Origin of the sequence: Colwellia sp. BRX10-9 (genome assembly GCF_014077405.1) — a bacterium.
GTDB lineage: Bacteria > Pseudomonadota > Gammaproteobacteria > Enterobacterales > Alteromonadaceae > Colwellia_A.
The window spans coordinates 1-46,807 of sequence record NZ_JACGVV010000033.1 but is presented as its reverse complement, the minus strand read 5'-3'; the positions used below and the strand labels follow the sequence as shown (position 1 = coordinate 46,807).

Genomic DNA, 46,807 nt, shown 5'->3' with positions numbered 1-46,807 from the left:
TTTTCATTTTCATTTTCGTTTTCGTTTTCATTTTCGTTTTCAATATTATATTTGCTGACACCTTTATCTTTATTAGCCGCTCTCTTTTGAGCGTCTTCATAAACTTCATAGTAAAGTGCTGTTGTATAAAGATTTTGATATTCAACAAGTTTTTCATTGAATAGCTTTTTACCCGCTATATCCAAATAATGATTAACTTTATTGTGTGTAACTATTTGACAATCAGCAAAGATCAGCCGTAAATCTATTGGTTTATTAGCTTGTTGGGCAAGTTTTTTGATTTCATTTTTAACAGCAAGGTGTTGACCAGAGTTTTCATCAGGTAGAAGTTTTTTAACTAAATATTCCAATCTATCATTGCTGGCATAGGGGACCAAACTTAAGATTTGTTTTTCAAACTTTTGTAAGTGAGGACTGATGACACTGCTCATTAATCGTGGTACCTCGTATTTTGAAGCTAAACACATTGGAAGGTATTCAATTCATAAACCATTAACGTTGATGGTTTAATCCTAGTGCATATTCATAAATAAGACTAAATAAATGTTGCCATGTTGGTTAGTTGTTTTATTGGTCTGTCGTTATCGGCACAACCGCCATTATACTTTAGACTTTATTAACTGCCTATGTGGATATAATCAACAGGCATGATAGGGAGCGCGCATTTATTGCTTGCTCCTTTTCGCTAGAGGTCGATAGTTCTAATTAAAAAATAAGTAGGCCAAATTTCGCGTACCTGATACTCCCACTCAGTATCCACTTTGCCATTAGGTGATTGTAAAAACCAATACCTCGCCCATTTACTGACAACTTTACCTGACTTACTTAATTTTAATGGCGAAAACCGACGCTGGTATCGGTTGCCATCATACTCAACAATTGCGTTATTTCTTGCTCTTTTATGTAAGCTATCTAATGCCGTACTAATGAGTTCGACCTTTGATAAGGCCAATATACCTTGTTCTTTTAAACAAGCTAATATCGCCGCTTTTTTTATACTTACCTGCATGTAATCATCTATATGAGGAGTATAAACCATGCCCGTTAGACCATAAATAGCGGCTCGCTCTCTATCAGCAAGTGCTTTTAATGGGATAATTAGCTGATTAATTTCATCTAATTCACTGATGACATGCAATTTTATAGGTAATTTAGACAATGCCTACGCTCTTATAAATACTCATTGATTTCTCATTAATTTGGCGGATCTATATTATTGTCAATGCTGTTGTTTAAGCGGAACCACCCTGCTATTGAGAATCTATCGCGCTTAGCAGGTAATACTTCATGCGGAAACTCTTCGCTTAAAAAAACAACTATCGTACCAAAGCTGGGCAATACTTTAATTTTACTGTAATCAACGACAGCGGAGGCTGGTATTTTTTTATCATAAATCACTAACTCGCCTCCATCATCAGCGGACCAATGCTGATTAAGGTAGACAACAACAGATAGCACCCGATTACCCTCACCTTTAAAAGCATCTTTGTGCTTCTTATAAAAGTCGCCTTTGGCATAATGAGCAAAATGACTTTCAAAAGAAAATAATCCGAGAAACAACCGGCGATTAAGATAAGCTTGCAGTGACTCGGCCCACGTTATCCAAGCACAACTGGCTTGGTTGTTACTGGTTATCCAGCTTATTTCATCTGTCCGTATAAAATCATTAATCATATGATCTTTGGCACGACCTATTCCAGCACGTTTGAATTTTTCAGTAGGTAACTCAATAATATGATTTAATAACAGATGGGTTAATTCTTCAGGCAGAGCATAAGGACGAATACTATAGCCCTTTTCAACAATATCATTGGATATTGACTCGAACAGTGATGAGTCACCACCAGAGTAAGTTATTTGAGCTAGGTTCAACTACATCCTATCTTAGGAAGTAAAACTAACATTTTCTTGATAATCTAATAAAATAATGAATGGTCTATATTAGCACTTTGAATATATTAGTGTGAGCATTCGTTTTAATAAATGATTTAAACTTTTGTCGACAGTAGATGTTATTAGTTAGAAAGTGAAAACGTTACAGGCGGATAGCGTAAGGTCAAATCAGATAAAATAGTAAGACACTTTGCTAATAGCTAAAATCATTCCTACAGTTAACGCATAGAACTGCCAGTAGACAGTTAATTCAAGGAACGAATGTGCAAGTAACTAATCAACTTATTAAAGAAACATCCAAACAGTTTTCGACTCATATTTTAAATTCAGGAATGGAATGCGGCATCAGTCAAGATATTACCGACCCACAAGGAAAAAGAGTTTTTTTAAAAGCAGGTACTGAAATTACGGAAAAAATCCGTTTAAAATTAACTAACTTACAACAAGAGGGGATCATTGGCCATGAAGATGTAATTTCTCTTACAGAAGATACCAGTAATGAAGATATATTAGCGCCGATCCTAGACTTAGCTAAAACAAATCCTGTAATAAATAACTTTCAGCTAAATGAAACACTGGTAACCATTGGCGACTTTATAAAAGGCGGCTCAATTCCAAAGAAAATTATTGATCACCTCAGTATATTTTCACACCTCAACCCCTCTGCATACCAAAATACTTTAATCAATTTGGTATTTGGCACCCATATCGGTAAAGCAAACAACTATTCTCCAACCGAATTAACGGAACTTATCTCTGTTTTGTTCTTTGAAAATATTGGTTACGCAAGACTTAACAATACCATGAAAGATGCAAAGTTAGTTCACCCTATCTTGAGTAAAGAAATAGTGAGACTTGCGGGCTTAGAGAGTAAGTTAGTCTTAGAATCGATAGAACAACATGAAGAGAAATTGGATGGCTCTGGTTATCCAAAAAAGTTAACACAAATTCATGAGTACGCTCAAATCTCACAAATAGCGAATCAATATTCTCAGATCACTAGAAAAAGTAAAAATATTAACACGGCCATCGGAGAACTCTATTTATTAGCCGAAGGATTTGACTTTAGGACCAGTCAAAAAATGCAGGCTATTTATTCTTATCACTTACAAAAGCCCCTATTAGCAATAATGCAAGAAAGTATACAAACAGATACCCATCGACAAGCCTACGGAAACCATTTATACGACCAATTATCAAAAGTCATTAAATGGACAAATACCTTAAATACTAACAACCCAGAAATGAATTTTATTCAAGCTAAACTTAGGAGCACATTATGGGTGTCAGAATCATCACAGCAGCCATTCCAAATAAAAAGAGAAGAGCTTAAAGATAATCAAGTTTGTAAAATGTTTACCAATGACGCTCGAAGATTAGTACTGCAAATTTCACAGTTTGCCAATTATTTCAATCAGATACTCCATTACCCGATTAAAATTGATAATATATCAACCAATAAAGAATATTTTTTAAAGTTAATCAATCCAATAATTTAACTTGCTTAACAATGACTTAATATCGATTCTCGCTGAATTCTTTGGTTAAATAGCAGTTAGTTTGCATACCCACTGCCAATAGCAGTAAATGGCAGCTCAAGTTCGAGCTCAGGGACTTGTAAACCTATCCAGGCGACAAAAGTATTACTATTAGGGCCTGGGAAGATACTATATTCATTCACCCAAGGATAGCGGGCAATTGCGGCCTTAATCTTAGGAATTAGTTTAACCGCTTTATCACCTTTAATAGAAAGTAATAATACCGGCTTTGAGCCATACCAATACCTATCTGGTGTTAATGTTTGGTACTGTCTTATTGCTGATAACCCTTGATTTACTTGCCAACCAGTAACTTCATAAACACTATACTCTGCTGCTTTTTCTTCTTTGATTGCAAGCCAAGGGTGAACAGCAAACCAACCACGCCAACTAAAAGCATCTGCGGCATAAAACTCTACAACAGCCCTACTATCGTCATTGGGTAACGTTGCAATACCAGCAGGCTCTCTGCTCGCGGTTCGCCAGTTGTTATGGGTACAAGCACTCAGTAGGAGTACAATGCAGATAATCGTCCAAAATCTCATATGCGCTATTATTACACCGGTTTAAGCCTAGATTATATTGCTTAGGCTGGGTTTGATAAATTTAACCTATATTCTTATTGGCAATAAAATCCCTATTACTTTAAAATCAGAATACACTTCTTTTTTCAAATAAAACCAATCTGTTGGCCCAATTAGAACCATAGAATAAGTTTCAGATGAATATTTACGCTACTTTAAAGCTTCACTTAAGCTGAGCTTTTTTCTTTGATAGTGTAAAATTTGCATAAAAAGTTGTCACTACACCCGCGACAAGAGAAAGCATCGCTAAGCCAAATAATGCGTTATCTTGAGATTCAAAGGCTAATAGATATACCCCCAACACAACACAGAATAAACCAACATAAATAAAGACCTGAGGGTGTGAAATAATTAGACCCGTAGATTCGGTGTTTTTCCCTTTATGGGATTTAGTATGTGATGAAGCTTTTCGTTTATGTTTATTTGTTGGCATCGCCAATTCCTTAATCTTTATAACAATATGTTATCGGTACATCTCAACGATGCCCTCATTGTAACTAGTAATTAATTTATACTAATATTAGATAAGATCAAATAATTATCTCTAGCTGGAAATGGCTAAATACCATTAAGATGATATAAAACAAAAATAATTAAAACACATCATAAATATTCAGCAATAATGTATACCGTCAAGTCAACTTGAATGACGAAGCCTAGCACCCCAACTTATTTGTGCAGCCAAGTACTTAAATTAACTCTCGTTAATTGCCTAAGCAGTCATTTGGCGAGGCGCCATTCGTAAATGGGTTATTTTACGTTACTGTAAAATAAAAAATGCCTAATATTAAGATTTAAATCTCAATATTAGGCTTGAGTTAACAGACCGTTATAAATATCTTAGCCGTGTAAAGAGGGTAGATATTTATCTGTTTACCAATAATTAATTTTCAAAAATTATTGGTAAAGCTAGTGCTAAATTAAAATGCAAAGTCTTCACTGGCTAGAGCCATCATCGAGTCTACACCACCTTCAATACAAGCTGCATGTCCTTGAGCTCTAGGAAGTATACGATGAAAGTAAAATGCTGCTGTTTTAATTTTAGCTTGATAAAACGCTTCATCTTCACCAGCGTCTTTTAGTTTACTTTGCGCTACAGAGGCCATTTTTGCCCAGAAGTAGCCTAATGTTACATAACCGGCAAACATCAAGTAATCAACCGAAGCACCACCAATCTCATCCGCGTTCTTCATGGCCTTTTGACCAATATCACCCGTGATCATTTGCCACTGTTTAGCGTATGAGTTTAGCGTACTAACATATTCACTCATGGCTGGATTATCGGCATTGTCTTTCGAAAAAATAGCGATATCTGTCATAAACGGCTTCAAAATTTGACCTTTACTGCCCAAAATTTTACGGGCTAATAAATCTAACGCTTGAATACCCGTTGTGCCTTCATAAATACAACTAATTTTAGTGTCACGCAGAAGCTGTTCCATGCCCCATTCTTTTATAAAACCATGTCCACCAAAAACTTGAACACCATGACTTGTACATTCGAAACCTAACTCTGTTAAAAATGCTTTTGCAATAGGTGTTAGTAAGGCTAATTTGTTTTCTGCATCGGCTTTAACATCAGCGTCATCTGATGCGTGGGTTATATCAACTAATTGCGACAAATAGCCAATTAGTGCTCTACCACCCTCAGAAATAGACTTTTGCGTAAGTAGCATACGACGAACATCAGGATGCACAATAATAGGATCAGCTGGTCCATCTGGATTTTTTACGCCGCTGATAGAACGCATTTGCAAACGATCTTTTGCATAAGCTAATGAACCTTGAAATGCCGCTTCAGCTGCTGCAGAACCTTCCATTGCTACACCTAAACGAGCAGCATTCATAAAAGTAAACATGCAGTGTAGGCCACGGTTCTCCTGTCCAATTAAAAACCCTTTAGCGCTATCAAAGTTGATAACACAAGTGGCGTTAGCATTGATACCCATTTTATGTTCAATTGAACCACAACTCACAGCATTTCGGTCTGCTTTTGTGCCATCATCATTGACATTAAACTTAGGAACAATAAACAAAGAGATACCTTTACTACCTTCAGGAGCACCTGGTAGGCGTGCGATAACAATATGTACAATATTCTCTGATAAGTCATGCTCTCCGGCTGAGATAAATATCTTTGTGCCGGTAATCGCATAGCTACCATCATCGTTTAATATAGCTTTGGTTCGCAACATGCCAAGATCAGTACCACAATGTGATTCAGTTAAACACATAGTGCCTGTCCAGCTACCTTCAACTAATTTAGGCATATACTGTTGTTTTTGTTCACTGGTGCCATGAGCTTCAATTGTTGCTTGTGCCCCATGACTTAGACCAGGATACATAGCAAAACTATGATTAGCAGACGACATCATTTCACTAATAGACGCATTAAGAGAATAAGGTAATCCTTGCCCACCAAACTCTTCACTCTGAGATAATGTTGGCCAGCCACCCTCAACGTATTGTTGATAAGCATCTTTAAAACCATCTGGCGTAGTTACTACACCGTCTGTCCACGTACAACCTTGCTCGTCACCGATTTGATTTAAGGGTGCAATAACTTGTTCAGTAAACTTGGCTGCTTCTGAGATAATAGCGTCAACCATATCTTCACTAGCATCATCGTAACCTAATTGTTTATAGTGTTTGTCGCAGTCTAATAATTCTTGCATTACAAACTTAATATCACGAACTGGGGCTTTATATTCAGGCATTCTATTGACTCCAAAAATTTATTATTAACCGTTGACTTCACTATTCAACATTGCTTTAACCAAGTGGTCATACCACTGATATTATCGATATGAGATAAATTAGTCAAATGAATTTAATTTATCCCTAACTATTCAGTATCCATATAATAAAAGTTAATGCGCTTCTGACATACCCAGTGAAAATAGCCACTTACTATATGATTTTAGAATAGAGCGTGATAATAATTATTCATTGGTTTTATTAATATAACCGCTCTACCATCAGAAAATGCGCTTTAATCTCTGTTAACCTTATTACAGTGGCTATTTATACCCTCTTGTAACAAGTATAGATCACTTTTTTAAGCGATTTATATTGGTTAATAGTGGATTAAACGTTACCACAAATTTAATCGCACAAAGCTAAGTCTCATCTATAATTACCCTTAATATGAGACTATTTTAAAATTATAAAGGAGTCTCAATGTCTTTAACCACCCTCTTAGAAAAGCGTAATTCAGTGCGTGCTTATTTGGAAACACCCGTCGAACAAGCATTATTAGAAGCTATTTTTACACAAGCACAACGCGCCCCTTCAAATTGCAACGTACAACCTTGGCAAACTTGCGTGGTGTCTGGCGCTAAAAAAGAATCCCTTAAAAATGATTTACTCTCAGCAGTTATGAGTGGCAAACCACCAAACCCAGACTTTAACTGGCTACCTAAATACGAGGGTATCCATAGAGATCGCCAATTTGGTTCAGCTAATGCACTTTACAGTGCTATTGGTGTTACTCGCGAAGACAAACTGGGTCGTCAAAAAGCGATGATCCGAAATTGGAGTTTTTTTGATGCTCCCCATGTAGTATTTTTTACTATGGATAAATATCTCGATATTATGGGTGCGGTTGATTTGGGTATTTATGCGCAAACTCTTTCGCTAATTATGGCTGAGCACGGTATATCAAATTGTATGCAAGGGGCATTGGGGCAGTTCCCAGATCCAATCAAAAAATCCTTAAACTTACCAGAGCAAAGAGGTATTTTGTTTGGTATGTCATTTGGTTACGCTGATATAAATGCGCCGATAAATAAAACTCTTACTGATCGCGAAGATATTACCAATGCGGTTAGCTTCTTTAAATAAAGACTCACAATAACAATTAATGAGTCGTTATTAGCAATCATGTTTTGTTCAAGACAATGTTGAATAATCATATTGAAAACTAATACAAAATATTTACCCAGCAGATAATAAAGAATACTGAGAGTCGGCATGGATATTACTGAATTAGTTACATTTATAAGACAAAAGGTGTACCTATTGGTATATTTTAAATTATGATGGGCATGGGACTAACCTTTTCCATTGGTCTAATTAATCCTTGACTGTTATTACCTATTATTGGCTCTAGTTTGACACATTTTATGTTATTAACGCTTGAATATACCGTCGATATTCTGCTTAGGTTGTTACGTTCAAATATCATTTAACACAAAAAAGCCTTAACTCAATATATGGTAAGCTAACGTACCTATAAAAAAGGTAAAAATTTAACCTTACTACCAAGCGACGCCTATTCATTAAGTTGATAACAATGAATTTTAAGGAAAAAATGTAAACATGATTACTGTACATCATCTTAACAAATCACGTTCTAAACGTGTTATCTGGTTGTTAGAAGAGCTTAATATGCCTTATAACATTGTTAAACATCAACGTGACCCACTCACAAATTTAGCGCCTGAAAGTTTAAAATTAATTCATCCGCTAGCAAAAGCACCTATTATCGTAGATGGTGAGGTTACTTTGTGTGAGTCTGGCGCGGTTATGGAATATATTCTTAACCATGCAACAGCAAGTAATTTAAGGCCAAGCATTGATTCTAATGAATATTACCATTATTTAGAGTGGTTACACTTCGCAGAAGGGTCCTTAAGTTTACCTGTGATAACGACCTTGCTGATGTCAATGGAAACTCGTGAAGGCACTCAGCCTCTTGACGGTTATATTGCTAAAGAAAATCATCTCGATTTCTCATATATCGAAAATACTTTAACCGTAAGACGTTATTTTGCTGGTGATTCTTTTAGTGCTGCTGATATTATGATGGCAGTGATACTCGAAATTGCAGAAAGTATTGGTTTGTTAGAAAGCAAAGACAAAACTAAAGACTATCTCGTCAATATCAGAAAAAGACCCGCATATCAAAAAGCGGCTCAATTTGGCTAACAGCCAGTGATATCAATTTTAACAACTATAGGAAAGAACATGGAATTAATAGATTTTGAACTCAATGAAAACATTGCAACGATCACCTTAAAAAATGGCAAGGTTAACGCTATTTCTCATCAAGTAATAACAGAAATAAACAGCGCTTTAGATCAAGCAGAAGCAGCAAAAGCGGCCGTTATTTTAACAAGTCAACCGGGAATATTTTCAGGTGGCTATGATTTAAAAACGATGAAAGAAAGTTCTGACTCTGCCGTATCGCTAGTGACAGCAGGCTCAACGCTTACTCGCCGTATGTTATCTTTCCCCTTTCCTATTGTTGGCGCCTGTACCGGCCATGCAATTGCCAAAGGCGCATTTTTATTACTCAGTTGCGATTATCGTATCGGCACTCTAGGTTCATTTAAAATTGGACTCAATGAAGTGGCTATTGGTATGACCATGCATCAAGCTGGCCTTGAACTCGCTAGAAACCGAGTACCGATTAACTATTTAACGCGTTCGGTAATAAACGCTGAATTGTTTGATCCAGAAACAGCTGTATTAGCTGGATTTCTTGACACATTAGTTGAACCCGACCAATTAATGGCAACGGCAAAAGCTGCAGCTACCCAATTGTTAACCCTAAATATGACAGCACACCATGGCACTAAACTAAGAGAAAGAAAAGACATACTAACGGCATTAGATGCGGCGATAGCAATAGATTCAACGATGACCTTGAGCCTATAGTAAATCTACCATGACTCACTAAAGTATGATCTTAGCGCTACACAACAAGATCGCTAACAGTATATTAGGCCGTTAACTTATGATAAAAAAATTCACCCTGTTTTCTGTTTTATTATTTCTGTGTGTTTACTTTAGTGGTGCATGGTATTTTTCTTCAAAAATATTAATACTGCCAATTACTGAGTGTACACAAGCCCGTTTTGTCTTTTGTGGAGAGCCAAGTGAACAAGGCCTCAGTTTTGAAGAAGTTGTTTTTAACACAGATGATGGGCTAACACTGCCGGCTTGGTATATGCCTGCAGATAATGACACCCATAAAGCGATATTATTAGTACATGGTAGAACAGCAAACCGAACCGAAGGTATGCGCTACGCCAAGGCTATTGTTGCTGCCGGTTATAATGTTTTAGCTATTGATCTGCGTCATCCTCGCCAAGACCCTGCTATTATTTCAACCATGGGCTATCACGAGAAGAAAGACGTCACAGCTGCTTTAAATTATTTAGTTGATAAGAAAAATATTAGCTCGATTGGTGTGATGGGATTTTCTATGGGCGCAGCAACTAGCATCATAGTTATGGCAAAAGACTCTCGTATAAAAGCGGGCGTCTTTAGTGGTAGCTATGCTAATTCGATGGACGTACTCGCTGAACAGGCAAAAGTACTCTACGGTCTTCCTCGTTATCCATTAATGCCAATGGTAGCCAAATTTTTTGCTTGGCGCGGCGATTTAGAAATTGATGAAATTAATCCCGAGAAGTACATCGCGAACATCTCGCCTCGACCTGTTTACATTATGCATGGCACAGCCGATAAAACCGTAGACTTTAAACACGGACAACGTTTATTTAGTGCCGCCAATGAGCCGAAGCAATTTTGGCAAGCTGAAGGTGGCGAGCACACTAAACTATGGCAACTCAACCCTGAAAAGGCTGAAAATAGTGTCGTTGATTTTTTTAATCGCTACCTTTAAAAGCTCTTCAGTTTAGTCTTAACCCTTTAATAATAAATTCAAGGGTAATAATCTTTTATATAATTTTTATCATAGGTGTTTATAAACGTATATGTCAAAACCTGTAATCAACTTTGTCCATGCCAATGGTTTTCCAGCAGGAAGTTACCGTACTTTTCTGTCATTGTTTTCAAACGATTATTCAACCATTGCTTTAGAACAATATGGTCACGATGATTGTTACCCCATTCATAATAATTGGCAATTTTTGGTCAATGAGCTGGTTAACTTCATTAAAAAGCAAGACCAAAAGGTCATTTGTGTTGGCCATTCTTTTGGTGGTGTCATTTCTTTTATGGCCGCTTGTCAGCATCCTGAACTTTTTCGTGGTGTCGTCATGTTAGACCCTCCAGTATTTTCTGGGCCATTATCTTGGTTTTTGAAACTCGCTAAAAAAACACCTTTTATTGATAAAATATCTCCAGCGGGTCGAGCTAAAAACAGGCAGAAACATTGGCCGTCTGAAACACAATTAGTTAATAATTTTGCTCAAAAGAAACTTTTTAAAAACTTTGATGCTCGTTGTTTACAAGATTACGTAGACAGTGCCGTGACATTAAAAAATAAAAGATGGGAGTTAATGTTTTCACCTGACGTTGAAGCCGATATATTTAGACACCTACCTTGCAATTTAACAACATATAAAAATAAACTGACGGTGCCATCTGCATTGATTTATGGTGATAAAACAGACGTATTGCCGGTAAGTTACTTTAATCGATTTGCTAAAATGAATAACATACCACTGACTAAATTAGCTAATGGCGGACATATGTTTCCGCTTGAACAACCAGAAGCAACCGCGTCTATAATTACTAACATTATAAAAGATTGGTAAGTAATGTAATAAAAGAGAAGCTGCTATAAAACGGCTTTTATTAGCCCTTCATTCATTACAGACAGGTAAAGCTGCAACCGTCCTTGGTTTTAATTTACTAGTGGGATATTTAGCTGAGCGCTTTTATCGCTCGACCTATGCCATCGACCGTTAAAGGGTACATTCTATCCGTTATTAACTGCCTAATAATTGAGATTGAGTGATGATAATCCCAATGAGTCTCTGGCTGTGGGTTTAACCAAGCGACCTTATTAAAATGACCAAGAATTTTGTGCATATGAAAGGTACCTGGTTTTTCATTCCAGTGTTCAACACTGCCGCCAGGTGCTGTTACTTCATAAGGCCCCATAGTGGCATCACCGACAAATATAACTTTGTAGTCCGAACCAAATGTTCTAATAATTTCTTCTAAATCAATAGTATCAGTACGGCGTCGGCTATTGTCTTTCCATAATCTTTCGTAAACACAATTATGAAAATAGAAAAATTCAAGGTGTTTAAACTCGGTATGTGCCGCTGAAAAAAGTTCTTCACACGTATGTATGTAATCGTCCATAGAACCGCCGATATCAAAAAACATCAATACTTTTACCGCATTATGACGTTCAGGCTCCATATGTACATCAAGCATACCGCCATTTTTCGCCGTTGAGGTAATAGTGGTGTTAATATCAAGCTTTTCACTAGCACCGGTACGGGCAAATTTTCTGAGTTTTTTTAGCGCTAACTTTATATTTCTAGTGCCTAATTCTCTGTCTTGATCAAAGTTTTTAAATTCTCGTTTATCCCACACTTTAACCGCACTATTATTACGATTTTTATCTTGCCCTACCCTAATACCTTCGGGGTTATAACCATAAGCGCCAAAAGGAGATGTTCCACCAGTACCCACCCATTTATTGCCGCCAGCATGGCGTTTCTTTTGTTCTTCAAGGCGTTCTTTCAACGCTTTCATTAGCTCGTCTAAACCACCTAATGCCTTTAACTTGTCTTTTTCTTCTTGGCTTAGGTGTTTTTCAAATTCTTTTCTTAGCCAATCCTCAGGTAATATTTTATCAAATATATCAATTGCTTGGATACCTTCAAAATATTCAGCAAATGCACTATCGAATTTATCATAATGAATTTCATCTTTAACCATAACAATTTTAGCTAGGTGATAAAACTCTTCCACATTAGCAAAAACAACCCCCTTTTTTAATAGCGCAATTAAGTCTAATAACTCACGCAAACTACAAGGAACTTTATGTTTTCTTAACGTTATAAATAAATCTATAAACACAACAACTACCTGTTTCTGCGACTAATAAAGGCGAGTTTTTCAAGTAGTGAGACATCTTGTTCATTTTTTAATAACGCACCAAATAAAGGAATAATACCGGACTGCTTATCGATTAACACCTCTTGAGCAACATCGTCTGCAACCAGTAGTTTCAACCAATCGATTAACTCTGATGTTGAAGGCTTTTTCTTAATACCTTGTAAGTCTCTCAGTTCAAAAAACACTTCTAAGGTATGCGCTAATAACTCTTTTTTTACATCAGGGTGGTGAACAGCAATAATCTGCTCCATTTCTATTTTTGTTGGAAACTTGATGTAATGAAAGAAACAACGACGTAAGAATGCATCGGGTAGCTCTTTTTCATTATTAGACGTTATAATAATGATTGGACGTTGTTTTGCTTTAATAACTTGTTGCGTTTCATAAACATAGAACTCCATCTTATCAAGCTCTTGCAGTAAATCATTAGGGAACTCTATATCGGCTTTATCTATTTCATCAATTAATAATATCGGACGTTGCTCTTCTTCAAACGCCTGCCAAAGTTTACCTTTAACGATGTAGTTAGCAATATCATGCACACGTTCGTCGCCTAGCTGGCTATCTCGTAATCTTGATACGGCATCGTATTCGTATAAGCCTTGTTGCGCTTTAGTTGTTGATTTAATATGCCATTGATATAGCTTACAATTAAGTGACTTTGCTAATTCTTCAGCTAATTGCGTTTTACCTGTTCCTGGCTCACCTTTAATCAACAGTGGCTTTTCTAGGGTGATCGCTGCGTTTACCGCTAAGCGAAGTTCGTCTGATGCAATATAACTCTCTGTACTGTTAAACATGTTTTTACCTATTTTAGGGCTTAATTATAGTCTAATTCGACTAACATCTACGCAACGTTAATTGCGACCGGTGTACCATTTAAAGCAGCATTACCGGTTAAAGTATCTACTCGACTTGCATCGGTTAAATCATTAATACTAACACCTGGTTGCTTGGCTGCAACCGACATCTGGGTGCCTTGTTGATTATGTCCCCAGCCTTGCGGCATACTGACCACCCCACGTTGAATATCGTCGGTGATCACTACCTCTATTTTCACTTCACCTACCATTGAGCTCACCATAACAGATTGACCATTGCTAATGCCTAATACCTTAGCATCATCTGGATGAACCTCTAAGGTACAAGGATTTTTGCCTTTAATTAAGCGCTCGGAATTCTGTGTCCAGGTATTATGACTTTTCACTAAACGGCGACCAATTAAATCGAACGGATAGTTGATATCACGAGCAGGATGAATAATAACATTTTGCAAACGCGGTAAATCATTAATATAGAGTTGCGGCACTAAGTTTACACTACCTTGCTCGGTTTTTATCCGCGCTTCGATACACGGCATTAAAGGTCCAATATCGATACCATGAGGATTGTCGATTAATTTTTCTAAGCTCATACCTTGTTTACCATAAGGACCCTTTTGCAATTCCATGTCTAAGATCATTTCTGGTGTGTATTCATCAAGGTCTGTATCTGTCATTCGTGCCGCTAGCTCCTTCAGTATTTGCCAATCGGTGCGTTGATAGTCTGCTGGTTCAAACAATGGCTTAGAATATTTGACGGTATTTCTTACTGAAAATGAATTGAAGAAAATATCAAAATGCGAATTTTCAAGACCGGTTGTTGCCGGTAAAATAATATTAGCGTGTTTAGTGGTTTCATTAAGATAAATGTCGATGGCGACCATATAATCTAATCCTGAAAACGCATCAGCTAATTTATGTCCACTCGGTGATGAAAGCACAGGGTTACCTGCAACAGTAATTAAGCTTTTTATTTGACCTTCACCGGGGGTTAATATCTCTTCAGCTAATGTTGCAACCGGAAACTCACCATTGAAAAAAGGTAACTTTCTGACACGACTCTTATATTGCCCAAACGAGCTTTTATAACCCTTCTTATGATTTCTTAATAAATCAAAAGCGGGCTGTGGAAACATAGCACCGCCTGCACGGTCAAAATTGCCGGTTATAATATTCAGCACATTGGTTAGCCATTGGCATAAACCACCGAACGTTTGAGTAGATGCACCCATACGGCTGTAACACACCGCTGAGTCTGCAGTTGTCATATCATTGGTTAACGTTCTAATATCACTTGCCGGTATGCCGACATACTTAGCCACAGATTCGGGTGAATAATCATTAGCGATATTTTCCAACGCATCTAGTCCATCGACCATATCTGCTAGGTGGCGAAGATTAACGCTATTGGTTGTAAAAACACAGTGGATCATCGCCAATAACAAGAGTGCATCTTTTTCCGGTCTGATAAACAAATGTTGATCGGCAATTTTAGCGGTTCGGGTACGGCGAGGGTCAACAACAACAATTTTACCTCCTCGTTTTTGAATGGCTTTCATTCGGCCGATAACATTGGGTGCTGTCATCATACTACCATTTGAGACCACAGGGTTTCCGCCAATAATCAACATAAAATCAGTGCGGTCTATATCGGGCACAGGGATTAACATACCCGCACCAAACATAAAATTAGCGGCAACATGATGTGGCATTTGATCGGTTGAAGCAGAACTAAAACGGTTTATGGTCCCTAACGCTTTCATAAATGGTTTTAGAAAAAGCGCATTACCTAAGTTGTGCGCGTTAGGGTTTCCTAAGTAAACCGCCAAAGCGTCACGGCCATGTTCTTTTTGAGTGCCTTTAAGTTTTTCGGCTATCTCGGTAAAAGCTTGATCCCATGAAATATCTTCCCAGCCATTAGCTGTCCGTCTAATCGGTGTTTTTAAACGGTCTTCATCATTATAAAAATCTTCTAACGCCGTTGCTTTAGGACAATTATAACCTTTACTGAAAGGGTCTTTTGGGTCGCCTTTAATCGATAAAATATGCTTATCTTGATACTTAATTTCTAAGCCGCACATCGCTTCACAAATATTACAGTTACGGTAGTGCGTTTTGATATCACTCATAGTTATCTCCTAATTTGACCCATTAAAAAATGAAAACCTTCTTGGTTAGCGGCTTACTTGTGGCTTAAAACATATTAACTATTGACGTTAAAATTTTTCTTCAATCCACTGTTTTGTCAGGCCAATACTGACCATACTTTTAAGCTTAAACAATGCCATCCAATCACCATCTTGAGGAACAGCATCGCCGCAACGGGGATCTGAACGTTGCAGCGCGCCCGTCATTTTATGATCTATAGGTATAGTTTCACAGCCATGATCTGATTCACAAATGAAATCCCAAGGCTCTCGAGCCGGAGCATGACAAGCAAAACAGTTGCCGCCAAAACGATTAACAACATCGACAAAACCACGCTTACCGATTTTTGACCCTTGTTCATTAACTTCTAGTTCAAAAAACTCCCAGTCACCCGTCGCGGGAAAAGTACCCGATTCACGTTTAACCATGGCTTCTGTTGGTACAAGTTGTACAACCGAACCCACGGGGTACTTAGCACCTTCTGGTGCATTGGCTGCGGCTAAAGTGCTTGTTATATCTCCTAAAAGATTATCAACATAAAAATGCCTGACCGGTGTCATATCTCTTATGCAGTTAAAGCTGTTCTCATCGACATTAACCTCTGTTATTGCTGTAACAGCGTCAGCGACACTTTGATCAGGGTCTGGTGTCTTAACGGATGTGTCTGCGCTAGCAGACAAGGATGTTAAACATGCAAACACTAAGGAGCACATCAGGTTATTAACAAGTTTCTGGGACATATTCATTTCCATTTTAATTAAGTATCGTAAAGTAAATTTGAGTTTTATTGATAAAAAAACACCTATAACCGCGTAACATTAAGCTGACCATCAGAGTTTAACGATAAGTTTGCCTTTATTTTCACCGGTAAAAAATAAGTTCAAGCCAGTCATCGCTTCATCAAAACCATCTAAGATATGAGCACGATACTTAATTTTACCTTGCATTACATAGGGTGTTAGCTTTTCTAATAGGGCTGGGACTTCGCCAAAATGATCTGGCATAGTAAAGCCCTGTATTGTTAAGCGTTTCTTAATGATAGGGATCCAACTAGGTGCTAAGTCTGGTTCTGCTTTTGGGTAATCAGCAATCATTCCACAAACGACAATTCGACCATGAGCATTCATCCGGGCAATAACATGGTGTTGGATGGGTCCACCGGTATTTTCAAAATAGACGTCAATACCCTTTGGCGTTAATTGCGCTAATGTAGTCGCTATATCATCAGTTTTATAATTTATCGCGCCATCAAAGCCTAATTCATTTACCACCCAATCGGCTTTTTCATCACTACCTACAACACCAATGACAGTAAGTCCGTCGGCTTTAGCAAGTTGCCCAACAATTGAACCAACCGAACCAGCCGCTCCAGAAACAACAAGTGTTTCCCCTTTTTGAGGCTTACCTATGCTGTATAATCCTTGTGTTGCGGTTAACCCCGGCAAGGCAAAAACCGATAAGATAGCTTCATCTGGTAAGGGTGCTGTTACTTTATTTAAACCCGTACCATCACTTAAGTAGTATTCTTGCCAACCCATCATGCCCATAACGCGATCACCAACGTTGAAGTTAGCATGATTACTTTCAACGATTTCACCGATACCTGAACTGCGCATAACATCGCCAAGGGCAACGGGTGGAATATAACTTTCTGTATCTGCACTCATCCAACCGAACATTGCCGGATCTAATGACATATGTGATTGTTTCACAAGAAATTGGTTTTTTGCCACTTCAGGAATATTCTTTTCTACAACATCAAACAAATCAGGTCCTATTGGACCACCAGAAGGACGTGCAATTAAATTTATCGCTTTATACGTTGTAATCATTATTATCTCTATGCGTTTATAGTATGTAATTGACGACTCTTTATTAAGAGACTATGCCAATAACTGATTTATACTCTTTATGTGGTTTAACTGTTGATTTTTATAAATCTGATCAAATGACTCCGCTAATTTTTCGCTGTCATTCATCACTTTTTGCCAATACCACATTCGCTGTTTGCGGCTCATGGTAACGAAGTCGTTTCTGTCAGGAATTTTATGATGAGGTAATGCGTCAATAAATTTAGCAGAAGGACAAATCAACACCGTATTGTCGTAGTTTTTTAATCTTACTTTTCTTGTTAAACTTTTATCAAACCAACCCGCCTTAAGTGATGAGCTAAAATGGGGGTAAAGTGTTAATCCTGGATTTTTAATCTCAAAATCAAAATGATAATCAACAATACCACCATCTCGATACATACCTTTTGGACTGTTTTCAATATCGCTAATACCCCGCATCACTAAGGGTATTGAACCTGAAGCTAGTAACGCGTTACGAATATTACCTGTTGAAAAAGGTAGACGGGATGTGGGTATGTTATCAGGATCGCTAAGCTCAAGGTTACTATGGCTCGACTGAAAAATATAACGCTCATATTGGCTATTTAAGCGTGGGCGGCTGATGCGATTATTAACATAGCTTTTTGCTAGGCCAAGTCCCTGAATAAATTTATTTTCATAAGCAACAAAACCGTTACATTTAGCAACGATGATATGCGCTTTAAAATGGAGGTTATCAACAATTTCTTGCTCGCCTGATTCACCAAAAATAGCATCCATCATTTCTAGTGCTTTTTCGCTAACCTCTGCGGGCTTGGCTTTAGCCGTGTAGGTAGTTTCATGATAATTTTTTGCGAGACGCCCTATTGCAGCGATGGGATCTTTTTGAGCAAAACATGCATTTCTAAAAGCACCAACACTTGAGCCAATAAGGTTTAATGCTTGTTCTCTATCTTTAAAAAACTCACTAAAGAGGTATTTATCTAAACCATATAAAGTAAACCATTTAGGTCCACCACTCGCCGCTAAAAAAGAGCTAAATAAGTCAGGTGAAAATCCATTTTCTTTAATCGTCTTCATGGCTGAATCGCCAGCATATATTTCTAACATATTATTTTGTTGTTCACTTTTTGGTGACAATAATAAATCATTATAATCTCTAAGCTATGGTAAACGTTAGAAATAAATTAAACAAATGAATAGTACTTATGGTTCATTATTCACCAAATGAATTCGAGTTAACGAAAACGAGAAATATAACCAAGCTTAAGATAGTGAAAAGCACAAATGAGGAGACTAAACCCAAAGCGTTCAGTCTCCTAACAGAGGTGAACTATTTTTTATTGGGATTAATCAGATATTTTTCGCCTGTTTTCTTAGCATTGTATTGTAAAACAATCGTTGGGGTCATCGCTTGTTCAAAACTTAATTCGTCAGTAAACGCACAAGCAAAAGTGGTTTTTATCTCATCGGCCACTTGCTTTTGTAATTTTGCGATTTGTTGTGGTTGCAACTTGCTCAAAAAGCTCATCAATAACCAACCGCCTATGCCCCATGTCATTCCGTAAGCGCGATTTAAGATACTTGGGGTGAAGTCTAACCCCCCATAAATATAAACTTGTTTATTTGTCTCTGAACCATAAGTATTAAAGCCAACAGCGTCTTTACTGCCAGACTGCTCCATAGCGTTCAGGATATCACTGACAATTTCTCCACCACCTATTGCGTCAAAGGCTAAAGTTGCCCCTGTTTCATCAATCGCTTTATACAAATCAGCCTTGAAGGTTTTACTCGATGAATCACAAATATATTGAGCACCAATTGCTTTAAGTATATCGGCTTGTTGCTGACTTCTAACAATATTGACCAAAGGAATGTCTTGTGCCAAACATATTTTATTCAGCATTTGTCCTAGACTTGACGCTGCAGCGGTATGCACTAATGCACTGTGCCCCTCCATACGCATGGTTTCTACCATACCTAAAGCAGTTAAAGGATTTACAAAAGAAGAAGCAGCATGCTTAGCTGTAGTCCCCTCATGGTGAACAATACAAGCTTGTGCGGGTACGCAACAATATTGGGCATAGGCGCCTCCGGTTAAAACCGCGACTGTTTTCCCCATTAACGACTGAGCAGCGTCACTATCACCGGCAGCAATCACGGTACCTGCGCCTTCATTACCAATAGGTAATACTTGATCTAAACGAGATTTAATTCGAGGTAGTATACTGCTATGCACGGGTGCACTGAGCGTTAATTTATCTGCACTTAATACCGCCTCGGCTAAATTAGCAGGTCCAAACATCGGCCACATATCAGATGGGTTGATGGGAGCGGCTTCAATGCGAACGATCACTTCATGGGATTTAGGTGTCGCTACCTCGACCTCTTTTAAAGATAGTTCAAGTGTTCCGCTTGCAGAAATATGAGTAAATAATTGTTTTGAGCTTGTCATGATAAGATATTCTCCAGCTGTTTGTTGTCGTTTTATGACGTGGTAATTTTGATAGCGTTAGGTGCTACCTTGCGTGTTGTCTTGGCTACAATAACGATTACTTCCATTAGCGCCTTTCAGGCTCAGTCACTTTACGACCCTCAAGACTAAATTTGCCGGTTCCTAGGCCAGTTATTATTAATAAACCGGCTATTATGCCCATATTTTTAAAGAAGTTTTGTAATTCGTGACTCCGCGCCACACCTTCTGTCATTCCCCAAAAGTCATGCATAAATAGGCTGATCAACAAGGTTAGACCCGCTAATATAAAAGCAGACACTTTACCTTTAGAACCAACAATGATAGCCACTCCACAAACCAATTGAATAATAATGGTTAACACTAATAATAACGATACCATAGGAACATTGTGCTGCTCCATGTAGACACTGGTGCCCTCAAATTTGTTAATTTTACTTATCGCAGGGATAATAAAGTAAAACCCCATCAGTAAACGTCCCAACAAAAGACAGCTATTTTCTAAAATATTCAAGGGTAAATCCTTATCGTGTTAATGAGTTTTTTAGCTTCCTAGCAGAATAAAAAACGCCTAAGGACTAGCATAACACTAGCCGTAGGCGTATATATCCAATCGATTTAGTTCTAGAAAAAAGTTAACCTAGTCTATTTATGCAACGTCCTTACGTAACTCTTTTCGTAAAACTTTTCCGACATTACTTTTGGGTAGCTCATCGATGAACTCTATCAACTTAGGACGTTTATAGTTTGTTAGCATTTCATGACAATGATCAAATATATCTTGCTCTGCTAAATTAGGATTTTTCCTGACAATAAAAACCTTAACCGCTTCTCCCGTTGTGTCGTGTGGAATACCAATAGCAGCGGCTTCAAGTACACCATCATGCATAACGAGTACTTCTTCAATTTCATTAGGAAAAACATTAAAGCCTGAGACGTTGATCATGTCTTTTTTTCGGTCAACAATTTTAAAAAAGCCATTTTCATCCATGGTGGCAATATCGCCGGTAGCTAGCCAACCATCTTTGAGCACTTCTTCGGTTGCATCGGGTCGGTTGTGATAACCTTTCATCACCTGAGGACCTTTAACCCACATCTCACCGGGCTCACCTAGCGCAACTTCCTCACCATTATCGCCAATTAAGCGAATATCGGTCGAAGAAACAGGTAAGCCAATAGAGCCGTTATAGCTTTGTTGATTAAAAGGGCTCATCGTCACTAATGGCGCACACTCTGTTAAACCATAACCTTCTAACAATCTTGTTTTAGTGACTTTTTCCCAAAGCTCGGCTACCGGACGTTGTACTGACATTCCGCCACCAAAACCAAGTTTTAATGGGCTAAAATCAAGTTGGTCAAACCCAGGGGTATGTAATAAAGCATTAAACAAAGTATTTACACCCGTGATAATAGTAAAAGGGTATTTAGCGAGCTCTTTAACAAAGCCTTTCATATCTCTTGGATTGGTAATTAAAATATTAGTACCGCCAAAAGGCATAAAACATAAGCAATTAGACGTTAGCGCATAGACATGATAAAGCGGTAAGGCTGTCACCATAATTTCTTTGCCTACTTCATATATATTTTTAGTCGCCGCATTTGATTGTTCGAGGTTAGCTACCATATTGCGATGGGTAAGCATGGCTCCTTTTGATGGGCCCGTCGTGCCACCGGTATATTGTAAGAAGGCTAGATCTGAACCAACCACTTTGACAGGACTAAAGGTTAATTTAGCTCCTTTTGTCATCGCTTGATTAAATCTGACTGCTCCAGGAAAATTAAAAGCAGGCACCTGCTTTTTAACATGCCTGAGTACACTGTTAATAAGTAACCCTTTAACTGCCCCTAACCTGTCACCTACAGCCGTAAGAACAATATGTTTAACATCGGTTTTATCAATAACTTTTTCAAGGACATGGGCAAAATTCTCGAGGATGAGAATAGCTTTAGTGCCTGAGTCTTTTAACTGATGCTCTAATTCACGTGCTGTGTATAACGGGTTAACATTCACCACGGTAAGTCCAGCTAATAAGGCACCAAATAATGCGATAGGGTATTGAAGAAGATTGGGGATCATAATCGCGAATCTATCACCTTTAACTAATCCTAAATCTTGTTGTAAGTAAGCCGCAAAGTCATGAGCTTGTTGACCAAGTTCTTGATAACTAATGCTTGCTCCCATATTAATAAAAGCGGTGTTATCTTGATATAACTTGGTATATTTAGTAAATAAATCTGCTAATGAGTTATATTTATCTGGGTCTATTTCGAAATCAACACCAGGTGGGTAACTCTTTTCAAGCCAAATCTTTTCCATTATATTTATCTCCCCAATCACAAATTGTTTACGTGGCATTATTATTATAGTTACGCCACGGTAAATGTTTTAATTAAAACGCTTAAAGTACTTCAAACAGACCCGCTGCGCCCTGTCCACCACCAATACACATGCTGATCACAACATATTTAATTCCACGACGTTTTCCCTCAATCAGTGCGTGCATCACCATACGTGTGCCACTCATACCATAAGGATGGCCAATAGAAATTGCACCACCATTTACATTAAGACGATCTTCAGGAATGCCTAATTTAGTCGCACAATATAAAACTTGTACCGCAAAAGCTTCATTGATTTCCCATAAACCGATATCGTCAATCGTTAAGTTATTACGCGCTAACAATTTGGGTATCGCATAAATCGGCCCAATACCCATTTCATCGGGTTCACAACCGGCAACGACCATGCCACGATAGACACCTAAAGGCTTAAGGCCTCTCTGCTCAGCTAAACCTCGTTCCATTAGAACAACGGCTGCAGCGCCATCGGATAACTGCGAAGCATTACCGCCCGTAATAGCACCATTATCTTTGACCGCCTTTAAAGCTGACAGTCCCGCTAACGTTGTTGATGGACGGTTACCTTCGTCTTTAGTTAAAGTGACCGTTTCTTTACTGATATCACCCGTCGCCTTGTCCATAACCAGTTTAGTACAGGTCACTGGCACAATTTCATCATCAAACCTACCCACTTGTTGCGCTGCGGCGGTGCGTTGTTGAGATTTAAGTGCATAGGCATCTTGCTCTGCTCGAGAAATACTATAGCGATTGGCAACAATTTCGGCCGTATCAAGCATCGGCATATAAGTAGCTGGTCGATAGGCTTTAACACTTGGGTCAACAGCTCTATACATATTCATTTTATCGTTTTGTACCAAACTAATGGAATCGCAACCGCCTGCAAGCACCACTTGTGCGCCATCACAAACAATATGATTGGCCGCAATAGCAATAGACATTAAGCCTGACGAACATTGACGATCGACAGTCATGCCAGGTACAGAAACCGGCAACTCAGCCGCCATTGCCACTTGCCGACCAAAGTTCATCCCTTGATTACCTTGCGTTAGAGCGGCACCAAAAATACAGTCTTCAATTTCATTGGCATCAATTCCTGCTCTTTCAACGGCGGCTTTAACCGCAGTAGCCGCTAAGGTTGGCGCCGATAAATCATTAAAGGCACCTCGGTATGCTTTTCCTATCGGGGTACGTGCGGCAGATACTATTACGGCTTCTCTCATCAGTATTCCTTTTTAATTATGATGTGAACGACAAACAAGTTGTCATATTTACTTTTGCTGCTGTGACTTCATATAAGCCATAGCTTTGCTGACAAATTTCTCACCTTGTTTTGATCCAGAAGATAAAGCTGCTTGGCCTGCTTCATCGGTTAACTGTGACCACTGTCCGCGCACGGATTCTGGTGTTTGTGACGACTGTGGGATAAAACAACCTTGAGTTTCAAACATGCTTGCACTTGAGTAACCGCCCGCACCTGCACATAAAATAAAGCGGGTCGGCGCATCGTCATCGCAAAGGGTTAGCAAACCAGCCGTTACCGCTTCAGGAGCAAATGCTTTTACAATTTCTTCAGGCATTAGGTCTTCAGTCATACGTGTGCCAGCGGTTGGGGCAAGCGCATTTATCCGGATATTATTCTTAAATCCTTCAATCGATAACGTATTCATTAAGCCTAAAACTGCCATTTTAGCTGCGCCATAGTTAGCTTGGCCAAAATTACCATACATGCCACTGGATGAGGTTGTCATCACAATACGGCCATAGTTTTGTTCACGCATGATATCCCAAACAGCTTTAGTACAATTAACGCTGCCCATCACATGAACATCCATCACCAAGGAAAAGTCTGCTAAGGTCATTTTAGTAAAGGATTTATCTCTTAAAATACCGGCATTGTTGATTAAAATATCAACACGTCCCCATTTTTCCATTGCTTGATTAACCATGTCTTGTACTTCATCAAAGTTCGCAACATTTGCGCCATGGCTGATGGCTTCTCCACCCTTTTCTTCAATTAAACGCACAACATCTTGTGATGCTTGTGAAGACGCCCCGCTACCATCGCGCGCACCTCCTAAATCATTAACAACGACTTTTGCGCCACGCGCAGCAAGCGCTAAGGCATGTGAGCGACCTAATCCATTACCTGCGCCGGTAACTATAGCGACTTTTCCTATAAAACTGATTGTCATGATATTTCCTTAAAATACTTTAAAATTACTTTTTAGCCATGTTATTTTACCATTTGTACTGAAATCCACTGTGCGACTAGCGCAGGTGTTTCACTGCCTTCAATTTCAACACTTACTTGGGTAGACAAACGATATTGTCCTGGTTTTTTTTCTTCAATCGCCAACGTTGTTGCATGTGCTCGAATACGACTATTGACCGCAACGGGTTGCAAAAATCTCACCTTGTCAAAACCGGCATTTAAGCCCATGTAAAATCCGTCAATGATAACGCTAAAGTCTTCAGCAAAATGAGAGAGCATTGATAGCGATAAGAAACCATGAGCAATAGTACCGCCAAAGGGTGTCGCTTTTGCCTTTTCTTCATCAACATGGATAAACTGATGATCGAGTGTACAATCAGCAAATTGATCAATTTGTTGCTGAGTAACTAAGTGCCAAGGCGTTGGTTTAGCTTGAAAACCTATATAATTTGCTAATTCTTCTTTGTTAATTATAGTTGGCATAAGGTGTCTCTATTATTTATTTAACTGCTATTTTTAATGACTCTTTAAAACCATTCAGCTTTCATCTGATAAGTGCTGTCATCACTGTCTATTAACAGCGCTGACCATAACGCTATTTGCGGTAATTCAAACCTATAGAAATACTGTAAGGTTTGCAGTTTTCCTTGATAGAAATTTTCATCACTTTGGTGTGGTTTATTTTCAAGCGCTTTCGTGGCAACAAGGCCTTGTTTGAGCCATAACCAAGCGACGATCACATGTCCAAACAACTCGAGGTATTTAACCGAATTAGCTAAAGCTAAATCAATATTTTTGGTGGTCATGGCGGTTAATAGTGCTTCGGTAGTTAGCTGTAAACTTTTTACCGCTGCCGTTAGTTGTTGGCTAAATTCAGTTAAACTTTGATAATTTTTGGCTTTTTCTATCGTTATATTTATTTCAGTTAATGTTGCTAAGTATCCTGCCATCTTATTCATTGGCACCTTTCGGGTTAATAAGTCCAACGACTGAATACCCGTTGTACCTTCATGAATAGCGTTTAAACGATTATCACGATAAAATAATTCCACGGGGTGTTCATTAATATAGCCATGACCACCGAGTACTTGAATGGCCAGGTCATTGGCTTTAGTACCATATTCAGAAGGCCATGTTTTAATAATAGGGGTAAGAAAGTCTAATAAGAGATGTGCGTGCTCTTTTTCTTTAGCACTAGCTGCTGTTTTCTCATCGTCACTCAATTGTGTGCCATAAAGTACTAATGAAAATGCGCCCTCTGCGTAAGCTTTTTGCGCGAGAAGCATTCTTCGTACATCGGCATGTTCGATAATATTAACCATAGGTGATAGTGGATCTTTACTCGAGGGTAAACGACCTTGTGGCCGATTTTTAGCATAATCTAATGAGTACAAGTAACCTGCTATACCGATAACCGCCGCACTGGTTCCAACCATAATGCGTGCTTCATTCATCATATGAAACATATATTTAAGCCCTTGGTTTTCTTCCCCCACTAGGTAACCAACAGAACCGTTCTTTTCTCCAAAACTCAACGCAGTGGAAGTTTGAGCCCGCCCGCCCATTTTATGAAATAGTCCGGATAAGGCGACTTCATTGTCATCGCCAATTGAGCCATCGTCATTAAGCAAAAATTTTGGCACAACAAAAAGCGAAATACCTCTTATCCCTTTTGGCGCGCCGGTTAATCTCGCAAGCACTAAGTGAACAATATTTTCACTGAGATCATGATCACCACCCGATATATAAATTTTATTACCACTAATACGATAGCTACCGTCTTCGGCCTTAGTCGCTTTAGTGATTAAATCACCTAAGCCTGAACCACTGCCCGGCTCTGTCATCGCCATTGTGCCCATAAAACGACCCGCTCGCATTGGTTTTACCCACTTTTCGATGAGGTCTTCACTGCCATGCGCGCTAAGTAAATTAGCATTCGCGGTGGTTAACATGTTGTAACCTAAACCGACACCACCAGCGACAGTTAAATATGAAGTAGCGATGCTGGCGATGATTGGCGGCAGTTGCATACCACTGGTTTCATAATCTGCGGTCGCTGAAGATAAACCCGAGGCAATAACGGCATCAATAGCGGGTTTGAGCTCAGGAATTAAATGTACCTTTTTACCGTCAAACGTCGGTTGGTGAGTATCAAGTTTTTGACGAATAGGTAAGAAATGTTTTTCTGCTATAGTTTTAGCCGTAGCAATAACTTCGTTAAATGTATGCCGGTCATGATCTTGATAACGTTCTCTTTTTAAAAGAGACTCACTATCAAAGAATTCATACAGCATAAATTCAATATCTCGTTGATTCATTAATTCACTGGCCATTCGGGTCTCTTCTTATTAACTATTTAAAAAAGTAACACAAGATTATTGTTTACTGCGCTGATACACCGCCATCAATCGCGATACATTGCCCGGTCATATAAGTGTTCGCGGGTGACAGCATCATTAGCATCACGGCAACAACTTCTTTAGGCTCGGCTAAACGCTTCATTGGCGCACCTAAACTCATTTTACTTTGCATACTTTCATCGGCCATGTCAGTGACCATTTTAGTTAAGGTAAAAAAAGGACATATCGCATTGATACGAATATTATGGCGACCATATTCAACAGCGCCCGTTTTTGTCAAACCAATAACGGCATGCTTTGCCATAGAGTAAGCCGCAACTTTTGCCGCACCGCCAAGACCTGCCATTGAGCTAACGTTTAAAATGGCGCCACCTTGTTGCGTTAACATCTGCTTAATTTGATGACTCATGCCAAACTGCACACCTTTAACATTAACGGCAAATTGTCTATCCATCAGGGCTTCGTCAATTTCGTGTAACGCATGAAAATCATGAGCAACACCTGCATTATTAACACCAATGTCAACACGACCAAATTTTTCAATGGCTAAGTCGACCATAGCTTTACAATCTGCATTTTTAGCAACATCGCATTGAAGCCCGAACACCTCAGCGCCTGAAGCTGCAATATCATTGGCCACCTTGTTAACACCTGCTTCGTTAATATCACTGATCACTAACTTAGCACCACGCTGAGCTAACTCTTGGGCTAATAACATACCAAACCCCTGAGCAGCACCCGTAATAACAGCAACTTTTCCGGTAAAATCTAATAATGGATCCATTTTTTTTCCTTAAAATATTATTTGAACGTGTTTATTGTCATGGTGCTAAATTGAATAGCTAGCGACTATTTGGTGGCCTTTTCTTGCGCTATTATCTCAAGAGCCATCAGTGCTAAAGGTTCGACAAACTGACCAATTTTACTGGCATTTTCATTCGACGCATTGCCCTGTGACGCTCTTTTGGCAACACCTTGAACAATGGCGGCTAACCTGAAAAAACTAAAGGCGAGATAAAATGTCCAGTTATCTATCTTTTCAATGCCCATACGCTGACAATAGGTTGCCACATATTCTGCTTCCGTTGGGATGCCTAGACTGGCTCTATCTACTCCTTTTAAGCCATCGATACTGCCAATACCTTGAGGCATACGTAATCCCATACATTGATAGGCTAAATCAGAAAACGGATGTCCTAAGGTTGAGAGCTCCCAGTCAAGAATGGCTATAATTTCTGGTTTGTCTTTGGCAAACATCATGTTGTCTAAGCGAAAGTCGCCATGGACTAAACAAACTTTGCCATCATCTGCGGGTAAATTAACTTCAAGCCATTGGTTTAACTTGTCCATCGCTATTATTTTTTTGAGTTCTGAGGCACGGTATTGCGCAGACCAACGATCATATTGACGTTGAAAATAATTACCTGCTTTTCCGTACTCACTTAAGCCAACACTTTCAACATTGATGCGATGTAAAGCAACCAAAGCATTGTTCATTGCGTCATACATTTTACTGCGATATTCATTAGTTTTGACTTCTGCTAATGAGGCACTCCAATAAACGCTACCATCACAATATTCCATCAGATAAAACATCGAGCCAATAATGCTAGTATCTTCGCAAAGGTGATAAACCTCGGCGACAGGAACGTCTGAAGATTTTAACGCGGCTAGCACTTTATATTCACGGTCAACCGCATGTGCTGATTTTAGGAGTTTTCCTGGCGGTTGGCTGCGCAAGACAAATATTCCGGACTGCGCTATCACTTTATAGGTCGGATTAGATTGTCCGCCTGAAAATTTATCAAGCGTAATGGGACCGATAAAACCATCAAGATGAAGTGCTAGGTAAGCGGTGAGTTTTTCAACATCAAAAGGTACGTTTGCTGCCATGTATTTATTCTCTTTCAGATTTAAGACGATTAATTTCAATAATCATTTAATGTTATGTCGATTTTTTTACTAAATCTCGTCCAAGTTGCATCATGTGAACTTGATCAGGACCATCTGCTAAACGCAAGGTTCTTTGAGCCGCATATGCATGCGCTAAAAAAGTATCCTGACTAACCCCTACCGCGCCGTGACATTGAATAGCTCGGTCAATAACGTCAAGCGACATATTCGGTGCAACTATTTTTATCATGGCAATAATATCTTTCGCCGCTTTATTACCTTCAAGGTCCATTTTTTGCGCCGCTTTTAACGTCATCAAACGCGCTTGTTCAATTTGACAAGCTGAAATAGCAATATCTTCGCGTATTGATTGTTGTTTTATCATCGGACGACCAAAGACAATACGTTCATTAACACGCTTACACATTAAATCTAACGCACGTTGAGCAATGCCAATCGAACGCATACAATGATGAATACGACCAGGACCTAAACGCCCTTGCGCGATTTCAAACCCTTTACCTTCAGCAACAATAATATTGTCGATAGGCACTCGAACATTTTCAAAAATAATTTCAGCATGTCCTTCTGGCGAATCATCATAGCCAAACACTTTCATTGGGCGAACCATAGTGACACCGGGTGTTCTCATTGGCACTAGCACTTGCGATTGTTGAATATAACGATTTTCATTGTCGGGGTCGGTTTTACCCATAACGATCATAATTTCACATTGTTTACGGCACGCGCCACTGATGTAAAACTTTTTACCGTTAATGACATATTCATCACCGTCACGTTCGATACGTAATTCAATATTGGTCGCATCACTTGAAGCGACTTCAGGCTCTGTCATGGCAAAAGCGGAACGGATTTTTCCTTCAAGTAGCGGCTCTAACCACTGTTTTTTCTGGGCTTCACTGCCATATTTAGCGAGAACTTCCATATTGCCTGTGTCAGGAGCCGCACAATTAAACACTTCTGGCGCCCACATCACTTTACCCATAATTTCAGCTAAAGGTGCATATTCTAAGTTAGTTAAACCCGCACTATATTTGCCATAACTCAAAGGTAAGAATAAATTCCATAGCCCTTCTGCTTTTGCTTTCGCTTTTAGCTCTTCCATTAACGGCGGTGTTGACCAAGGCTCTTGTGCAACTTGTTCATGCATTTTCTGTTCAGCAGGATAAACATATTTATCCATAAATAAATTTACACGATTTATTAATGCGTTAACTTTGTCACTGTATTCAAAATCCATGAGAGATCCCTATAATTTAATAGCGCCCGTTTACTAACGAGTGCAGTGAGAATTTTTTTGTCACGATATTCAAAAATCATTGTCGGTTGAAAGTTGATTAATCAACCGACAACTGACTTAATTTATTTAACTTAACTTCATTAACGCTTCTTTATTAAACGGGGCTATTTGGTCTTCTTTTTTATCTCGTATTTTATTAACCCACTCTGGATCGACTAATAACGCTCGACCAATAGCAACCAAATCAAATTCATCATTATTTAGGCGCGTTAATAAACCATCAATTCCGGTTGGGTTAGAAGCACCGCCCAGGTCCATACTACCTTCACCGGTGAAGTCACTGTCGAGCCCAACACTGCCCACGGTTATTACCGGTTTATGGGTTATTTTTTTCGTCCATCCGGCTAAATTCAGCGTCGAGCCTTCAAATTCTGGTAACCAAAAACGGCGGGTGCTCGCATGAAATATATCGACCCCAGCATCACTTAATAGTGTTAAAAAAGTCGTTAACTCTGCGGGTGTTTGGCAAAGTTTTGCATTGTAGTCTTGTTGCTTCCATTGAGAAAATCTAAAGATAATAGGAAAATCATCACCAACAGCGGCGCGAATTGCTTGGACAATTTCAACACCAAAACGGGTACGGTTTTCTAATGAACCTCCGTAACCATCATCACGCTGATTTGTGCCTTCCCAGAAGAACTGATCAACCAAGTAACCATGAGCACCATGAACTTCAACGCCATCAAAGCCAATATTTTTAGCCTCGAGAGCAGCTTGCGCAAAAGAAGCAACAACTTCGTCAATATCGGCTTGGCTCATTTCAATACCATTGGGGGCACCGGGTTTATATAAGCCAGATGGACTATAGGCAGGTACTGATTTATCTGGGCCAATACCTTCTTTTCTCACTGAACCAACATGCCAAATTTGTGGCACGATTTTACCTCCAGCAGCATGTACCTCATCGACAACATGTTTCCAGCCAGCTAAAGCTTCTTCACCAAAAATAGCAGGAACTCGCTCATAGCCATTAGCCGCTTTATGCGAAATAAAAGTACCTTCGGTAATAATTAAACCGACATTACCTTCTGCTCTGCGTCGATAATATTTTGCAACATCGTTATTGGCAATATAGTTAGGCGAAAAGGTCCGAGTCATCGGAGCCATAACCGTACGATTTTTTAACGTGAGTGCACCTGATGAAAATGATTCAAAAAGTTTGGCTGAATTACTATTACTCATTGTGTTTCCTGAAATTTATTAATATTAAATATTGCAGCAGACAAATTAATGCCAACGGTTGCCAGAGCCTTGTTAATAACTTTATTGCCTAGCCAATTAAATAACCACCATCAACGTTAATCGCAGTGCCTGTCGTGTAACTTGATGCATTTGAAACCAAGTAAAGTACAGTGCCAGCCATTTCTTCAGGCTGCGCAATACGCTTCATCGGCACGTGATGCAACATTTGTTCAAGTATCTTGGGATTATTGACTAATGTTGACGCAAATTTTGTATCGGTGCCGCCGGGTAATAAAGCATTAACTCGAATATTAAATTGAGCACACTCTTTGGCAAAGGTCTTAGTCATAGAGATAACCGCGGCCTTGGTAATGGAATAAATCCCCTGAAAGTCACCAGGAATAACACCGTTAATAGAAGCCACATTGACAATAGCGCCACCATTATTTTCTTTCATTAGCTTTGCCCCAATAACAGACATGAAAAAATATCCGCGAATATTGACGTCGACTGTTTTTTGAAAAGCACTTAAATCAGTATCTAACACATGGCCAAAATAGGGATTAGCCGCGGCGTTATTAACTAAAATATCAAGCTTGCCATGTTGTTCTTTAATCAAAGAAAAAATGTTTTCGATTTGGTCCATTTCGCCAATATGACAAGGTATAGCTTGAGCGCTGCCACCTGCGGCAATAATATCGTCAACAACAGTTTGGCAACCTTCAACTTTACGGCTAGAAACAATGACATGGGCGCCACTTTGCGCCAGTAATTTAGCTATTTGTTCACCAATGCCACGACTTGCGCCAGTAACCAAAGCGATTTTTCCTGTTAGATCGAATAAGTTAATCTTGTTCATGTTAAGTCTCCTTCTTAATTGCTAATATATTATCGATTATCTAAACGTCACCCAGTCTTCACCTGCTAGGGTCAAATGACTATAATTGTTAAAATAATCAATGCTTAAATTCTTTTCTGAAAAGAGTAATTTAGTAACACCAGTATTGCGTGACTGTTGATTGATGATTAATGTTTTTTCATCAGATAAGCCTAAAACATGCTGAATAATGACAGCTATGGTGCCACTTGAAGTAAATATACAAATATTGTTTGTATGTTGATTCTTTTGTGTAATAGTTTTTCTTGCCGTTAGCTCTTGCTTAATGACATCTTGTAATGCGCTAATACAACGTTTTTTAAATTGACTCCAACTTTCTTTATACTCATTGTCGTGGTTGCCACCTGTCCACCGAAGCAGTGCATTAGCAAACTCTTTTTGAAAAGCTTTATTTGCGCTCGGCTGTTTACTCATTATCGTAGCCATTTTTGAAAAATCTTTCCATTGTGCATCATAGCAAGTTAACAATTCTTGATGATTAAACTCATTAAACCCTGAATGCAGTATCACAGGTGATGGTTCACTTTCATAACCCAGTAAGAAATGTTCTAGGGTTTGTCCGTGTCGCAGCAAATCACCCGAGTAAATCTTTTCTGGTGCAGATATGGCTTGCCAATACTTACCCAATAAGCGCGATTGTTCACTGCCTTTTTCAGACAAGAGGTCGTAGTCGGCTTTACCAAAAGAGGCTTGCCCGTGACGTATAAGATAGATGGCCGTCATGCGTTTACCCTTTCACAGAAATAGGTTGCGATTTTAATAGCGGGCTTATTATCATCTTCATCATTAATTGAGGTTCTTTAAATATCTTTTTTTTCGATATATTGATATTAATTGCCAGTCAACAATTAAACAAATGAATAGTTATTATGACCTACTATTCATCTTACAAATAAAGAAGCCGAAATATAATAACGATTGATTAAATATATGACCCTAATTAAATTAAATAATAAACTTAATGATTAACTATTCATTTTATGAATAGAATGGCAATATTAATTTCTTATTTTACGAATTAGGTTGAAATATAACGATGAAAGTCGACTTAAATTTATTTGTGGTCTTCGAAGCCATTTACTGCGAAGGCAATATTACCAAAGCAGCATCAGCACTGAATTTGTCACAGCCAGCAGTGAGTCACTCTTTGAGTAAATTACGCGCACATTTTGACGATCCACTTTTTGTGCGACAAGGCAATGAAATGCGGCCTACTGTAGTGGCTAATAATGTAGTTGCAGATGTTCGTGAAGCTTTACGTCAATTACAAATATGTTTAGCACAGTCAAAACAATTTCAACCGATGACCTCGCGCAAAAGTTTTACCATTTCGTTGCACGTTGCCTTAGAAGCTTCTTACTTGCCGCCTTTGATACAGAGAATTCATAAAGAAGCGCCCTGGGTAAATATACAAAGTAGCCGCCGAGTTAATCGCCATGAACTGGAAAATAAACTCGCCAGCGGCGACATTGATTTAGCCATAGATACTCTATTACCCGTTAGCGACAATATATTACACACCCAATTAGAAAAAGATAAATTAGTAGTCGTTGCACGTAAAAATAATCCACAAATTAACGCAATACTAGATTTAGAAAGCTACTTAGCGATGGACCATATTTTAGTGTCGTCGCGTTCTACAGGACCAAGCATTGAGGATTTCGAATTAGCTCGTCTTGGATTACAACGTAAAATAGGTTTGCGGTGCCAACATACATTTTCAGCATGTCGGGTTATAGCTGGTAACGATATGTTGCTCACGGCAACAGAAACAACCGCTAAAATGTACGCGCAATTGCTCGATTTGGTTATATACCCATTACCTGTAACACTACCTGATATTGATATGCATCTTTATTGGCATACAAACCTCGACTTTGAACCCGCTAACAAATGGCTTAGAAATAAAGTGATTCAAGCAACACCCGGCGTTTAAAGTCACTTATTGCTAGATATACCCTTTGCCTAACGTCTAAAATAGCGCAAAGGGAAAATATCGATCCTCAACGAACTCACCTACTAATACTACCGTCTTTTTATCGGCAGTAATTAGCGACAACCTGACTTAAGTCAAAGTATAACAACGCTGTACTATTATAATAATGAGTATATCAATCGCTTATTATTGTCTTTTATCGGTTTAAATTTTACCGTCAATGCTGTTTAAAACCGTGTTACAAAATCTATACTACCTTAGCGAACTTATTTTATTACTTATTATCCACCTCGATAGGACAGCTTATGTTTGAGATATTTACCGATTTAGCCACATGGTTAGTTGTTGATATATTTGGTTTATCTAGAACAACAAAACTAGGCGATGCCCTTCATTTTTTTATCGAAGACACCACTAAGATATTCTTTTTGTTATTGATAATGATCTACGCTATTGCTTTATTAAGAGCGTCAATGAATGTTGAAGGTATTCGTGATTACTTAGCCGGTAAACATTCAGGGGTTGGTTATTTACTTGGCTCAAGTTTTGGCGCAATAACGCCGTTTTGTTCTTGCTCGAGTATTCCGGTATTTTTGGGTTTTACATCAGCAGGGATCCCTGTAGGTATAACGATGTCATTTCTCATTACATCACCACTGATAAATGAAGTAGCAGTATTGCTGTTACTTAGTTTATTGGGATGGAAATTTACCCTGCTTTACATTGTGGTTGGGATGTCTGTTGGCATATTAGGCGGTATTTTTCTTGATGCCATAAAAGCTGAACGTTGGTTGCAATCTTTTGCCGCCAAAGCGTTACAACGCGGTCAAAACACGGTAAGAGTTAAAGCTAAACAATCTGCAATATTATCGTTAAAACAAAGGCATACTTTTGCAAAGGAAGAGCTCAGCGAAATTTTTGGACGAGTATGGAAATGGGTCATCGTAGGTGTAGGGTTAGGCTCAGCTTTACATGGTTTTGTTCCCGACGGTTGGATTCAAGCGCATTTAGGCGATGGGCAATGGTGGTCAGTCCCTTCTGCAGTTTTACTTGGCATACCTTTATATTCTAATGCGACTGGTGTTATTCCTGTCATGGAAAGTTTACTTAAACAAGGTCTTCCTGTAGGTACCACACTGGCTTTTTGTATGAGTACTGTAGCTGCAAGTTTTCCTGAATTTATCTTATTAAAGCAAGTCATGCAGTGGCGGTTATTGACGATACTTTTTATTCTATTGCTTATTGCATTTACTTTAATTGGTTGGACATTTAATTTTTTAAGCCCTTTTATTTAACACCTAACTAAAGAGAAAATATTATGATAGAAATAAAAGTACTGGGTACTGGCTGTACTAAATGTATAAAGACTGTTGAAAAAATTTCTAAAATAGCCAAAGAATTAAATATTAATATTCAGGTAATAAAAGAAACAGACCCTGAAGTTATTATGGAATATGGCGTAATGACTACCCCAGCAGTTTTAATTAATGATGTTAATGTGCATAGCGGTTCTATCCCAGACAGAGATACTATTCAGTCATGGTTAATCAACTAAGAGTCTCTGGCAAGTGATACATATGGCTTGATAACTAACAGATAGCGTTATCAAGCTGTAAGCAATGTTATTTAAAAATCTATCATTATGCCTGTTAAAGCATTTACTTTGCGTGAAAATAGCTAGAAAAGACTTTTGAGGGCGTCCCAAAGACCTAAAGATTCATTTGGAAACAAATCTATTCCTAACCATGATTTAAATAAATAAATTAACAAAAACACACAACCAATCATGGCTAAACCGAAGACGAATATAAATAATAAAAACATAGCAAAAGCAATAAAACGTTCAGTGTGTGTAAGCCCCCTTCTATTAACACCCACTAGAAAAACAATATAGAAACTCCAAGGGAGAAAAGGCAATGCTAATGTAGGTCTAAAATCTACATTGTGACTTCGCCAGTCCTGAGTACTAATGCTTTTTTGTAATGCTTTACGTTGTTTATAAGTGAAACTTTCTGCAACAGATTTATCCATGCCACTTAATAGCTGATTAACTTTTGAGTTATCATCTGATTTATTAATACGCGCCATAGTGCCTCTAAATAAATATTATGAGTAGTACAAGAACTGATATAGATTATAGGTCTTCATTACATTTTAACCTTATTGTTTAATTGAACTATTGCCAAAATTTAACATGGCAAACTTCTCAATTCGTCGATATAGCTTGCTCGGTAAAAACTTTAACCAAGCACAGCCTAAGGTCATTATCGTGCGACTAGGCTCTTGAAAAAGGATCCTGTAATTACAAAATATTGCTTGATGGATAAGCTTAAAAGCTGTCAGTTTACTTTCAGACTGTATCGCCCGTCTGGCTAAATAACGAAGCTGGTATGCCCTTGCTAAACTATAAAACTGTTTGAAAAAAGTTGGATCAGAAGCTTGGTTTAGCATAACGGCATGTTGCCAGCTTGAATACTGCTTATCAACATCTGCTGAAAGGCCAGTATCGTTAACACGATAATAAGTTAAAGGTTTGGCAATACCAGCAAATTTCCATGTAGTGGTTAATGCTATGCGAGTCCATAATTCGATATCTTCAGATTGTCTCAAACTTTCATCAAAATACATTTTTCGATATTTATCTCTTTTAACACCAAAATAGCCAATTTCTGCTAATAACGCTCTTCTAATCACTGGCGATGAGCCATTACCTACAGGATTACGACAAAAAATATGTTGTTTAGTTATATTGCTAAGCTTGGGAAATTGACCAACACCCAAAAGTACGCCTTCTTCATTAATAAACAATGACGGACAGTAACTTACTCCTACCTTAGGGTTCGCTGATAGGTGCTTAATATGCTTAGCTAATTTATCTTTAGCCCAATAATCGTCAGCATCGAGTAAAGCAACATATAAACCACGAGCCGCATCTATACCGGTATTTCTTGCGCCAGACAAACCTCGATTAGTTTGATGAATGATTCTAATTCTAGGGTCTGTAAATTGATTCACTTTATTTAAGGTATCATCAGTACAACCATCATCCACTAAAATAATTTCAAAATGATGATAGGTTTGCTTAAGAACGCTATTGATACTTTGTTCAATATATTTTCCAACGTTATACATTGGAATAATAACTGATACTATTGGAACTGCATTAGATTTCATGTGATTTTTTCCTATTAAATAAAGTACGTAGGTTATAATTTAAGGGTTTAAGAACATTAATTAAGTAAAGCGGGATCAAGCAAAATAGACTGCTAAAAAAGATAACAACAGCAAATTCCATTGGCTCTTTTGGCACCATAATAATGAGCGTGAGTAAAGAAACTAACAGGCAAACTAAACGAGTAAAGGTTTCAAGGTGGTATTGCTCTGTTGCCCGTTGAAAACAACAAGCAATATCAATAATTAAGTTTGGTAATGCCACTAAGCATAATATTGTGATGATAGGTACAGCAGACGACCATTTATCGTCGAACAGAATCGGTACATAAATAGGAGCGATTAAAGCCTGAAAAACGAATAAAAAACCAATAGATAATGAAAGAGCAAATATTTTCTTTTGTTGTGCTAATAGCTGCCCTTGTCGAGCTAACTTGCAAATATAAGGATATAAAGCAGCCATATAAACTTGATTAATTGACTGACTTAAACCTACCCCAGCATTTTTTGCAAAACTATAAAAACCAAAAAGCTCGGGGGTTAGTAACTTACCGGCAATAAAAGTATCGGCATGAACTCGAATCCCTCGTAAAAATTCTGTATTAAAAAGCTTACCTGATGTTCTTAACATCTGCTTGATTACAGTTTTATCAAAACCAATGCCATATGATTGAACCGGTGCGAATGAAAATAACAACAACCAAAATAGCGAAAAGGCGATTTTACCCAAAGCAACAGCAAAGATGTCAGCTCCAAGCAAAGCCGCTACCGCTATAGATACATTTTCGATGATGACACAAACACCATTTCTGATACTAAACCAGCGCATTTTATTATCGCGCTGCAACAAAAATATTTTTACACTCACCCAAGGATAAAGCAGATAAATAACAGCCATTATTTTGAGTAATGAGGCAATGTCATCATTGTCATAAAGTGACGATAGAAAGTCTGCAGAGCTCCACTGACCTACAGCGATAGTGAGACAGATAGCCCATTGGATGACGATACCACTTTTTGCAAAACTAGCGACTTGCGCTTGTTTGCAGTTAATAATTTGACTACCTACACCGGCTCGTAATATTAATGCAAAGACATCATGAAAGGCCAGCGCTAACATAGCGGTACCATAAGAGATTGGCGATAATTGCGCGGCAAGTACAACAATAGTGAAAATTCTGGAGACTTTAGCAACAAACTCGGCACTCAGTAACCAAATAGCATTTGATAACAGCTCAATTACCGAATTAAATTGCGTTCTTAATAAAGACATTAACTGCACTAGAACACTCCTGAATTATCATTGTTAAATCGTTAACAATGATACCTTCAAGTTTCGTTCCAATATTTAAGTTATTTTAATCAACTGATTATTATAAGTTTTATTTTACACTTAGGTGTTGAACTGATAATAATTTGCACTTTGAAAAAAAACACCAGCACTTTTTGCAAATTAAAAATGGTATTAATCTAGCGCTGGTACTTGCCATTGCTGAATTTTTCGATAAAGCGTTGATGGACTCACACCTAGTTCTCTGGCCGCTTTGACGATGTTATCTTCACACAATGAAACCGCTTGTTCAATGGCATGCTTTTCGACATCAGCTAAGGTAATTATTGAAGGTGTTAAATTAGCTGTATTGGGCATAGGTGTCTGCATATTAATATCATCTTGTGCCGAGACAACCGCTTTTTGCGCAGGGGGTGTTGCAAGAACAGCTTGCTTAAACTGCCGACCAAGTTGCTGAACAATCACTTGTTCAGAAATTAAGGGTCCTTCAGACATAATTGTTGCACTATGAATAATATTTTGCAGTTGCCTAACATTACCTGGCCAAGAGTACGATGTAATTAATGCCTCAGCATTAGTTGAGAAACCCGCAAAAACTTTTTCTTCCATTTTGCTAAAGTGGCTTAAGAAATATTCGGCTAACTTCACAATATCACTACCACGTTCATTTAGTGCGGGTAACGCAATAGAAATAACATTGAGCCGATAAAAGAGATCTTCACGTAGTTTCTTTTCATCAATGGCAACTTGAGGGTCTCGATTGGTTGCACTGATAAAACGAATGTCTACTTTTTCTTCTTTACCGCTACCGACCTTTTGAAAACAACCTGTTTGAATAAAACGTAATAATTTAGCCTGTAAACTGATATCCATCTCACCAATTTCATCAAGAAATAAGCTGCCGCCGTTGGCCAATGATGCTGCACCGTCACGATTAGAAACAGCACCAGAAAATGCTCCTTTGATGTGACCAAAAATTTCTGATTCCATCAATTCTGAGGGTATAGCGGCACAGTTGAGCGCAATAAAAGGCCCATTTTTTCTTTTACTTAAACGATGAATAGCCTGTGCAGCAACTTCTTTTCCTGAGCCACTAGGCCCAGTAATAAATACAGAGGCACTGCTAGGTGCGCTTTGTTCGATACAAGAATAAACAAATTGCATCGGAATTGAATCGCCAATAAAGCCTTCAAATTTTGCTTTGTGATATTTTTGGTATTGATCAATCGTTCTTCGCATTAAGGTACGTTCAGCAAGTATATTCTGGAGCTGTAATGCTTGCTTTAACTTAACAATAAGTTCGAAGTTATCCCAAGGTTTATGTAAAAACCCCCAAATGTGCCCTGAATTAACCGCATTAAGTACCGTATCCATGTTGTCACATCCGGTTAAAACAATACGAACAGTTTCAGGTGAAATTTGAGCAACTTGTTCAAGTAATTGATTGCCGTTCATATTGGGCATGTTGATATCAGAAACAATGACATCAACATGACATTCTTTAATCACCTCAAGTGCTTCACCGCCGCTAGCAGCCGTTAAAATAGTAGCATCCACTTTGCTCGCAATACGTTGAAGCGATCTTAAAATAGCGGGTTCATCGTCAACAAATAAAATGACCGATTTATTCAAATTTTGCATTTCTTCCCTTAAAATAAGCACTAAAGCCCAATAAATTTTCTATAAAACAGTGTTGCATTTAGCTATAACTATTTTTTATTCCACATGTAAAACTTAATGTATCGCCTTAACAATTACAAATGTTGTTAAGGTAAATTGACTTATTAATTATAATAATATCAATAATTTTTGAATAAATAACCGTTATAACTATAATATATGTTTGTTATTTATCACTATAAAGTAAAAAATAGATAATATAGTGGTCGTTATAATTAACATCATTAAAACTATTTATTTCAGTTGTAAAATTTGTAGGGAAAGATTATGTCAGATAGTAGTACCCAAAATGCTTTGTATTCAGATATGACTGTTTTATGTGTTGATGATGAACGAATTATACTCAGGACTTTGCAACGTTTATTTCACCGCAAGTCATATAATGTCATTATTGCTAATAGTGCTATAAACGCACTAGAGATTTTAGAGAAAACGCCCGTAGACATCGTTGTTTCTGATATGAGAATGCCTGAAATGGACGGCGCAGCGTTATTAGAAATACTGGCTAATTCACACCCAGATACTTATCGAATAGTATTAAGTGGTTATGCTGATTTTGAATCAACCGTGGCAGCAATTAATTTAGGTAAAATCAATCGTTTTATTAATAAACCCTGGAATAATGATGAGCTAATTAATGCTGTTGAAGAAGGTTTGGAGATCACCCATTTAAAAAAGGAAAACCATAATTTAAAACGTAAAATTGAAAAGAAAAATAAATTACTTAAAAGTTTAAATCATGACTTAGAAGGAAAAGTAAATTTACGCACCAAACAAATTAGAACGTCATTAACAAGAAATGAACAAGACAATAAAGCCTGTGAGAAAATGTTATTTAACTTCATTGCGATCAGTCCTGATCTTAATGCTGATTTTGCGAAAAATGTAGCACAATTAGCCGGCCGATTAGGAGAAAAGCTCTGTCTAGATAAAGAAGCATTGCATGATATTCGCTTATCAGGTTTTCTCAACGAAATTGGATTGTTAGGGTTTGATTCAACCATTGTTTGTACCCCCTTTGATTTACTCAATTTCGAACAAAAAAAGATTTTTTTGACTCAGGGAGATATTGCTCAACAAATACTTTCACCAGCGCAACGTTTAAATGGTGTAAAAGCAATACTAACCTATCAATTTCATTCACTAGCAGAACTAAAAAATAAAGTTAATAGTAAAACATTGCTTGCCTGTAAAATAATAAGTGTTGCAAGAGATTATTGGCGATTTTCTTGCGGTAAGATTGATGTTAAAAGGCTAGATCATAAGCAAGTACTGGTCGCGTTAAATAAATCGAAAGGTATGAAATATGCCAAAGAAGTTTTAGATATATTAATGGCCAACCCCGAATTAGTTATAGATAATATTTCTGAACAGGGCTTAACGACACGACAACTTTTACCCGACATGGTATTAAAACATGGTTTATTTTCTGCAAATAACTTACTTATTCTAGCTGAAGGTCATGAATTTACCGAACACACAATTAATAAGTTGATTGAATACGAGATTAATCAAAAACACCAATTTACGATTGTTATTGAACCGTTATCATTATCATAATTTAAGGAAATTAACATGCAAGGTTCTATATTCACCACATTTTCCGAAATGGTCATTGAAAAAATGGGCATGTCGGTATGGAATGAGTTGTTAGATAAAGTAAAACCAAATTCTGAAGGTATTTATACTAACGGTATGCAGTATGAAGACTCCGAAATAATGGCTTTTGTTGCTGAACTATCGACATTAACCCAAGTTGATCCGCCCACGTTAGTTCGCACCTTTGGTGAATATTTATTTATTCATTTATTTAATAGTAGCCCTGCTAACTTATCACATATTGATAATTTAAAAGATTTTCTCATTTGTATTGACGGTGTTATTCACAAGGAAGTCAAGCGTGTTTATCCTGATTCTTACTTACCCAGTTTTAAATACGATGAAAAACCTAATGGCGATTTAATTATGTTTTATCAATCTAAGCGCAAGTTGTGCCATCTTTCTGAAGGATTGATTGCGGGTGCTGCTCAACACTTTGAACAAGCTATTGTAATTGAACACCCTGAATGCATGCATGATGGAGCCGAAAAATGTAAATTAGTAATATCTTTCAAGGATTAATATGACTGAAGAAGACGCGTATAAAACAGCCTATATCCGCGAAAAAAAGGCACGACAGTTGGCAGAAAAGCTACTTGAAGATAAAACACGACAATTATACGATAATGTTTTAAATCTTGAAGGGGTTGTTGCTGAATTAAAAACAACTCAAGCACAACTTATCCAGTCAGAAAAGATGTCTTCACTGGGACAACTTACGGCTGGTATTGCGCATGAAATTAATAATCCTATTGCTTACTCATACAGCAACCTCTTTTATTTATCTGAAAACATTACTGAATTTTTTAAACTCGACAAAATTATACAAGATAATTTACCTCTCAAAGATAACGTTGACTCAATGTTGCAACAATATCAAAGTATGCGTAAAGAAATTGATGCTGACTATTTAATAACTGACATCCCTTCTCTTTTAGCCGATACCATTGAAGGAGTAGAGCGCGTAAAAAAGATAGTTAAAAATTTAAAGAAAATATCTTATAAAGGAGATGAAGCCTTTACCGCTTTTAGTATTAATGACTGTATTAAAGAATGCATAAAAGTATCTGCTAATGAAATAAAATACTCTATGACCATTAATCTTGAGCTTTCCGATTGTGGTGACGTTATGGGGCAGCCATATGATTTAAATCAGGTCTTTATTAACTTATTTATGAATGCTTCACATGCTTGCTCAACCAATGGGATATTGACTATTACAACAACCCAAGAGCAAGATAACGTCATTATTTACGTGCAAGATAATGGTAGAGGAATAAGTGAAGAAAATATCTTAAAAATATTTGATCCTTTTTATACCAGCAAACCTGTTGGTGAAGGTACGGGTTTAGGTTTGCCTATTTCACATGGCATCATTGAAAAGCATCACGGTACAATTACAGTTACGAGTGAGGTAGGTGTTGGTACATGTTTTAAAATACGCCTACCGCTTGCAAACCCACCGATTAACTAACACGCGAAACTTTTTTACCTAAACCAACTCTTTAACTATAAGGCGTTGGTTTAGTTTACTTTATTTACTAACCTAAACATGAATCTTTGTATCTTATAATATTTATCAACGTCAGTTCGCATTTTGCAAAAAAACCAAAAAAAAATCATCATTTATACCTATATAAAACCTTTTACTCGCTGCTAGCCTATTGGTAGAGGGGGTTATCAATAATGGAGTAGTTATTGCAGGTTACTTAGTTAAGTACTTTTCATAGGTAGAGAAGTTGATTAACCCATTTGCAGTAAGGGGACATTTATGTCCAATAAAACATTAGTACTCAGCATTGCCCTAAATGGTTACCAGTTAATGTATAACAAAGAACTAGCAACACACAAAAACTATGCAATAAAGCAAGGATACTACCATCAAGCGGTAACTCGGCCTTATATTTCTAAATTAGGCGTAGAGTGCTGTTGGCTTAAATTAACGCTAATACGAACAGCTTTACTCTCAGGATATGACACCGTTTTATTTTTAGATGCTGATACAGTGGTAAATGACAATTGCCCCGCTTTAAAAACAATAGTAGAAGATAAAAAATATATTTATATGGCAAAAGGATATTCTAATCGCTTTAATTCAGGAGTTCTCATTGCCTTGAATAATAAACAAACCATTGAATGGCTGACCAGTATTATTGATTCCAGACTTGCTCGCATACAAAAAATAAACAAGGTTGGCTGGGGTGAAAACGGTCATGTCATAGAATTAAGTAAAGGGGTGGATTTTATAAAAGAGCTCGAACAAAAATGGAATAATACCTTTGACTATGACTTAAGTGACTATATTAGACACAGCAATTGTGGTCCTATGCGCACCAGCATTATTAATAATCTATTTCATAAAATTGTTTTCTCTCTCTCTGCCCGCATACTAGCCTTTGTTAATAGAAAACAACTAACGTCAGTTAAAGCATGTAATGAAGACGACCTGTCGCGTGAAACAAATATTATCTTATCGCTTTATCCCAAATTAGTCTGTTGTTAGTATTTTAAGATATATTGCAAAATGATAATTTAATTTTTTATTTTGCAATTTAGTACTTCTCTTTTTTTGAACAAACAGCCCGCGACACAATAAAATCATTATAAAACAGCAAGATAAAATAAAAATCCAAGTTGGCACAACTTAAGCACTGTACACGTTAACTGATAATAATTTAGGTTAGCTGAAATGATAAAAACTAAATTTTCACTACAAACAATAACTCAATCGTCTACAGACTACGATGCTACTAAGCATCAATACTCTGGCAACATTGTCGATAAGCCTATAGCCCTGATCCTTATCTTAATACTGCTTCCCTGTTTCCTGTTAAATATAACCTTGGCGATAACGACAAGAAGAAACTTATTTTCAAAACAATATAAGACTGATGCCTTAAGCAGAAAGCTAACATTACACCGCTTTAGTTGTGGTCTTTGGGTAAAAACTGCAGTTTTGTTTGATATTTGTTTAGGTAAGATTTCTTTTTGCGGTATTCCCTTGACTCATCGACTTTCACCCGACATACAGTTTTGTGTGCTTAACAAAACTAACTGTAAAGCAGGAATTTTTAGTCTTTATGACTTGCACCTTAAAACAGGTTTAACGGTGATGACGCCCGAACAACTACTTGAACAACAACTCAATGGTAATTTAGCTGATTATCTAGCGCTGATGAGCAAAAGTTTTATCTCGATTATTATTTATGGCCAAAAAATTAAAAGACTTAAAGAATCTAAGTACTTATCTTTATTTGGTTTAGATGTTAACAATACTTCAATGGCGGAAGCTGTTGAATGGATAACATCTAGTGATATACCTGCAAGTAAAACAAAAATAGGTTTTTTTATTAATGCGCACTCCATTAATTTGTCGATTAGCAATCCAGCCTTCTTTAATCAGCTAACAAAAGCCGATGCATTGTTCGCTGATGGCTCTGGTATGAGATTAGCAGCAAAAAAAGCAGGATTCTTGCTTAATGGCAACAATAACGGAACAGATATGTTACCTCATCTTTGTAAAAACTGTGTTGAAAGTAGTCAATCTTTATATTTCTTTGGTGCTAAGCCAGGGATTGCAGATCAAGCAGCAAATGAATTAAGCGCTCAATTTCCAGGACTACAAATTGCAGGTACCGAACATGGTTATAACGGCACTGAGAGTACCCAAAAAATTATCACCGCAATAAATGATAGTGGTTGTGATGTTTTATTAGTTGCCATGGGTTCACCTATACAAGAACAATGGTTACTCGAGCACAGAGACCAATTACGATGTAAAACAGCATTAGCCGTAGGTGGGCTATTTGATTTTTATTCTGGCAATATTTCACGTTCACCGATGTGGTTAAGAGAAATGGGGATGGAGTGGATTTGGCGCTTAATGCAAGAACCTCGTGAAAAATTTAATCGTTATGTTATTGGTAACCCACTTTTTTTATATAGAACCTTTTTACTTGGCTTAGTAAATACCGGAGCAAAATAATGACTATTCAAATATTAAATAAAATTAAAAATCAGGCGTTATTGACTAAAACGCGCAAAGCTATTGTTATAAATTACCAACACAAAGGCATTCCAGTTATTTTACAGCAAAGTATTGCGCTACTTGCCTTAATACTGATTAGCCCAGTACTTCTAATTGTGATGATTTTAATTAAAACAGAAAGTCTGGGTGGTGCATTGTTTTCTCAAACTAGAGTGGGTGAAAATGGTCGACATTTTAAAATGTATAAATTTAGATCAATGTATTTAAAATCTGACCCACATTTTAAAGAACCAGACCCATCGCAAAGCTCGCGTGAAGGTGTTTGTAAGAAGTACATTAATGACCCTAGAATTACCAAAATTGGCCAATTTATTAGAAAGTATTCTATTGATGAGTTACCACAATTATTTAATATTGTTAGAGGGGATATGTGTTTAGTCGGTCCAAGACCCGCATTATCAATTGAAACTTATGAATATGATAACTTTATCCAACCAAGATTATTTACTAAGCCTGGATTAACCGGTTTATGGCAAGTATCTGGCCGCGCAGACACTAATTTTGAAGAACAATTACAGTTAGACAAATCTTACATTAAGCAACAAAGTTTTTTAATGGACTGTAAAATAATAGCCTTGACCATTCCCGCTGTATTAATGGCCAAAGGTGCTTATTAGTTTAAACAACCTATAACATTTAGCTAAAGTATAAATGGCTTAAAAATAACATTAAAGTGAATTGATTAACGCATAATCAATTCACTTTTTTATTTTTTATTTTTTATTTTTTATTTT

44 protein-coding genes are annotated in these 46,807 nt (G+C 37.7%); 15 read left to right on the top strand and 29 right to left on the bottom strand.

Features of this window, described 5'->3' with window-relative positions:
- The 3 genes from H4J69_RS16280 to H4J69_RS16270 all read right to left on the bottom strand — a co-directional run.
- The coding region (locus tag H4J69_RS16280; RefSeq protein WP_182251986.1) for a hypothetical protein at positions 1-431 on the bottom strand (431 nt) is incomplete at its 3' end.
- A 254-nt stretch (positions 432-685) separates the two neighbouring features.
- Positions 686-1,159, bottom strand: coding sequence for a hypothetical protein (locus H4J69_RS16275; RefSeq protein WP_182217106.1), 474 nt, complete (start codon positions 1,157-1,159; stop codon positions 686-688).
- 35 nt (positions 1,160-1,194) lie between these two features.
- A complete protein-coding gene (locus H4J69_RS16270) occupies positions 1,195-1,872 on the bottom strand; it encodes a 2OG-Fe(II) oxygenase (protein WP_220466055.1) in 678 nt (225 codons plus the stop codon).
- A gap of 284 nt (positions 1,873-2,156) precedes the next feature.
- Here H4J69_RS16270 and H4J69_RS16265 point away from each other — a divergent pair, with 284 nt between their 5' ends.
- Positions 2,157-3,392: an HD domain-containing phosphohydrolase gene (locus tag H4J69_RS16265; protein ID WP_182221903.1), complete on the top strand. Its 1,236-nt coding sequence runs from the start codon at positions 2,157-2,159 to the stop codon at positions 3,390-3,392.
- A 56-nt stretch (positions 3,393-3,448) separates the two neighbouring features.
- Here the strand turns inward: H4J69_RS16265 and H4J69_RS16260 are convergent, their stop codons facing one another.
- From H4J69_RS16260 to H4J69_RS16250, 3 genes are all read right to left on the bottom strand, one after another.
- Entirely contained in the window at positions 3,449-3,976 is a 528-nt protein-coding gene (locus H4J69_RS16260) for a DUF3750 domain-containing protein (protein WP_182217101.1), read from the bottom strand.
- A gap of 202 nt (positions 3,977-4,178) precedes the next feature.
- Entirely contained in the window at positions 4,179-4,448 is a 270-nt protein-coding gene (locus tag H4J69_RS16255; RefSeq protein WP_070376896.1) for a hypothetical protein, read from the bottom strand.
- A 487-nt stretch (positions 4,449-4,935) separates the two neighbouring features.
- Positions 4,936-6,732: an acyl-CoA dehydrogenase C-terminal domain-containing protein gene (locus H4J69_RS16250; RefSeq protein ID WP_070376895.1), complete on the bottom strand. Its 1,797-nt coding sequence runs from the start codon at positions 6,730-6,732 to the stop codon at positions 4,936-4,938.
- A gap of 463 nt (positions 6,733-7,195) precedes the next feature.
- On the opposite strand from H4J69_RS16250, the gene H4J69_RS16245 reads away from it, so the two are divergent.
- From H4J69_RS16245 to H4J69_RS16225, 5 genes are all read left to right on the top strand, one after another.
- Positions 7,196-7,858 carry a nitroreductase gene (locus H4J69_RS16245; protein WP_182217099.1) on the top strand — a complete coding sequence of 221 codons (663 nt, stop codon included), beginning with the start codon at positions 7,196-7,198 and terminating at the stop codon, positions 7,856-7,858.
- A 477-nt stretch (positions 7,859-8,335) separates the two neighbouring features.
- A complete protein-coding gene (locus H4J69_RS16240) occupies positions 8,336-8,944 on the top strand; it encodes a glutathione S-transferase family protein (protein WP_182217097.1) in 609 nt (202 codons plus the stop codon).
- Between the two features lie 39 nt (positions 8,945-8,983).
- On the top strand, positions 8,984-9,676 hold the full coding sequence (locus H4J69_RS16235) for a crotonase/enoyl-CoA hydratase family protein (RefSeq protein WP_182217095.1): 693 nt from the start codon (positions 8,984-8,986) through the stop codon (positions 9,674-9,676).
- A gap of 79 nt (positions 9,677-9,755) precedes the next feature.
- Complete coding sequence (locus tag H4J69_RS16230; protein WP_182221901.1) at positions 9,756-10,649, top strand: alpha/beta hydrolase; 894 nt, start codon at positions 9,756-9,758, stop codon at positions 10,647-10,649.
- Between the two features lie 91 nt (positions 10,650-10,740).
- A complete protein-coding gene (locus H4J69_RS16225) occupies positions 10,741-11,526 on the top strand; it encodes an alpha/beta fold hydrolase (protein WP_182217092.1) in 786 nt (261 codons plus the stop codon).
- 109 nt (positions 11,527-11,635) lie between these two features.
- Here H4J69_RS16225 and H4J69_RS16220 read toward each other — a convergent pair whose 3' ends face one another.
- The 19 genes from H4J69_RS16220 to H4J69_RS16130 form a co-directional block, all read right to left on the bottom strand.
- Complete coding sequence (locus tag H4J69_RS16220; protein ID WP_182221900.1) at positions 11,636-12,808, bottom strand: VWA domain-containing protein; 1,173 nt, start codon at positions 12,806-12,808, stop codon at positions 11,636-11,638.
- A 5-nt stretch (positions 12,809-12,813) separates the two neighbouring features.
- A complete protein-coding gene (locus H4J69_RS16215; RefSeq protein ID WP_182217088.1) occupies positions 12,814-13,647 on the bottom strand; it encodes a MoxR family ATPase in 834 nt (277 codons plus the stop codon).
- Positions 13,648-13,694: 47 nt separating this feature from the next.
- Positions 13,695-15,797 (bottom strand): molybdopterin-dependent oxidoreductase, encoded by a 2,103-nt coding sequence (locus H4J69_RS16210; protein WP_182231032.1) that lies wholly within the window; start codon positions 15,795-15,797, stop codon positions 13,695-13,697.
- 87 nt (positions 15,798-15,884) lie between these two features.
- The gene (locus H4J69_RS16205; protein WP_259364825.1) at positions 15,885-16,556 is read right to left on the bottom strand and encodes a hypothetical protein; all 672 of its coding nucleotides are present in this window, start codon (positions 16,554-16,556) and stop codon (positions 15,885-15,887) included.
- Positions 16,557-16,646: 90 nt separating this feature from the next.
- A complete protein-coding gene (locus H4J69_RS16200) occupies positions 16,647-17,645 on the bottom strand; it encodes an NADP-dependent oxidoreductase (protein WP_070377274.1) in 999 nt (332 codons plus the stop codon).
- A gap of 54 nt (positions 17,646-17,699) precedes the next feature.
- A complete protein-coding gene (locus H4J69_RS16195; RefSeq protein ID WP_182217111.1) occupies positions 17,700-18,758 on the bottom strand; it encodes a patatin-like phospholipase family protein in 1,059 nt (352 codons plus the stop codon).
- 223 nt (positions 18,759-18,981) lie between these two features.
- Entirely contained in the window at positions 18,982-20,103 is a 1,122-nt protein-coding gene (locus H4J69_RS16190; protein WP_182231033.1) for a zinc-binding dehydrogenase, read from the bottom strand.
- Positions 20,104-20,209: 106 nt separating this feature from the next.
- Positions 20,210-20,635: a DoxX family protein gene (locus H4J69_RS16185; protein ID WP_182217083.1), complete on the bottom strand. Its 426-nt coding sequence runs from the start codon at positions 20,633-20,635 to the stop codon at positions 20,210-20,212.
- 135 nt (positions 20,636-20,770) lie between these two features.
- Positions 20,771-22,438 (bottom strand): AMP-binding protein, encoded by a 1,668-nt coding sequence (locus H4J69_RS16180; protein WP_182217082.1) that lies wholly within the window; start codon positions 22,436-22,438, stop codon positions 20,771-20,773.
- Between the two features lie 82 nt (positions 22,439-22,520).
- A complete protein-coding gene (locus H4J69_RS16175) occupies positions 22,521-23,702 on the bottom strand; it encodes an acetyl-CoA C-acyltransferase (protein WP_182231034.1) in 1,182 nt (393 codons plus the stop codon).
- Between the two features lie 48 nt (positions 23,703-23,750).
- Positions 23,751-24,674, bottom strand: a complete 924-nt coding sequence (locus tag H4J69_RS16170; RefSeq protein ID WP_182231035.1) for an SDR family NAD(P)-dependent oxidoreductase — start codon at positions 24,672-24,674, stop codon at positions 23,751-23,753.
- A gap of 41 nt (positions 24,675-24,715) precedes the next feature.
- Complete coding sequence (locus tag H4J69_RS16165; RefSeq protein ID WP_182217076.1) at positions 24,716-25,177, bottom strand: MaoC family dehydratase; 462 nt, start codon at positions 25,175-25,177, stop codon at positions 24,716-24,718.
- 44 nt (positions 25,178-25,221) lie between these two features.
- Positions 25,222-27,027 (bottom strand): acyl-CoA dehydrogenase, encoded by a 1,806-nt coding sequence (locus tag H4J69_RS16160; RefSeq protein ID WP_182231036.1) that lies wholly within the window; start codon positions 27,025-27,027, stop codon positions 25,222-25,224.
- 49 nt (positions 27,028-27,076) lie between these two features.
- Positions 27,077-27,838 (bottom strand): SDR family NAD(P)-dependent oxidoreductase, encoded by a 762-nt coding sequence (locus H4J69_RS16155; protein WP_182231037.1) that lies wholly within the window; start codon positions 27,836-27,838, stop codon positions 27,077-27,079.
- 65 nt (positions 27,839-27,903) lie between these two features.
- The gene (locus tag H4J69_RS16150; protein WP_182231038.1) at positions 27,904-28,947 is read right to left on the bottom strand and encodes a phosphotransferase family protein; all 1,044 of its coding nucleotides are present in this window, start codon (positions 28,945-28,947) and stop codon (positions 27,904-27,906) included.
- Positions 28,948-28,999: 52 nt separating this feature from the next.
- Complete coding sequence (locus H4J69_RS16145; protein ID WP_182173479.1) at positions 29,000-30,208, bottom strand: acyl-CoA dehydrogenase family protein; 1,209 nt, start codon at positions 30,206-30,208, stop codon at positions 29,000-29,002.
- Positions 30,209-30,334: 126 nt separating this feature from the next.
- Positions 30,335-31,450 (bottom strand): NADH:flavin oxidoreductase, encoded by a 1,116-nt coding sequence (locus H4J69_RS16140; RefSeq protein ID WP_182231039.1) that lies wholly within the window; start codon positions 31,448-31,450, stop codon positions 30,335-30,337.
- Positions 31,451-31,538: 88 nt separating this feature from the next.
- A complete protein-coding gene (locus tag H4J69_RS16135; RefSeq protein WP_070376874.1) occupies positions 31,539-32,309 on the bottom strand; it encodes an SDR family oxidoreductase in 771 nt (256 codons plus the stop codon).
- A gap of 36 nt (positions 32,310-32,345) precedes the next feature.
- Entirely contained in the window at positions 32,346-33,071 is a 726-nt protein-coding gene (locus H4J69_RS16130) for a histidine phosphatase family protein (RefSeq protein ID WP_182217067.1), read from the bottom strand.
- A 313-nt stretch (positions 33,072-33,384) separates the two neighbouring features.
- On the opposite strand from H4J69_RS16130, the gene H4J69_RS16125 reads away from it, so the two are divergent.
- The 3 genes from H4J69_RS16125 to H4J69_RS16115 all read left to right on the top strand — a co-directional run bounded on the left by H4J69_RS16125 (position 33,385) and on the right by H4J69_RS16115 (position 35,839).
- On the top strand, positions 33,385-34,284 hold the full coding sequence (locus H4J69_RS16125) for a LysR family transcriptional regulator (protein ID WP_182221891.1): 900 nt from the start codon (positions 33,385-33,387) through the stop codon (positions 34,282-34,284).
- Positions 34,285-34,589: 305 nt separating this feature from the next.
- Positions 34,590-35,579 (top strand): permease, encoded by a 990-nt coding sequence (locus H4J69_RS16120; protein ID WP_182231040.1) that lies wholly within the window; start codon positions 34,590-34,592, stop codon positions 35,577-35,579.
- Between the two features lie 23 nt (positions 35,580-35,602).
- Positions 35,603-35,839 (top strand): thioredoxin family protein, encoded by a 237-nt coding sequence (locus H4J69_RS16115; RefSeq protein ID WP_182231041.1) that lies wholly within the window; start codon positions 35,603-35,605, stop codon positions 35,837-35,839.
- A 122-nt stretch (positions 35,840-35,961) separates the two neighbouring features.
- On the opposite strand, the gene H4J69_RS16110 is transcribed toward H4J69_RS16115, so the two are convergent.
- The 4 genes from H4J69_RS16110 to H4J69_RS16095 form a co-directional block, all read right to left on the bottom strand.
- The gene (locus tag H4J69_RS16110; RefSeq protein ID WP_182231042.1) at positions 35,962-36,372 is read right to left on the bottom strand and encodes a hypothetical protein; all 411 of its coding nucleotides are present in this window, start codon (positions 36,370-36,372) and stop codon (positions 35,962-35,964) included.
- A 72-nt stretch (positions 36,373-36,444) separates the two neighbouring features.
- Positions 36,445-37,458, bottom strand: a complete 1,014-nt coding sequence (locus H4J69_RS16105; RefSeq protein WP_182231043.1) for a glycosyltransferase family 2 protein — start codon at positions 37,456-37,458, stop codon at positions 36,445-36,447.
- Positions 37,448-38,728 carry an oligosaccharide flippase family protein gene (locus H4J69_RS16100; RefSeq protein WP_259367769.1) on the bottom strand — a complete coding sequence of 427 codons (1,281 nt, stop codon included), beginning with the start codon at positions 38,726-38,728 and terminating at the stop codon, positions 37,448-37,450. Before H4J69_RS16100 ends, H4J69_RS16105 begins: the two co-directional genes overlap by 11 nt.
- Positions 38,729-38,920: 192 nt before the next feature.
- Complete coding sequence (locus tag H4J69_RS16095) at positions 38,921-40,387, bottom strand: sigma-54 dependent transcriptional regulator (protein WP_182231315.1); 1,467 nt, start codon at positions 40,385-40,387, stop codon at positions 38,921-38,923.
- A 306-nt stretch (positions 40,388-40,693) separates the two neighbouring features.
- Between H4J69_RS16095 and H4J69_RS16090 the strand changes: the two genes are divergently transcribed.
- From H4J69_RS16090 to H4J69_RS16065, 6 genes are all read left to right on the top strand, one after another.
- Positions 40,694-41,986, top strand: coding sequence for a response regulator (locus tag H4J69_RS16090; RefSeq protein WP_182217055.1), 1,293 nt, complete (start codon positions 40,694-40,696; stop codon positions 41,984-41,986).
- Positions 41,987-42,001: 15 nt separating this feature from the next.
- Entirely contained in the window at positions 42,002-42,547 is a 546-nt protein-coding gene (locus H4J69_RS16085; RefSeq protein ID WP_182217053.1) for a heme NO-binding domain-containing protein, read from the top strand.
- Position 42,548: 1 nt separating this feature from the next.
- The gene (locus H4J69_RS20385; protein ID WP_182217051.1) at positions 42,549-43,499 is read left to right on the top strand and encodes an ATP-binding protein; all 951 of its coding nucleotides are present in this window, start codon (positions 42,549-42,551) and stop codon (positions 43,497-43,499) included.
- 297 nt (positions 43,500-43,796) lie between these two features.
- Positions 43,797-44,528 (top strand): hypothetical protein, encoded by a 732-nt coding sequence (locus H4J69_RS16075; RefSeq protein ID WP_182217050.1) that lies wholly within the window; start codon positions 43,797-43,799, stop codon positions 44,526-44,528.
- A gap of 186 nt (positions 44,529-44,714) precedes the next feature.
- A complete protein-coding gene (locus tag H4J69_RS16070) occupies positions 44,715-46,010 on the top strand; it encodes a WecB/TagA/CpsF family glycosyltransferase (RefSeq protein ID WP_182217048.1) in 1,296 nt (431 codons plus the stop codon).
- Positions 46,010-46,690, top strand: a complete 681-nt coding sequence (locus H4J69_RS16065) for a sugar transferase (RefSeq protein WP_182231046.1) — start codon at positions 46,010-46,012, stop codon at positions 46,688-46,690. The genes H4J69_RS16070 and H4J69_RS16065 overlap by 1 nt, the downstream gene beginning before the upstream one ends.
- The last annotated feature ends 117 nt before the right edge of the window (positions 46,691-46,807 follow it).

What these genes read in the sequence shown, in the direction of transcription:
- H4J69_RS16260 (WP_182217101.1), bottom strand. Translation starts at nt 3,976, where the DNA reads ATGAGATTTTGGACGATTATCTGCATTGTACTCCTACTGAGTGCTTGT.
- H4J69_RS16255 (WP_070376896.1), bottom strand. Translation starts at nt 4,448, where the DNA reads ATGCCAACAAATAAACATAAACGAAAAGCTTCATCACATACTAAATCC.
- H4J69_RS16250 (WP_070376895.1), bottom strand. Translation starts at nt 6,732, where the DNA reads ATGCCTGAATATAAAGCCCCAGTTCGTGATATTAAGTTTGTAATGCAA.
- H4J69_RS16245 (WP_182217099.1), top strand. Translation starts at nt 7,196, where the DNA reads ATGTCTTTAACCACCCTCTTAGAAAAGCGTAATTCAGTGCGTGCTTAT.
- H4J69_RS16240 (WP_182217097.1), top strand. Translation starts at nt 8,336, where the DNA reads ATGATTACTGTACATCATCTTAACAAATCACGTTCTAAACGTGTTATC.
- H4J69_RS16235 (WP_182217095.1), top strand. Translation starts at nt 8,984, where the DNA reads ATGGAATTAATAGATTTTGAACTCAATGAAAACATTGCAACGATCACC.
- H4J69_RS16230 (WP_182221901.1), top strand. Translation starts at nt 9,756, where the DNA reads ATGATAAAAAAATTCACCCTGTTTTCTGTTTTATTATTTCTGTGTGTT.
- H4J69_RS16225 (WP_182217092.1), top strand. Translation starts at nt 10,741, where the DNA reads ATGTCAAAACCTGTAATCAACTTTGTCCATGCCAATGGTTTTCCAGCA.
- H4J69_RS16215 (WP_182217088.1), bottom strand. Translation starts at nt 13,647, where the DNA reads ATGTTTAACAGTACAGAGAGTTATATTGCATCAGACGAACTTCGCTTA.
- H4J69_RS16210 (WP_182231032.1), bottom strand. Translation starts at nt 15,797, where the DNA reads ATGAGTGATATCAAAACGCACTACCGTAACTGTAATATTTGTGAAGCG.
- H4J69_RS16205 (WP_259364825.1), bottom strand. Translation starts at nt 16,556, where the DNA reads ATGTCCCAGAAACTTGTTAATAACCTGATGTGCTCCTTAGTGTTTGCA.
- H4J69_RS16195 (WP_182217111.1), bottom strand. Translation starts at nt 18,758, where the DNA reads ATGTTAGAAATATATGCTGGCGATTCAGCCATGAAGACGATTAAAGAA.
- H4J69_RS16190 (WP_182231033.1), bottom strand. Translation starts at nt 20,103, where the DNA reads ATGACAAGCTCAAAACAATTATTTACTCATATTTCTGCAAGCGGAACA.
- H4J69_RS16180 (WP_182217082.1), bottom strand. Translation starts at nt 22,438, where the DNA reads ATGGAAAAGATTTGGCTTGAAAAGAGTTACCCACCTGGTGTTGATTTC.
- H4J69_RS16175 (WP_182231034.1), bottom strand. Translation starts at nt 23,702, where the DNA reads ATGAGAGAAGCCGTAATAGTATCTGCCGCACGTACCCCGATAGGAAAA.
- H4J69_RS16170 (WP_182231035.1), bottom strand. Translation starts at nt 24,674, where the DNA reads ATGACAATCAGTTTTATAGGAAAAGTCGCTATAGTTACCGGCGCAGGT.
- H4J69_RS16165 (WP_182217076.1), bottom strand. Translation starts at nt 25,177, where the DNA reads ATGCCAACTATAATTAACAAAGAAGAATTAGCAAATTATATAGGTTTT.
- H4J69_RS16160 (WP_182231036.1), bottom strand. Translation starts at nt 27,027, where the DNA reads ATGGCCAGTGAATTAATGAATCAACGAGATATTGAATTTATGCTGTAT.
- H4J69_RS16155 (WP_182231037.1), bottom strand. Translation starts at nt 27,838, where the DNA reads ATGGATCCATTATTAGATTTTACCGGAAAAGTTGCTGTTATTACGGGT.
- H4J69_RS16150 (WP_182231038.1), bottom strand. Translation starts at nt 28,947, where the DNA reads ATGGCAGCAAACGTACCTTTTGATGTTGAAAAACTCACCGCTTACCTA.
- H4J69_RS16145 (WP_182173479.1), bottom strand. Translation starts at nt 30,208, where the DNA reads ATGGATTTTGAATACAGTGACAAAGTTAACGCATTAATAAATCGTGTA.
- H4J69_RS16140 (WP_182231039.1), bottom strand. Translation starts at nt 31,450, where the DNA reads ATGAGTAATAGTAATTCAGCCAAACTTTTTGAATCATTTTCATCAGGT.
- H4J69_RS16135 (WP_070376874.1), bottom strand. Translation starts at nt 32,309, where the DNA reads ATGAACAAGATTAACTTATTCGATCTAACAGGAAAAATCGCTTTGGTT.
- H4J69_RS16130 (WP_182217067.1), bottom strand. Translation starts at nt 33,071, where the DNA reads ATGACGGCCATCTATCTTATACGTCACGGGCAAGCCTCTTTTGGTAAA.
- H4J69_RS16125 (WP_182221891.1), top strand. Translation starts at nt 33,385, where the DNA reads ATGAAAGTCGACTTAAATTTATTTGTGGTCTTCGAAGCCATTTACTGC.
- H4J69_RS16120 (WP_182231040.1), top strand. Translation starts at nt 34,590, where the DNA reads ATGTTTGAGATATTTACCGATTTAGCCACATGGTTAGTTGTTGATATA.
- H4J69_RS16115 (WP_182231041.1), top strand. Translation starts at nt 35,603, where the DNA reads ATGATAGAAATAAAAGTACTGGGTACTGGCTGTACTAAATGTATAAAG.
- H4J69_RS16110 (WP_182231042.1), bottom strand. Translation starts at nt 36,372, where the DNA reads ATGGCGCGTATTAATAAATCAGATGATAACTCAAAAGTTAATCAGCTA.
- H4J69_RS16105 (WP_182231043.1), bottom strand. Translation starts at nt 37,458, where the DNA reads ATGAAATCTAATGCAGTTCCAATAGTATCAGTTATTATTCCAATGTAT.
- H4J69_RS16100 (WP_259367769.1), bottom strand. Translation starts at nt 38,728, where the DNA reads ATGTCTTTATTAAGAACGCAATTTAATTCGGTAATTGAGCTGTTATCA.
- H4J69_RS16095 (WP_182231315.1), bottom strand. Translation starts at nt 40,387, where the DNA reads ATGCAAAATTTGAATAAATCGGTCATTTTATTTGTTGACGATGAACCC.
- H4J69_RS16090 (WP_182217055.1), top strand. Translation starts at nt 40,694, where the DNA reads ATGTCAGATAGTAGTACCCAAAATGCTTTGTATTCAGATATGACTGTT.
- H4J69_RS16085 (WP_182217053.1), top strand. Translation starts at nt 42,002, where the DNA reads ATGCAAGGTTCTATATTCACCACATTTTCCGAAATGGTCATTGAAAAA.
- H4J69_RS20385 (WP_182217051.1), top strand. Translation starts at nt 42,549, where the DNA reads ATGACTGAAGAAGACGCGTATAAAACAGCCTATATCCGCGAAAAAAAG.
- H4J69_RS16075 (WP_182217050.1), top strand. Translation starts at nt 43,797, where the DNA reads ATGTCCAATAAAACATTAGTACTCAGCATTGCCCTAAATGGTTACCAG.
- H4J69_RS16070 (WP_182217048.1), top strand. Translation starts at nt 44,715, where the DNA reads ATGATAAAAACTAAATTTTCACTACAAACAATAACTCAATCGTCTACA.
- H4J69_RS16065 (WP_182231046.1), top strand. Translation starts at nt 46,010, where the DNA reads ATGACTATTCAAATATTAAATAAAATTAAAAATCAGGCGTTATTGACT.